The 55,798-nt window shown below is 40.1% G+C and carries 72 protein-coding genes and 2 pseudogenes; 5 read left to right on the forward strand and 69 right to left on the reverse strand.

Going from position 1 to position 55,798, the window contains the following annotated elements; translation table 11 throughout:
* Positions 1–85 precede the first annotated feature (85 nt).
* From I2H74_RS17400 to I2H74_RS17425, 6 genes are all read right to left on the reverse strand, one after another.
* Positions 86–379, reverse strand: a complete 294-nt coding sequence (locus tag I2H74_RS17400; RefSeq protein WP_195575518.1) for a hypothetical protein — start codon at positions 377–379, stop codon at positions 86–88.
* 160 nt (positions 380–539) lie between these two features.
* On the reverse strand, positions 540–1,055 hold the full coding sequence (locus I2H74_RS17405; protein WP_229106793.1) for a hypothetical protein: 516 nt from the start codon (positions 1,053–1,055) through the stop codon (positions 540–542).
* A 33-nt stretch (positions 1,056–1,088) separates the two neighbouring features.
* Positions 1,089–1,544 (reverse strand): RidA family protein, encoded by a 456-nt coding sequence (locus I2H74_RS17410; RefSeq protein WP_195575520.1) that lies wholly within the window; start codon positions 1,542–1,544, stop codon positions 1,089–1,091.
* 71 nt (positions 1,545–1,615) lie between these two features.
* Positions 1,616–2,287 (reverse strand): PolC-type DNA polymerase III, encoded by a 672-nt coding sequence (locus I2H74_RS17415; RefSeq protein WP_195575521.1) that lies wholly within the window; start codon positions 2,285–2,287, stop codon positions 1,616–1,618.
* Positions 2,288–2,341: 54 nt separating this feature from the next.
* The gene (locus I2H74_RS17420; protein ID WP_229106794.1) at positions 2,342–2,641 is read right to left on the reverse strand and encodes a VOC family protein; all 300 of its coding nucleotides are present in this window, start codon (positions 2,639–2,641) and stop codon (positions 2,342–2,344) included.
* Between the two features lie 392 nt (positions 2,642–3,033).
* Positions 3,034–4,011 carry a phosphotransferase enzyme family protein gene (locus I2H74_RS17425; RefSeq protein ID WP_195575522.1) on the reverse strand — a complete coding sequence of 326 codons (978 nt, stop codon included), beginning with the start codon at positions 4,009–4,011 and terminating at the stop codon, positions 3,034–3,036.
* 348 nt (positions 4,012–4,359) lie between these two features.
* Here I2H74_RS17425 and I2H74_RS17430 point away from each other — a divergent pair, with 348 nt between their 5' ends.
* Complete coding sequence (locus I2H74_RS17430) at positions 4,360–4,692, forward strand: antibiotic biosynthesis monooxygenase family protein (protein ID WP_195575523.1); 333 nt, start codon at positions 4,360–4,362, stop codon at positions 4,690–4,692.
* Positions 4,693–4,792: 100 nt separating this feature from the next.
* On the opposite strand, the gene I2H74_RS17435 is transcribed toward I2H74_RS17430, so the two are convergent.
* The 10 genes and pseudogenes from I2H74_RS17435 to I2H74_RS17480 form a co-directional block, all read right to left on the reverse strand.
* Positions 4,793–5,293 (reverse strand): GNAT family N-acetyltransferase, encoded by a 501-nt coding sequence (locus tag I2H74_RS17435; protein WP_195575524.1) that lies wholly within the window; start codon positions 5,291–5,293, stop codon positions 4,793–4,795.
* Between the two features lie 48 nt (positions 5,294–5,341).
* Positions 5,342–5,833, reverse strand: coding sequence for a GNAT family N-acetyltransferase (locus I2H74_RS17440; protein ID WP_229106795.1), 492 nt, complete (start codon positions 5,831–5,833; stop codon positions 5,342–5,344).
* Positions 5,834–5,983: 150 nt separating this feature from the next.
* Positions 5,984–6,817 (reverse strand): ROK family protein, encoded by an 834-nt coding sequence (locus I2H74_RS17445; protein ID WP_195575525.1) that lies wholly within the window; start codon positions 6,815–6,817, stop codon positions 5,984–5,986.
* Between the two features lie 45 nt (positions 6,818–6,862).
* Entirely contained in the window at positions 6,863–7,387 is a 525-nt protein-coding gene (locus I2H74_RS17450) for a GNAT family N-acetyltransferase (protein WP_195575526.1), read from the reverse strand.
* A 34-nt stretch (positions 7,388–7,421) separates the two neighbouring features.
* Positions 7,422–7,982, reverse strand: coding sequence for an RNA 2'-phosphotransferase (locus I2H74_RS17455; RefSeq protein ID WP_324254095.1), 561 nt, complete (start codon positions 7,980–7,982; stop codon positions 7,422–7,424).
* A gap of 26 nt (positions 7,983–8,008) precedes the next feature.
* Positions 8,009–8,668: a cysteine hydrolase family protein gene (locus I2H74_RS17460; RefSeq protein ID WP_195575527.1), complete on the reverse strand. Its 660-nt coding sequence runs from the start codon at positions 8,666–8,668 to the stop codon at positions 8,009–8,011.
* Between the two features lie 100 nt (positions 8,669–8,768).
* Positions 8,769–9,167, reverse strand: a complete 399-nt coding sequence (locus I2H74_RS17465) for a hypothetical protein (protein WP_229106796.1) — start codon at positions 9,165–9,167, stop codon at positions 8,769–8,771.
* A 133-nt stretch (positions 9,168–9,300) separates the two neighbouring features.
* Complete coding sequence (locus I2H74_RS17470; RefSeq protein ID WP_195575528.1) at positions 9,301–9,807, reverse strand: hypothetical protein; 507 nt, start codon at positions 9,805–9,807, stop codon at positions 9,301–9,303.
* A 29-nt stretch (positions 9,808–9,836) separates the two neighbouring features.
* Positions 9,837–10,361, reverse strand: coding sequence for an SMI1/KNR4 family protein (locus tag I2H74_RS17475; protein WP_195575529.1), 525 nt, complete (start codon positions 10,359–10,361; stop codon positions 9,837–9,839).
* A gap of 124 nt (positions 10,362–10,485) precedes the next feature.
* A pseudogene (locus I2H74_RS17480) lies at positions 10,486–11,070 on the reverse strand (LysE family transporter).
* A gap of 112 nt (positions 11,071–11,182) precedes the next feature.
* Between I2H74_RS17480 and I2H74_RS17485 the strand changes: the two are divergent.
* Positions 11,183–11,740, forward strand: a complete 558-nt coding sequence (locus I2H74_RS17485) for a helix-turn-helix domain-containing protein (RefSeq protein ID WP_195575530.1) — start codon at positions 11,183–11,185, stop codon at positions 11,738–11,740.
* Between the two features lie 58 nt (positions 11,741–11,798).
* Here the strand turns inward: I2H74_RS17485 and I2H74_RS17490 are convergent, their stop codons facing one another.
* The 40 genes and pseudogenes from I2H74_RS17490 to I2H74_RS17685 form a co-directional block, all read right to left on the reverse strand.
* Complete coding sequence (locus I2H74_RS17490; protein ID WP_195575531.1) at positions 11,799–12,434, reverse strand: histidine phosphatase family protein; 636 nt, start codon at positions 12,432–12,434, stop codon at positions 11,799–11,801.
* 122 nt (positions 12,435–12,556) lie between these two features.
* On the reverse strand, positions 12,557–13,723 hold the full coding sequence (locus I2H74_RS17495; protein ID WP_229106797.1) for a purple acid phosphatase family protein: 1,167 nt from the start codon (positions 13,721–13,723) through the stop codon (positions 12,557–12,559).
* Positions 13,724–13,802: 79 nt separating this feature from the next.
* On the reverse strand, positions 13,803–14,357 hold the full coding sequence (locus tag I2H74_RS17500) for a GNAT family N-acetyltransferase (RefSeq protein ID WP_195575532.1): 555 nt from the start codon (positions 14,355–14,357) through the stop codon (positions 13,803–13,805).
* A 118-nt stretch (positions 14,358–14,475) separates the two neighbouring features.
* Positions 14,476–14,829 (reverse strand): VOC family protein, encoded by a 354-nt coding sequence (locus I2H74_RS17505; protein WP_195575533.1) that lies wholly within the window; start codon positions 14,827–14,829, stop codon positions 14,476–14,478.
* 112 nt (positions 14,830–14,941) lie between these two features.
* On the reverse strand, positions 14,942–15,475 hold the full coding sequence (locus I2H74_RS17510) for a cysteine hydrolase family protein (protein WP_195575534.1): 534 nt from the start codon (positions 15,473–15,475) through the stop codon (positions 14,942–14,944).
* Between the two features lie 25 nt (positions 15,476–15,500).
* The gene (locus I2H74_RS17515; protein ID WP_229106798.1) at positions 15,501–16,343 is read right to left on the reverse strand and encodes a GNAT family N-acetyltransferase; all 843 of its coding nucleotides are present in this window, start codon (positions 16,341–16,343) and stop codon (positions 15,501–15,503) included.
* Between the two features lie 162 nt (positions 16,344–16,505).
* Positions 16,506–16,718, reverse strand: a complete 213-nt coding sequence (locus tag I2H74_RS17520) for a hypothetical protein (RefSeq protein ID WP_229106799.1) — start codon at positions 16,716–16,718, stop codon at positions 16,506–16,508.
* A gap of 230 nt (positions 16,719–16,948) precedes the next feature.
* Positions 16,949–17,473, reverse strand: a complete 525-nt coding sequence (locus I2H74_RS17525; protein WP_195575537.1) for a hypothetical protein — start codon at positions 17,471–17,473, stop codon at positions 16,949–16,951.
* 18 nt (positions 17,474–17,491) lie between these two features.
* Positions 17,492–17,887 carry a DUF6508 domain-containing protein gene (locus I2H74_RS17530; RefSeq protein WP_195575538.1) on the reverse strand — a complete coding sequence of 132 codons (396 nt, stop codon included), beginning with the start codon at positions 17,885–17,887 and terminating at the stop codon, positions 17,492–17,494.
* A 78-nt stretch (positions 17,888–17,965) separates the two neighbouring features.
* Positions 17,966–18,508: a phosphotransferase-like protein gene (locus I2H74_RS17535; protein ID WP_195575539.1), complete on the reverse strand. Its 543-nt coding sequence runs from the start codon at positions 18,506–18,508 to the stop codon at positions 17,966–17,968.
* 91 nt (positions 18,509–18,599) lie between these two features.
* Positions 18,600–19,307 carry a class I SAM-dependent methyltransferase gene (locus I2H74_RS17540; protein WP_195575540.1) on the reverse strand — a complete coding sequence of 236 codons (708 nt, stop codon included), beginning with the start codon at positions 19,305–19,307 and terminating at the stop codon, positions 18,600–18,602.
* Between the two features lie 21 nt (positions 19,308–19,328).
* Positions 19,329–19,622: an RNA polymerase alpha subunit C-terminal domain-containing protein gene (locus I2H74_RS17545; protein ID WP_195575541.1), complete on the reverse strand. Its 294-nt coding sequence runs from the start codon at positions 19,620–19,622 to the stop codon at positions 19,329–19,331.
* A gap of 214 nt (positions 19,623–19,836) precedes the next feature.
* On the reverse strand, positions 19,837–20,511 hold the full coding sequence (locus I2H74_RS17550; RefSeq protein WP_195575542.1) for a formylglycine-generating enzyme family protein: 675 nt from the start codon (positions 20,509–20,511) through the stop codon (positions 19,837–19,839).
* Positions 20,512–20,566: 55 nt separating this feature from the next.
* A complete protein-coding gene (locus I2H74_RS17555) occupies positions 20,567–21,031 on the reverse strand; it encodes an NUDIX domain-containing protein (protein WP_195575543.1) in 465 nt (154 codons plus the stop codon).
* Between the two features lie 196 nt (positions 21,032–21,227).
* Positions 21,228–21,524 carry a hypothetical protein gene (locus I2H74_RS17560; RefSeq protein WP_195575544.1) on the reverse strand — a complete coding sequence of 99 codons (297 nt, stop codon included), beginning with the start codon at positions 21,522–21,524 and terminating at the stop codon, positions 21,228–21,230.
* 103 nt (positions 21,525–21,627) lie between these two features.
* A pseudogene (locus I2H74_RS17565) lies at positions 21,628–22,211 on the reverse strand (histidine phosphatase family protein).
* 148 nt (positions 22,212–22,359) lie between these two features.
* The gene (locus tag I2H74_RS17570) at positions 22,360–22,674 is read right to left on the reverse strand and encodes a GNAT family N-acetyltransferase (protein ID WP_229106802.1); all 315 of its coding nucleotides are present in this window, start codon (positions 22,672–22,674) and stop codon (positions 22,360–22,362) included.
* A gap of 211 nt (positions 22,675–22,885) precedes the next feature.
* Positions 22,886–23,320 (reverse strand): hypothetical protein, encoded by a 435-nt coding sequence (locus I2H74_RS17575; RefSeq protein WP_195575545.1) that lies wholly within the window; start codon positions 23,318–23,320, stop codon positions 22,886–22,888.
* Between the two features lie 247 nt (positions 23,321–23,567).
* On the reverse strand, positions 23,568–25,067 hold the full coding sequence (locus I2H74_RS17580) for a malate:quinone oxidoreductase (protein ID WP_195575546.1): 1,500 nt from the start codon (positions 25,065–25,067) through the stop codon (positions 23,568–23,570).
* 680 nt (positions 25,068–25,747) lie between these two features.
* Complete coding sequence (locus tag I2H74_RS17585) at positions 25,748–26,098, reverse strand: glyoxalase superfamily protein (protein ID WP_195575547.1); 351 nt, start codon at positions 26,096–26,098, stop codon at positions 25,748–25,750.
* A 104-nt stretch (positions 26,099–26,202) separates the two neighbouring features.
* The gene (locus I2H74_RS17590) at positions 26,203–26,670 is read right to left on the reverse strand and encodes a hypothetical protein (protein WP_229106816.1); all 468 of its coding nucleotides are present in this window, start codon (positions 26,668–26,670) and stop codon (positions 26,203–26,205) included.
* A 419-nt stretch (positions 26,671–27,089) separates the two neighbouring features.
* Positions 27,090–27,776, reverse strand: a complete 687-nt coding sequence (locus I2H74_RS17595) for a hypothetical protein (RefSeq protein ID WP_195575549.1) — start codon at positions 27,774–27,776, stop codon at positions 27,090–27,092.
* A gap of 107 nt (positions 27,777–27,883) precedes the next feature.
* Positions 27,884–28,591 (reverse strand): SDR family NAD(P)-dependent oxidoreductase, encoded by a 708-nt coding sequence (locus I2H74_RS17600; protein ID WP_195575550.1) that lies wholly within the window; start codon positions 28,589–28,591, stop codon positions 27,884–27,886.
* A gap of 170 nt (positions 28,592–28,761) precedes the next feature.
* Positions 28,762–29,130: a hypothetical protein gene (locus I2H74_RS17605; RefSeq protein ID WP_195575551.1), complete on the reverse strand. Its 369-nt coding sequence runs from the start codon at positions 29,128–29,130 to the stop codon at positions 28,762–28,764.
* 117 nt (positions 29,131–29,247) lie between these two features.
* Positions 29,248–30,336, reverse strand: a complete 1,089-nt coding sequence (locus tag I2H74_RS17610; protein ID WP_195575552.1) for a DUF3626 domain-containing protein — start codon at positions 30,334–30,336, stop codon at positions 29,248–29,250.
* A 103-nt stretch (positions 30,337–30,439) separates the two neighbouring features.
* Positions 30,440–31,201 (reverse strand): enhanced serine sensitivity protein SseB C-terminal domain-containing protein, encoded by a 762-nt coding sequence (locus tag I2H74_RS17615; RefSeq protein WP_195575553.1) that lies wholly within the window; start codon positions 31,199–31,201, stop codon positions 30,440–30,442.
* 151 nt (positions 31,202–31,352) lie between these two features.
* Entirely contained in the window at positions 31,353–31,742 is a 390-nt protein-coding gene (locus I2H74_RS17620; RefSeq protein WP_195575554.1) for a hypothetical protein, read from the reverse strand.
* Positions 31,743–31,774: 32 nt separating this feature from the next.
* Positions 31,775–32,245, reverse strand: a complete 471-nt coding sequence (locus I2H74_RS17625; RefSeq protein ID WP_195575555.1) for a hypothetical protein — start codon at positions 32,243–32,245, stop codon at positions 31,775–31,777.
* A 26-nt stretch (positions 32,246–32,271) separates the two neighbouring features.
* Positions 32,272–32,952 carry a DUF1963 domain-containing protein gene (locus I2H74_RS17630; RefSeq protein WP_229106803.1) on the reverse strand — a complete coding sequence of 227 codons (681 nt, stop codon included), beginning with the start codon at positions 32,950–32,952 and terminating at the stop codon, positions 32,272–32,274.
* 186 nt (positions 32,953–33,138) lie between these two features.
* The gene (locus I2H74_RS17635; protein WP_195575557.1) at positions 33,139–33,702 is read right to left on the reverse strand and encodes an ATP-binding protein; all 564 of its coding nucleotides are present in this window, start codon (positions 33,700–33,702) and stop codon (positions 33,139–33,141) included.
* Between the two features lie 125 nt (positions 33,703–33,827).
* Positions 33,828–34,466, reverse strand: a complete 639-nt coding sequence (locus I2H74_RS17640) for a pyridoxamine 5'-phosphate oxidase family protein (RefSeq protein ID WP_420707458.1) — start codon at positions 34,464–34,466, stop codon at positions 33,828–33,830.
* 39 nt (positions 34,467–34,505) lie between these two features.
* A complete protein-coding gene (locus tag I2H74_RS17645; RefSeq protein ID WP_195575558.1) occupies positions 34,506–34,991 on the reverse strand; it encodes a hypothetical protein in 486 nt (161 codons plus the stop codon).
* Positions 34,992–35,363: 372 nt separating this feature from the next.
* Positions 35,364–35,882 carry a DinB family protein gene (locus I2H74_RS17650; RefSeq protein WP_195575559.1) on the reverse strand — a complete coding sequence of 173 codons (519 nt, stop codon included), beginning with the start codon at positions 35,880–35,882 and terminating at the stop codon, positions 35,364–35,366.
* A gap of 69 nt (positions 35,883–35,951) precedes the next feature.
* Entirely contained in the window at positions 35,952–36,539 is a 588-nt protein-coding gene (locus I2H74_RS17655) for a hypothetical protein (RefSeq protein ID WP_195575560.1), read from the reverse strand.
* Positions 36,540–36,734: 195 nt separating this feature from the next.
* A complete protein-coding gene (locus I2H74_RS17660; RefSeq protein WP_195575561.1) occupies positions 36,735–37,271 on the reverse strand; it encodes a hypothetical protein in 537 nt (178 codons plus the stop codon).
* A 13-nt stretch (positions 37,272–37,284) separates the two neighbouring features.
* The gene (locus I2H74_RS17665; RefSeq protein WP_195575562.1) at positions 37,285–37,911 is read right to left on the reverse strand and encodes a class I SAM-dependent methyltransferase; all 627 of its coding nucleotides are present in this window, start codon (positions 37,909–37,911) and stop codon (positions 37,285–37,287) included.
* A 365-nt stretch (positions 37,912–38,276) separates the two neighbouring features.
* Complete coding sequence (locus I2H74_RS17670) at positions 38,277–38,756, reverse strand: NUDIX hydrolase (protein WP_195575563.1); 480 nt, start codon at positions 38,754–38,756, stop codon at positions 38,277–38,279.
* A 171-nt stretch (positions 38,757–38,927) separates the two neighbouring features.
* Positions 38,928–39,767: a hypothetical protein gene (locus tag I2H74_RS17675; RefSeq protein WP_195575564.1), complete on the reverse strand. Its 840-nt coding sequence runs from the start codon at positions 39,765–39,767 to the stop codon at positions 38,928–38,930.
* 273 nt (positions 39,768–40,040) lie between these two features.
* Complete coding sequence (locus tag I2H74_RS17680; protein ID WP_195575565.1) at positions 40,041–40,817, reverse strand: DUF3891 family protein; 777 nt, start codon at positions 40,815–40,817, stop codon at positions 40,041–40,043.
* 110 nt (positions 40,818–40,927) lie between these two features.
* Positions 40,928–41,860 (reverse strand): aminoglycoside phosphotransferase family protein, encoded by a 933-nt coding sequence (locus I2H74_RS17685; RefSeq protein WP_229106804.1) that lies wholly within the window; start codon positions 41,858–41,860, stop codon positions 40,928–40,930.
* Positions 41,861–41,979: 119 nt separating this feature from the next.
* Between I2H74_RS17685 and I2H74_RS17690 the strand changes: the two genes are divergently transcribed.
* Entirely contained in the window at positions 41,980–42,498 is a 519-nt protein-coding gene (locus tag I2H74_RS17690) for a GNAT family N-acetyltransferase (RefSeq protein ID WP_195575567.1), read from the forward strand.
* A gap of 212 nt (positions 42,499–42,710) precedes the next feature.
* Here the strand turns inward: I2H74_RS17690 and I2H74_RS17695 are convergent, their stop codons facing one another.
* The 7 genes from I2H74_RS17695 to I2H74_RS17720 all read right to left on the reverse strand — a co-directional run bounded on the left by I2H74_RS17695 (position 42,711) and on the right by I2H74_RS17720 (position 49,432).
* Entirely contained in the window at positions 42,711–43,031 is a 321-nt protein-coding gene (locus I2H74_RS17695; RefSeq protein WP_195575568.1) for a hypothetical protein, read from the reverse strand.
* Positions 43,028–43,324 (reverse strand): hypothetical protein, encoded by a 297-nt coding sequence (locus I2H74_RS17700; protein ID WP_229106805.1) that lies wholly within the window; start codon positions 43,322–43,324, stop codon positions 43,028–43,030. The genes I2H74_RS17695 and I2H74_RS17700 overlap by 4 nt, the downstream gene beginning before the upstream one ends.
* Positions 43,325–43,388: 64 nt before the next feature.
* Positions 43,389–44,309 (reverse strand): phosphotransferase, encoded by a 921-nt coding sequence (locus tag I2H74_RS17705; RefSeq protein WP_195575570.1) that lies wholly within the window; start codon positions 44,307–44,309, stop codon positions 43,389–43,391.
* A 52-nt stretch (positions 44,310–44,361) separates the two neighbouring features.
* The gene (locus I2H74_RS25180; RefSeq protein WP_324254096.1) at positions 44,362–44,535 is read right to left on the reverse strand and encodes a hypothetical protein; all 174 of its coding nucleotides are present in this window, start codon (positions 44,533–44,535) and stop codon (positions 44,362–44,364) included.
* Positions 44,532–44,744 (reverse strand): hypothetical protein, encoded by a 213-nt coding sequence (locus I2H74_RS25185; RefSeq protein ID WP_324254097.1) that lies wholly within the window; start codon positions 44,742–44,744, stop codon positions 44,532–44,534. Before I2H74_RS25185 ends, I2H74_RS25180 begins: the two co-directional genes overlap by 4 nt.
* Positions 44,745–44,904: 160 nt before the next feature.
* Entirely contained in the window at positions 44,905–45,501 is a 597-nt protein-coding gene (locus I2H74_RS17715; protein ID WP_195575571.1) for a hypothetical protein, read from the reverse strand.
* A 418-nt stretch (positions 45,502–45,919) separates the two neighbouring features.
* The gene (locus I2H74_RS17720) at positions 45,920–49,432 is read right to left on the reverse strand and encodes a discoidin domain-containing protein (RefSeq protein WP_195575572.1); all 3,513 of its coding nucleotides are present in this window, start codon (positions 49,430–49,432) and stop codon (positions 45,920–45,922) included.
* Between the two features lie 316 nt (positions 49,433–49,748).
* On the opposite strand from I2H74_RS17720, the gene I2H74_RS17725 reads away from it, so the two are divergent.
* The gene (locus I2H74_RS17725; protein ID WP_195575573.1) at positions 49,749–50,654 is read left to right on the forward strand and encodes a MerR family DNA-binding transcriptional regulator; all 906 of its coding nucleotides are present in this window, start codon (positions 49,749–49,751) and stop codon (positions 50,652–50,654) included.
* Positions 50,641–51,384: an ABC transporter permease gene (locus tag I2H74_RS17730; RefSeq protein ID WP_195575574.1), complete on the forward strand. Its 744-nt coding sequence runs from the start codon at positions 50,641–50,643 to the stop codon at positions 51,382–51,384. The genes I2H74_RS17725 and I2H74_RS17730 overlap by 14 nt, the downstream gene beginning before the upstream one ends.
* A 161-nt stretch (positions 51,385–51,545) precedes the next feature.
* Here the strand turns inward: I2H74_RS17730 and I2H74_RS17735 are convergent, their stop codons facing one another.
* The 6 genes from I2H74_RS17735 to I2H74_RS17755 form a co-directional block, all read right to left on the reverse strand.
* A complete protein-coding gene (locus tag I2H74_RS17735; RefSeq protein WP_195575575.1) occupies positions 51,546–51,872 on the reverse strand; it encodes an AzlD domain-containing protein in 327 nt (108 codons plus the stop codon).
* A complete protein-coding gene (locus tag I2H74_RS17740; protein WP_195575576.1) occupies positions 51,863–52,591 on the reverse strand; it encodes an AzlC family ABC transporter permease in 729 nt (242 codons plus the stop codon). Before I2H74_RS17740 ends, I2H74_RS17735 begins: the two co-directional genes overlap by 10 nt.
* Before the next feature lie 469 nt (positions 52,592–53,060).
* Positions 53,061–53,276, reverse strand: a complete 216-nt coding sequence (locus I2H74_RS17745) for a bacteriocin immunity protein (RefSeq protein ID WP_195575577.1) — start codon at positions 53,274–53,276, stop codon at positions 53,061–53,063.
* 188 nt (positions 53,277–53,464) lie between these two features.
* The gene (locus I2H74_RS17750) at positions 53,465–53,863 is read right to left on the reverse strand and encodes a hypothetical protein (protein ID WP_229106806.1); all 399 of its coding nucleotides are present in this window, start codon (positions 53,861–53,863) and stop codon (positions 53,465–53,467) included.
* A gap of 7 nt (positions 53,864–53,870) precedes the next feature.
* Positions 53,871–54,047 (reverse strand): hypothetical protein, encoded by a 177-nt coding sequence (locus I2H74_RS24770; RefSeq protein ID WP_229106807.1) that lies wholly within the window; start codon positions 54,045–54,047, stop codon positions 53,871–53,873.
* 83 nt (positions 54,048–54,130) lie between these two features.
* Entirely contained in the window at positions 54,131–55,381 is a 1,251-nt protein-coding gene (locus tag I2H74_RS17755; RefSeq protein ID WP_195575578.1) for an MFS transporter, read from the reverse strand.
* Positions 55,382–55,798: the final 417 nt, after the last annotated feature.

Here is a 55,798-nt window from a genome sequence, read left to right on the forward strand (position 1 = left end):
ATTCATCGGAATAACCAGAGGTTTTTCCAATGTCTATTCTATGGGGTGCACTTCATATTGAAAACGAGGGTTAAAATACTCAATACTAGTCGCGATGCCCTTTCTTGCGGAATAGAGAAAGACCACCAAAACCGCTTATAACGGCAATATAGAATCCAAGATCGTACCACCAGCCTGTATTATGGACTTCATATACACGAATGCTGTCATTGAACAAACCGATAATAAGTGAAATTGGTGCAACCCAACCATGCCAGATCCCCCAGAAGAAGCCCGCTGGATCTTCTGTGCTGTATGTCCCATCTCCGGGAACACATCCTGTCAACGTAAGCATCGCTGCAATGAGCAGCGTGATGGCCAGAACGTACTTCTTTCTCATAGACAGTACACCCTTTCGTTCATGAAATAGATATAATCCTTATTAACCATATTACTGGTACATATACCACTTTAATCCTAATATTAATAATGCACCATATCCCTTATCATAAGAGGGTGGTATTCGTTCTATATATTCAAAGAAAAAAACTCAGGCTACATTATCCTGAGTATTCATAGTTGATATGTAGATCTACGGTCTCCTGGTGAAGTTTGCCCTTGCTGTCAGTCCAGCTAATTTTTATTTGGGTGTTCTCAACATTGCTGCGTTCGGGGCGCTGATTATATTCTGAAATGCTGCTTTCAATACTCCCGCTGTCGCTTGTCACTGTTAAGATTGAGACCGGTCCATTTGTACTTGTTTTAACGGATTGAAAAACTTCCTCTTGATCCTCAATGATGACTACATTTATATAGTTCGACTGATCGATCTTTCGAGGCTCATCCTTGTAGCGTAATCGGGCGGATCCCCTTTGTACTTTTGTATCTGTGATCATTACTTTATAGCCTTCTACATCCCACTTCTGTCCTGTACCTGATAATTCATATAGAGCGAACTTGTGGGACTGATTCACAGGCTTACTATGAATATTGTCGCTATTGATAAGGAGCAGCAGCAAAACTATACTCAAACAAAGCAGTATTCCTGAACCAATTACATCATATCGCTTACTCATATCCATCATCCACATTAAACGATCTGCAAATGGTCATTCCGACACCTCGAATATGGAATCAATAATCAGCGGAAGATTGTCACGAACAGAAACTGCTCCAAATACAGACCTTGCATGCAGGCCTTTCTCCCCAAATACATCAATCATGAGATCAGAAAAGCCATTCAACACCTTATGATGCTCCTCAAAGGATGACTCTGCATTCACAAAGCCCTGTGCCTTCACGACTCTCTTCACTCGATCAAGTGAACCAAGCGTTTCTTTTAGTACGGCAAGGATTTCTATCCCCGTCTCTCTAGCGAATGCATATCCTTCTTCTGTCGAAAAGGAACTGCCTAGCTTTCCCTTAGGGTTTCCTGACGGACCTTTTCCTGATACGAAGAGGAGACCATTTACTATGACGGTGTTTGCGTATTTAGCAGCAGGGCCACTTGCCGAAGGAAGCTGTATGCCCAATTGTTCCACACGTTGCTCAACCGATAAGGACATCTCAACACCTGCTTTCTTTATTTGGTTTATGGGCTGAACTCACTTGCAATGTTGTGAACATCAATCATGCGTTAGGTCAACGGATTAATCTGAAATCTTTTTACCGTGACAGGGTCAAGCAGGGCAATATCCTGTTGATTTCGATTCTCAAACTCTTCCATAATCCTTAACGCAATTCGACCAATCAGGATACTATCTGCTGACGCGTCGTGCCTTTTTAGATTCTGATCATTAATGGCATAGTGCTTAATCAGGTAATCCGTGTTGATGATATGGGTATCTTCTGGATGCAGATAAGAAAATAGAGCTTTCGTATCTAAACAATCATTCCCAAGCATGCTTAAGTGGTTGCTGGCACACTCCTTTGCTAACAAAGGAAGGTCAAATTCATAACCTGCATGTGTAATCAAAATACAATCCTTCGTAAACGCAGCAAAATCTTCATATGCCTCTTTAAATCGAGGGGCGTGTTCTAATGCCGCGTTATATATTCCTGTAAAACGCTCCACTGCTTTAGGAATAGGCTTCGGGGGTTTCACAAGACAATTAAAGGTATGCTCAGTTTGAATCTCCCCATTCTCAATCCTTACAGCTCCAATCTGCGTAATATGCTCCGTTGCTGCATCTATTCCCGTAGCTTCCAAGTCAAATACACAGTATCTTCGATGTTTAAAGTCAGGGACTGAAATGCCTGAGACGGTATATTCAAGATCAGAGATAACCTTTATTTGCATTCTGTTCATGCTCCTTCAACCTTATGTTCATTTATACGCGCACAGGATTATGCTCTTGTTCTCTCAGAAGTGTTCCTTTATCTCATCCTGCGGATCCCACCTTGACCATGCTGCCTCTAACAGATTCCCATCAAGGTCTCTGAAGTAGAAGTATTTCGCTTCGCCATCTCCTAGCGTATGCAGCTCATCAACTTGAATGCCTTTGTCTTTAAGCTGCTTATAAGTATATTCAATATCCGGGCAGTTCATGGCCATAATTGGAAATGGTGTGCCATTTCTCAAAATACTTAACGATTGTTGATCCGTAGTTTCAATGAGCAAATAAAGCGATCGAATGCTGATGCGGGTGGTGCAGCACGGCAAGATAAGATCCCCTGTCCTCAAATTTATTCATGAGCTTGAAAGATAAGTTCTCGGTGTACCAAGAGATGGAGGCCTCAATATTGGTTGTGGGGACATATACATACCCAATTTGCGAAAATGTAAATGGACGCTTCATTTGGAAACACTCCTACCTATGATATAAATGAATGTTATAGAAGATACTCGATCATAAGGATAAGCTATAGGTCATTCTCATCATTCATAGCAATCCAAGCTTAACCTCTACGATCACGTTAATTCATTTACGACGCCACCTCGTTCTCCTATCAGCTCAAAAAGTCGTCGCATGGTTTAACCGTTTTTTCTTATATCAACTATTTTACAAGGCGTACATATTCCTGTAAATTCCATTTTTTTAATGACGTGATGTGTTAAACCTGAATATCACAGCCATCAAAGCATTTACCCGTTTCTATTAGTTGAACGGCATAGTCAATAACATCCCTTTGATGCTCAGAGAGCATGTCTTCATCTCCATTCCAATTATTGAGCCACCAGAAGTAAGAAGAAATGTTCCTGTAATCCATAAACATGGGGATCTGCTTTATCCAAAAAGGTTCAAGACTATGAGCTGTAGAATAACCGGTCATGAACGAATCTAGAAAAACTCTTGAAAACTCATTTTTAGATTGCCGATTGTGCTTCGGGCACCCTACCCATGAAGCATGAACCGCTGCAATGGCAATATCCAAGGCAAACCAAGCATATAAGCAATCATCGAAATCAAAGATCGACAGCTCGCCGTTGTGTATAAAGAAATTATAGGGATGAAGATCATAATGAACGAAGCCATAGGATCCGCGGTCCTTGGGCAATGTTGAGATCACCTTCTCTAAGGACCTCATTCTCTCAACAAGCAGAACATACTTCCCTTGATGCAAGAAAGGATTGTTAATCTGAAGCCTATGCCATTCATCCCGCTTACCTTTTTTCGGTACGAACGTGGTTGATGCATGATGCATCTTCCCCATCGTCTCGCCCCATTTATTGAATAGGTTGGGACCCCATAGTGATGGATCATGAGGATCAGGGCATTTGCCCCTTACCATTTCAAAAGCGGTGATCGTAGTAAAAGAATTCGAATCTTTATTTTGAATAAATAGCGAGTAACGGTCATCATGACCTTTGATTGGTAAGGATACATCTAATCCATGAGTATATAAGTAGAAAATCCACTCAAGTTCCGCATCTACAGCCGCTAAATGACGTTCTGAGACTCTTAGAATAATGGGCTTCCCATCCTGCAAACACCGATATACATCATTTGTCGAGCGGCTAATCAGCTTCAATGAAAGCGGGTCAAAACGAAAAAATGCTGCTGCCTTGTTAGACCATATTGCTTTGGACATGTAGACCTCCAGGTTAACGATTTGACGCGGCCGGTACATGTATACTCTAGATGATATATATTAAAAAGAATAGACTTATGTTTTCCACTCTGCTAAGCTAATCATTGAAGGATGAAACATTTTTATTTCTCGTGTTATCCCTATAATTAAATCCATTGTGAATATATAAAAAAGCCCTATTTGGGCTTTTTTTATTGGGTGTGCGAGGATGATTTGGCCTTTTCCTTCGATTCGTGATGGCGATAGGATCACATCCTTAATGCATATTTCAGAAGGTGCGCTAATAAAGAGCTAGACTAGCCATACTTCAAGAACAACTCGTTGTAATACATAACTGGAGGCTAAGACATGACTAAGATTGCCAAAACACCACAACCCCCTTATTATGCCGTCATTTTTACGTCTGAACGAACGGATGGAGACAACGGTTATGCGAAAATGGCTGACGAAATGCTGAAGCTAGCATCTGTCCAGTCTGGATTCCTAGGTGCAGAGAGTGCAAGAGAAGCGGTAGGTATTACGGTATCCTATTGGGAGTCTCTTGAGGCTATTCGGCAGTGGAAACAAAATGAACGACATTTGGTCGCTCAAAGACAAGGGATGTCTGATTGGTATCTGAGCTATAAAACAAGAATTTGTAAAGTCGAACGGGATTATGAATTCGAGAAGAACGAAATATGACCAGTATAGCTTAATATGATCAAGAAGACTGTAGCCCATCCGCTATGGAAGCAGAGATGATCATCCCTTTCAATGCAACGGTGATGGGCTCATTTTGATATTAATCAAACAGCTCAATAGAAGAAAACTTCTGAATCGGTCCATCCCAATCCTCTTCTCTAATTTCATCATAATGACCGTTCGTGTATCGTGAAATGGTTTTTCTCCAAAATGTCTGTGCAGGTATATTCGTTTCAATCTGCCCTACCTTCCAAATACCCGGAAAGTGCTGAAATAACTGATGAGCTGCGCCTTGGCCAACCTTTGTCTTTCTATATTTCCTCATGACAAAAAACTCAGCCATCGAATAGATCGGGTTATCGTTATCCAATCTTCCGATTTCGCGTATCAGCGCAAACCCTGCAAGCTGCTCGCCAACCTTGATGAAGAATGGATGTCGGGAATCCTCCGTCCAGTAATGATCCAAATACTTATATTCGTATAATCCAGCTGCATTAATATCCAGCTCAGGTTCAAATTCACTAAAATCATAGTGATAGAACTGGAGAAGATTGCGTAGAATAGACTTCTCTTTGTACACCACTCTTTGAATTGTGATCATGTTATTCACCTTTCTGCATGTAGCCATATTTTCGCATGTGATTGTGATCTACACTTCAGCTACCATTGTTACAGAAGTGCCCACTGTCTCTACTTCTTTGAATCCATACCTTATGTACAGCTTGACTGCTGCTGTATTAAGGGGATCTACACTGAGCGATACTCTATTAATCTTTCTGACTCTAAGCTCATTGAATAATTGCTGTAACAAAGCGCTCCCGATGCCCATTCCGCGATAAGATGGCAAGATAGCCATCCCTATTTCTGGGACTTCATCTGAAACATACCCAAAGCCCTTGTTGGTACCCGTAAATGTACGTATCGTTATGGAACCAATTGGTTGTCCCTCTGCATTCACAGCAATAAAGCCGAGATCTCCTTTTCTCCCCCAATCCGCCGCGTATTTCGCGATATCCGGCTCCTGAAGGATGATGCGATCAAAAGGCTTCTCCCCTTCTTTTACATATAACGACTGATAAAGCATTTCCCACAGAAACGGAATATCACCATCGGTAATGGGTCTAATCTTATATGGAGACAAATCTCCTCACCTCACATCGTATTGCTTTCGTGCTCCTTCTTCTACTAAAACACATGCGCAATATATCTGTCTTTGGACCATTCACTTCTTTTCGTTTTTTCCAAATTAGAATAAGGGTTTCCCTTGGTGAAAGACCATATGTTCAGCTTGTTATGCAAACTGTAAGCGTGCAAATACTCGAGCACCGAGCGCAACGGTTCTTCTTTGACCTTTAGCGTTCACGATGCTGCAAGCTGCGTAAAGATCTGGCAGCGTATACTGCTTTACAACAGCCAACGCTTTGTCCAAATAGCCTTTATATGTAGCCGTACTTCCTCCAATGACAAGCACATCTGGATTATATAAATGAATAAGATTCGTTATCGCAAGTCCACAGTAGTAGCCTGCTTGCTCTACAATGGATCGTGCAGATTCATCATCCTTTTCAAGCTGCTCCAGAAACTCCTCTACGTGGACACCCGCTTGCTGAAGAATAGCCATGCCGCTCGCTAATTGATCGATCTTTTTTGCTTCTCCGTTTACAGATACTAATGTATATCCGAGCTCACCCGACCACCCTGAGACACCTTGCAGCAGTTTACCTTCAGATACGACACCAACGGCTAAGCCTGTTCCTGCCATCAGTACTGCAACCGTATGATGATCAGGATAGTGAATGGATTCTGCCAGTGTAGCAGCCTTCACATCATTAAGGAATACAACAGGATAACGGCCCTCAGAAAAGTACTCTGTCGTAACGCCATTCAGTACAGACATATCGCTAAACTGGACGCGATCATTGCCTTTGACTAACCCGACAAGACCGATACCAACACCTGCCGGAACTGCATCCAAATGCTCAATGAATCTATCTATTTCCTGCTTTAAGTACGCAAGCGAGCAATCTTTTCCTGTTGGAACCATGTGCTCTTTCATGCTGCCATCAATCTCAGCAAACATGTACATCTTTGTTCCACCGATATCAATACCTACATAATGACTCATTCACTGAATCCTCCTATTTGAAATATTAGGGTTTGTGTATGTAGCTTATTCAATATCCATCCAATACCGCTGAATTTCCACCCCATCTACGATTGCTTCTGAACTCAAGACTCCACCATTATTCATAATTGTTCTTGCCGAACCAACGTTGTCCTTATCACAGGTGACAAGTGCCTTTGTTATTCCAAGCGCCTTCGCCTCGATTAATGCTAATCGAAGCAGCTCTGTTGAATAGCCTTTCTTCCGCTCAGTCGGTCTAATCCCATAACCGATGTGCCCGCCAATGCTCAAGAGCGCTTCGTTTAAACGATGTCTGATATTGACCGCACCTAACAGCTTCTGATTGGAACTTCGAAGCCAATAGGTTGAGCTGTTCACCTTGCCTTCTTCAAGATTCTGATCATGCTTCAAACGATGTAGTTCATCAAGCATCATTTGAAAATTAGAACTGTCGAATCTCAGAACCCATGGGATAAGCTTCTCGCCTGAACTTCTCCATTCTGACGTCATTTCTAGATAGTCCGCTTTATACAAATTTGACGGTTCAACAAGTGACAACGTTTCAGTCATGATTTATTCCTTTCCGCAACGATATTACATATCATTATTCGTTCCTTTTAATGAAATCAGGACCAACATGATTTGTTAACCAGACTCCATTTTGTGATAAATAGAATGGATAGCCGCGCTTATGCATCTCACCGCTTGAAATGGTGAGAATAACCGGTACTCCGTATCGCGATCCTACTGAACGTGCTATAGCTATATCCTCCGTTAAATGAACATGATGCCTCTGCATAGGCTTTAGTCCCTCCTGCTCAATGCTTTGTAAAAATCGAACAGCTGTCCCATGATATAAAAATGGCGGAGGAGTGGTTTCCGTTAAGTCTAGATCTACTTGGATACTATGCCCTTGGTTCGCTCTTATCTTCTTGCCATCTTGAGACATAGCAAACCGTTGTTTTTCATTCGTTGCTACAACTTCTTTGATCTTTTCGTAAGTGATCTGATAAGAAGCATCACTATTTTGAATGAGAAGATCAATATCAGCCCAACCCTTCGGATCAAGCTGAAGATTGGCTGCACTTGGATTATGTCTTAGAATATAACTCAGATACTTGCTTATCTTTCCCAGCTCTACTTTATTGTTTTTCAAATCATTCACCTCTCTTATTCCCGAACTTCAATTTTCTACATCAAAGGACGCCTAACGCCTTTAAGCTCTTGAATGATCTCATCAGTGGTATATACCGCTGCACCTATATTTCTTATTTCTTCAAGTCCTTTGGGATACACGCCTGACATGGCATCCTGGACCATAGCAATCTTAAAATCTCGTTCGCTCGCTTCATACATGCTGGTTCTTGGACAGTTAGGGAAATTGCAGCCGATGAAAATTAATGTATCCAAGTCATGCTCTTGTAGAAATTCTTCTAATGGCGTCTGATAAAAAGCTCCCCATCTAGGCTTATACATAATCCACTCCTGATGGCCAATGGATTCAATATTCCCTTCGAGCAAGCTATGGTGATTGAAGCGAATGGTCTTTAGCGGCTTAATATCTTCTACAAGATCAGCACCAAAGCTATCGGGCCTTACGATTGCTGTTCCCGCTTCGATAAGTGCTCTACGGCAAATATCTGCATTGGAGCCATCATCTTTATAAAGCCTTATGACATGAATGATTGGTATCCCCATCGTTCTGCATAGGTATAACAATTTCTTCATTTGAGGTAGCACTTCATATGTTCCTTTTATCTCCGCAACCGCACCTGGCAAGCTGAAATCATTTTGAGTATCAATCGTAATTACCGCACAACGTGTAAAATCAGGATGCACATACTGCCCCATTCTCTAACTCCCCCCTGATTTTCGAATTGATCCAGCCACTCTTGTCCTGTGTTCCACGGTGTACGGGATATTGATCTTGCAGAGTTTCTATTATCTTGTGTTATAACTCTAAAGAATAGGTCATAGCCATAAACTCTAGTTCCTGATCATCTACTTTACTTATGAAGCAAGGCCCCTTTTTGAACCCTGTTCGAACAGGGTCTAGCCCGAGGCCGATATCCAAACATTCGTTATCATCATATAAGCCATTTGCATATCCACCAGGAACACGAGCCGCATGCCCAGCACATATGTACCCTGCAAGATTGCTCTCCTGATCTAACGCATAGAAATACATGCCTGACATCATTTCATCGGTACATTCGCTTCCAGCATCCATGTTGTAAAGAGAATAAGGTTCCGGATACTTCCACTTACAGATTGCTGAAGCCACTTCTGTAGTCATCGGATAAAATACATAGGTGCTCATCTCTTTATTCCTTTCATCAATCATGTACATTTCTAAGTTCATCCATTTCATTTTATGTTACATCGCTGCCATCACAAATTCTTGTTACGATTTGATTATGATCGATTTTTTCAAATGAGAAGGTTCAGCATTAACTCATCCTATCTGAACCCTGTCATACAGGCTAAAATTGTGATGCATCGAATGTCTCGCCGGTGACCTTGCAATGATCGAGAATTAGCCAATAATTCTGCTCATCATAACCCGTTATCTTCCCCTCAACCTTATAACCAAGATACATATGAGCAGGATCCGTATGTCGTTTAAGTTCAGAATAGTCCGTTATGGCATATGCATCTCGACCTAATCGAATGATTGCGCCTTGAGGATAAAACATTTCGATTCTTCCGATTACCGTATCCGAAATGTTCATTTGTTGCTTTGTTCTCTTCCAGGAAGGTGCATACGGTTCAACGGCTTTTTCCCATACTTGAAGAAACTCCTCTTTGGGTATCTCTTCATCTCCTTCAAAAAGCTCTACTTCCGTCTCAATCAAATGAAAGTCTGGCGCGATTGATACCTTGCACTCTCCTTCTTCTAACGTAACTTGTCGATAAGCAACCATTCGCTCATCCACTTCAAAATAATAAACTTCGTTTTCTTCAATGCCTTTTGCTTTAATGTATTTCAAGTCTATCCCTCCTGTAAACAAAGCAAATACTAATCATTCTCTTCCTCTAAGCACATTCTGATAAATGCAAATAAGTGTTCCGCCTCTACAGCACGCTTTCCCCAATCATGCCAAAAATAAAGGACTTGTCCATATCGCCCATCCTCTTCCGGATCAGTATCGAGACAAAGATAATCTCCGCCTCCATTGTGAGCGATAGGAATCCAGCTCGGGCTCCATAGGACAGGCTTCACTTTCTGATCAGCCTCAAGCTCTAATTCGTCAGGATCAAACTCTTCCTGCAAAAATGCCCAATTCTCGATAATTTCCGAGATAGGGGAAAGAGTAAGATTCCGTACAAATGCGTTTATTCCAAGATCATCCTTTTGACCATTATGTATCTGGTAGAATGCCTTCATTTCTTTTGGCAGCTTAACATTTAATGTTATTTCCAATTCCAAAAACTCATCTTCAGCTGCCCCTTCTTGCAGCATAAGCCCTTGTTCAAATTGACTATCCTTCGCGGATCCCTTATCTATTAGGCTTTGCCATAACGCTTTAGCTTCAATGATCATGCGGTTCAACCTCTTTTCTATCACTTCGTTCTTCTTAATGCTTATAGACTAGCATAAACCGTTGAACTTGGACAAATATGACAGAAGCCTTCTAGTCTCTCTGGACATTATAGCGAATGAATCTCTAAGGATAAATGATTGATGCTGCACAATAAACAAGCAGCAAGGCCATAATGATATTGAACGGTTTTCTGTGCTTTGATATAAAGGATTGAAAAAGGGAGCCAAATAAACTCCAGCTAAAGGTGCTCAGGAAACCAACAAAGCCTAAAATCAAGGCGAACACGAAAAAGCTAAAATAAGTGGTGTAATAAGGAAGGATATACGTGGCTACTACTGCAATACTGTACAAAATGCCTTTGGGATTAATGAACTGCATCAAGGCTCCGATCCAAAAAAGGTTCTTGTGTGTTGGTTCCTGGTCACGGTTATGACTATTGCTAGTCAATATTTTGTATGCTTAATAGAGCATATAGGCAGCGCTAAATATCATTAGCGGTGTCTCAATAACTGGCAGAAGATTGGTGAGCAGCAGATTAAATATGGTACATAACAACGTTATAACGAAAAATCCTCCGCCTACCCCAGCACAAAAAATTAAAGAACGTTTCAAACCAATTTGATTAGCAAACGCCATTGCGATGATATTGTTCGGACCAGGAGTAAAGCTGCTGACGACGACAAACAATAGGAATGATATAATCGGCATTTTAGAACCTCCTTCTAGAGTATGTTATAATGTTCAAAACGTACACAATAGTGAATTTTCTATATATTGTACATAACGTTCGTTATAACGTAAATACCGTGAGGTGAACGGAATGGAAGACATTCAATATACTCTTGCAAAAAACTTAAAGGCTATTCGCGAGAAAGAAAGGCTAAGCTTGGAAAAGGTCGCAGAGTTGAGTGGTGTAAGCAAAACGATGATCAGTCAAATTGAGAGAGGTGAATCCAGCCCTACCATAACGACCATCTGGAAGATTGCCAATGGGCTAAAGATCTCGTTCACTTCGTTGATTAATGAACCTGAGCAGGAAGCAAAAGTAGTGCTGCGCAATGAAATGAAAGTTCTAACGGAGGATAGCGGAAAATATCGAGTCTACCCCTCATTTCTCTATCAAGAGGATAGACACTTTGAGATATATAGTGTAGAAATTGAAGCACAAGGGGAGCTGAGCTCAGATTCTCATAAAGACGGTACAGAGGAGTATATCACCGTGTTTGAAGGACAATTGATTATTCAAGTAAATGATCATGTGCATCACCTGCATAGCGGAGACTCTATTCGTTTTAAAGCTGATCGGCCCCACCTGTATTCCAACCCTGGCGATACCTTGACCCGCATAAGCATGACCATTTATTATCCTTCAAAATAGGGTAAAAAAAGAAAACAGATGGCATGAAGCCTGATCTGCTTTCTTTTTTTCATCATGTTTAATCCATGGAAGGCTTCTCTTGGTAATGACTCGTATCTCCGTGCAATATGATATTTACACCTGAAGGGTCAATCTCGACTTTGCATAGACAAGCTGGATGAATATAAGGAGGATTCCAAATCTCGTTCATCGGCCGACCTTCAAAGTATGCCATGAGCACTTTGACTACAACTGTGTGTGTAACAAGCAGTATGCTCTTTCCTTGATTAGAAGTCATGATTTGCTTAAGCTTGGAGTGAGCACGGGTTAACACTTCGTTAAACGTTTCACTCCCCTCAACCAAGAAATTATCAGGTCTATTCCAAAATTGATCAAAGGCTTCAGGATAATCTTCCTTTGCTTCTGATTGCGTCTTCCCTTCCCAGACACCTAAGTTGATTTCTCTGAATTCGTCACATTCCTCAATCTCGACTTTCCGATCTCTACGAATGATTTCGGCAGTATTCCTTGCTCTAAGGCTTGTACTCGAGCAGATGACCTCAATCTGCATGTCTTTCAACGCATCACTAAGCCACTGCGCCTGCTTAATGCCTAGCGCCGTTAAAGACGAATCTTGATGCCCCTGCATCTTATGAAGTACATTCCACTCAGTCTGGCCATGTCTAACAAGGTAAAGAGTCGTTTTGCTATTCATCGTTGTACCTCGATCATTTAATATAATGTAGTAGCACCTTCCTAACCTCATTCCGTGCAGAGTCAGAAGAACAAAGACTCATTCTGATCACCTCCGATCTTCATCATCCATCATGACATTTGCTAGAAAAATGCCTTATGCCCATCTTGCCCTTTCTTTACGATGAAAGTATCAAAAAGCTTTCCCTCTTCGTCGATGGCATATAAACTCAGTCGATCAGGAGTGACTACGACTTGAAGAAAGTGAGGCACCGCTAAGGATTGTGCAGTATGCCATTCTCTTTTCGGCAGCAGCCATTCCGGCATCGCTCCGGCACCTCCCGCAACAACATACACAACTCCATTATTCTCATCAATATGATTGTCGCTCAGCGGATGACTACGCTCATATACGATCGTGTGGGAGTTAAAGACGAGATCAACGCCATATCTCTCAAATATTGGGCTTAGTTTTCGTAAATCCTCCACCTGATACCCTCCAGACACATAAGGTGGATAGTGGAAGTATACAATCTTCCATGTCGCATCCGCCGATTCTAAATCTTTTAGTAGGAAATCAACCTGTTCACCTGCATAGATTTCTTCATCGGCATGAGGATAGTTATTCGGTTTAATAAATGACGTACTATCTAAACAAGTAAAGTGCACATCACCATAATCAAAAGAGTAATAGTTCTTTGGGGCAGGAAAAGCAAAAAAATCATAATACCAGGATGCGTTGCTTTCATGATTTCCTAAACAGCTGTAGAATGGCGTGCTCAGCAAGAAGCTCTGACCAGGGCCAAAGAAATACGTCTCCCAGTCCTCATAACGATGGCCATCATTCACGATGTCACCAATAAAGAGGGTCAGGTCTGGACGATATCGCTGCATTTGCTGAAAAATATTCTGATTGATACGGCCATTCGACCTGTCAAAACCGCTAAATCCGCCGGTTTCACTCGTCACTGTAAAGGAGAAGGGCTCCCCTTTTGGCACTGCCGTTTTCAACGGATACCGTCCTGATTCTACACTTCCCTCTGCATTCTCTGACTTCAATTGATAAAAATAAATGGTACTGGGTTCCAAGTTATCTATCGTGATCTGATGTATGGTCGTGTATGTATGACAAGAATGCGTTGAGAGGAGCTGCTGTGGCGTCTTGTAATTGCCTTGATGCCCGCTATGAATTCGTTCCGCTAGGTAGATATCCACCTGTGATGTCGCTGGCTCCGCTGTTTCCCACATGACGGTCATTGAACTTACCGTTGGATGCTGCAGATAAGGTCCTTTAACGATCGTTGGCATCATCTTACTCCCCTTTTTCCATGCATAATCACTATATCTACTCCTATATAAAACCAAAACTTAAAGTCACTTTGCCATGATATTATATAGACTTATCGTTTAATCTTCCCATCACAATTGTGTTATAGTAATTCCCATAAGCCAGCACTCTATCATTCCTTAGTATCCCTTCAACTACAAAGCTATATCTTTTATATAACTCGACTGCTTTATGATTCGTTTCTAACACGGACAGCGTCATTTTCAAAATGTTGCTTCGATCAGCCCATTCGATGGAACGCTGTAGAAGGTTTTTGCCGATGCCAAAGCCCCAGTAGTCTTTCCGAACGCACACGCCAAACTCAACCTTATGTGAGTACCTTTTCAAGTCATTGCCTTCACATCTGGAATAAGCAACAAGCTCATCGTTCACTTCAACGACAAGAAATAGGTTTCTTAATCTTTCAGTATCAGATTGAATCAAAAGTTCAAATCCTAATGGATCGATATATGCTTCGCCTCTTTCTCTATCCAGATGCTCCGTTTCGCCATCGATTTGCAATCGAAGCTTGGATAATTTCCTAGCATCACCGGCAATAGCTGATCGGATCTTATATCTCATGCCGTTCAAGTCATATTCTTGGCTGTCAATCATCATGCTTCTTAGTCTCCCAAGTTCTATTTGTAATTCGTGCATTCATGACATTAATCTTTGTGCTCCTTGTAAAGTTAAAAAAGGACCTGCTTTGCAGATCCTTCCTAACACCAGCGGTGCGTCATTTTTTATACTGAATCAATCCAATCCCAATCCCTACAGGGTCAACTAAGTAAGCAAGATAGAAATCGTCAAACTCCATCGTATCTCTCAAGATTTGAGCCCCTTGCTCTACACATTGTTGAATCGTTTCCTCGATGTTGTCTACTTCAATTTGAATGCGTGTACCATGAGGGAAATCTTGAGGACCCTTCGATATTCCTCCATGTATGCCTAACGCTTGAGCATCACCGGTGGTTACAGGATAGTACCCCCAGTTGGGTTCCGCAATCTTCCAACCAAACACTGATGAATAAAAGGCTGCTGCGCGTTCTGGATCTTGGCTGTTAAGTTCAAATAACACGACCTTTCCCATATTACGCCTCCATTATAGGTATAATTAACCAAATCAATCATACCAAATGTATGTTCGTATGTAAAGATGTCCTTATAGCAATCTCAACTATGTGAAACAAACGAACAGCCTTTTATCCACAATCAAAATAAACTTCTTCAATGCTCTTCACAATAGAAAACCATTTCAACACTTGATTATGATGACGAATAATCTGCTCAGCAGTCAGCTCACCTGAAGGCCAAGTGCTATGTGCGTCTTTAACCAATGTTACTTTATATCCTAGACTTGCTGCCCTTCGGCATGTTGTATCTACACAAAGGTCCGTCTGAATGCCTGCTAACACTAACTCATCTATCTGTTGCCGATCAAGCTCCTGCTTTAAGCTCGTTTCGTGAAAAGCATCAGGAGTGAACTTTTGAACCAATATATCCTGTTCCTGTGGCTCTACTGCAGGATGGATCAACCATCCTTCTGAACCTTGCTCTAACGGATAGCCTTCTTCTTCATTATGCTGGATGTAAAATATAGGAATGCGCTTCAATCTAGCTTTCTTAATTAAAGTCTGCAGCTTATGAAGGAGTGCATCACCTTCAAATACTGGATCTGATTCAACAAACATTCCGTTCTGGACATCTATGATGATTAATGCTTGATTGGATGACATCGATATCCCCTTGTTACAGAAAATGTTAGTTAGTGTAATGATATTTCTCTTGATACCTTGAAATCACTTGTTGATTCTCATGCCACCATAAGATGGGCAGATCACCAACCTTGGTGAAACCTAGTTTTCTAGCTAAATGATGAGATGCAATATTTCCTGCATCACAGTCCCAGTAAGGAACTAAGCCCCGTTCTCTGCTATGTCTGATAAATTCCATACAGAGTTTATATGCAATTCCTTGTTTTCGATAAGCTTCAACGGTTAGAATATCTGGCTCAATATATCCACCGCCAATGTAAAACGTATGACATGCGCCAACATAACCAAGGTCGTTTACGATTCCATAACCGAATGCTTTCTCTATGTAAGCTTCTCCAGACCCCCACAACAGCGAATAAGAGAAATCAACCTCATCTCGATATTTGTCAAATAATTCAGGATTGACCTCGCGCACCTCAAATGACGAGGATAGATTATTGCGATCGTCAGAATTATTCATGTTCTCTTCTAATATGTAGTGGGATCTTTTTAACTCTACGACATTGTTGATCAAGTCGTCTTTTATTTTATGCAACCAAGCATCAGATGAACAATACAGGTCATAAAAATGACTATGGTGCTCAGGATTAGATAAGAATTCAAGGATTTCACCATAAAAAGTTGAATCCTGCTCCTCTCCAAAAAGATAGTACTTTCCACCTTGACTGATAACTAGCCCAGCAGTTGGATGATCCATGTTATTTACTAAAATCTTGCCTGGTTGATTACGATCCAACACGGCATGAACAAATACAAATATAAAGTCTCTCTCTTTATGTGCAAGATATGGACGAATCTTCGAATAACTCTCTGCTGTAAGTTCGATCATCTTTTTCTGCCTCTCTTCATATGGTATGCCATATAACTGTCGTACCATATATTTGAAGGTATCTTCAATGTCGAATATGAATGTATTCATGCTTTCCAATTGAAGTAGCATGAATTGGAATTGATCGGTTACCTCCTTAACCTCATACATGCACCTCAATCGTCAGATTTCGTTATTTTCGTTGTTCATCTTACCAAAGGATACTTGACTGGGGAGAGAAGCCGTGTCTTCTGGATAGATAAAAAATGGTTTCTTTTCTTCAAAGTACTTTATTGTCGTTTCAATCCCTTTTTGAACTTGAGGATCAAGCAGCTCTATGGCATACATATCTTTCATATGTATTTCTTCTTTTTCTTTCTGTAAATCGGGTTCCAACACTTCAAACCCTAATACCTCTCCGATCCATATTACAGGCACAATGCAAAAAATGACCCAACCAATTAAACACGAGGTTGAGTCAGTAGGTGTCGAAGTTCTATTTATGATCAGTTTTACATACAAGGTAAGCAAAAAAATCTAATTCAGAAATAGACAGCCACTGATCTGAGTCTTGTAAAGAAGTTATTGATTTCAAGTATACCTTAATAAAATAATCAAGTTATGAACTATCTTGTCGACACTCGACCTTTCTCAAAGTAGACAATCTCAGGCTCAACATAATTCTGACTTTTAACATGAAACTTGATAAAAACTCCGTATTTGTATCTTAATGATGCAGGTGAATTTAAACTCGTATAAAGTTTGAGTTTCTCATGATCATATTCTTCTGAAACATAACTGCTCGATTTCTTTACTTCTACAACAAGTAGATTATGGGTATTCTTTCCTCGTTTATGTACAATAATATCAGGATATACGGTTCTCTCAACAACATCTTCGATTATAGTCTGACGATCACTTTCTAATCTATATTCGGATAGCATGATCCGCTTCTGATTACTAGGATGATCGATATTTCGATTGTATTCACAATCAACATCATACGCTTTACCAAATGTGTGCTCCAAATACATAGCTAATTTATGCGTAATACTTCGTTCATTCACGTCTTCTTGTAATAGATAATTATCATTCACTCGAATCATATCAAGGGCAATCTTAAGACGTCTCTCTATCTGAGAAAATTCCATTCCAGCCTCCGCATGTTACTAAATTGGACTCAGCAAATCTTTCACTCTTCGTAAAATAGCTCCAACATTCCCCGTTTCACATACCCGAGCAAATAATCCTTCATTGAATCGGTCGCCGCGGATATAACTGGTCATCAGTTTCCTAAGTGTTTCTAGATCAGCACTCATTATCTTATCTTGAATGTCATGCTCTAGATCACGATACTCGTCGTTCTCAGATAGCCATGCGTGCCAATCAAATAGTAATAAGAACCCCGTGTCGTTTAGCGCGTTGCGAAACTCGCCAACTTCTTTGCTTTCATTAACATATCCATTTTCAATCCTATAGAACTCCTGATTCGGATCTTGGAAATATTCAAGAAAGCTACTCAAACGATTCAATTCTGCTGTAGTTAAATCTGAATGGTAGGTCATCGTTATACCTCTCAAATATGATAGAGTCTCGTTGTTAATATCCATCACATATTAAATTAGCTAACCGTCATTTCCTTCTTAGTTAATAAGGCCTTCGGTTCCTACTCTGTTTAAAATATCAGCAGCAGTTTGCTCTGGTGTCTGAGCAGTGGAATCCAACCACATGCCAATATGTGGAGTTTCTTGTCTCAGTACATGATCCAGCGCCCCCACTGTCCAGATTCCATATCCCTTCTTTGCTCTATCCGCTTCTCGCTTACTTACAGCTGCTGGATCAGGGCATAGCACAACTACATACAAAGGGCGAGTAATCATAAATGATAGAAATTCGGTTAACATCGGCCCTACGATAACATCCTGTACAATAACCGTAAATCCCGCTTCATAGTAACGATCTGCTGCATGTGCCGTTAATTGATATCTTAGGCGCAGCTGTTCTAGTTCATCATATTCCGCATCTGGTTGAACCTCTTTACGATTATTAACGATCATTTTTCGAAAAATATCCCCGCGCAAATGCACGGTGTTCTCAAACTGTTCAGCAATCATTTGGGCAATGGTTGATTTGCCACTAGCCATAATGCCCGTAATGATTAGGATACACGGTTGGTGGATGGTCATCTTAAACCCTCACTCCCTTCAACATAACGTTGAGTACAACTGAATCTGTGAAATGTGATTTCATTTTCCGATAGGTTAAGTATCTTGTATTCTAAACAATTCTTCTTGCTACAAAGGTTATGCAGTCCGAGGACAGCTTTACGTCACGTCCATCTCGATCAATCACGAACTCCAGTTTCTTAACGAGTCTCGTCTTGACTTCCCAGCTATCGTATAGGTGATCCAGCAACTCCATTAATTTAGGAGTGGAAATATTCAACTCGAACATAGGATCTAATGCCTCTCCTGTATCCAGTACTTCTTCTCGGATATTGCTGCTCATCACGATACAATGACTGCCAAATTGTTTTGTGCCATTGATCATCTCGGCAAGCTTCTTGAGTAGTATGTCTTCAGATCGTACATGCTCTAACGCAGATACGGAAATGATCAGATCATATTCCTTTTCCATTATCGTGAACTTCTCAATATCTGACAACTTCAGCTCCAGAAGATGTTCAACCTCATACTGCTTGCTATATTCTCTTAAATTTGAGATAGCTGATTCTAATAGATCCACACACACGACTCTGCCATCTCGTTGTTTTAACGATTGAGCAATAGGGATGCTGTTCCTGCCTACACCTGATCCCAAATCTAATACGCTCAAGTATTCGCAATCGTTATATTCATCTAACAGATCCATAACGGTCTTCACAGGCTTATGCAGCCATGATCCTGGTTCGAACAGCAAACTATTCTTATAGCAGTTATCATGATACTTTTTTTCTTCTTCACGTATTTTGGTTATGCGCTCCATACTGCACCTTCTAGCCCATGATTATTTGATTTGCTTAAAAGATAATCCTTGTTCCTGCAGCGCATTCCTGAGTTTAGGCATTGATGCCGGACCCATACCGTGCAAAGCTAAGATTTCTTTTTCACTGTAGCTAGACAACTGCTGTAGTGTCGTAATGCCCTGATGTTCTAAGGCTCTTCTCGCAGGCGCCGAGAGAAGAGATAAAAATCCGTTACTCGGCTTTCTCTCCTGCTCACAGATCGGACAGGTTGGACAATCGCTCTTTTTAACATATTGATGACCCTTGCTGCAGATTTTTAAATTGGAGGCCGACACGTTATTCACTCTCCTATATTATTAGGATGATTTGAGGGCGAGGGAGAATTTTATTTAACGTTTCAGTTAAACTTGAACATTCTCCATCCATACTACACTTTTTAAAATGATAATCAATTGCAATGATCTATCCTAGTTTGTCAATCAAATTGTATTGATTCGTTTCTCTTCTGTGGCTTCAAGCATTGAGAATATTAATTAACACTCTCTAGCATCATATGGATCTTGCCAAGCGAAACCCGAGGTCATCAATACGGAAAGTCGGATGGCTCCGCCGGCGGCAGCTAGCACCGCATCCTCTAGCTTCTTCTGCCCAGCTTCCACCTCTGAAAATGCGATAGGAACCGTAAACCTGTTCATCATATAGATCCCAGCACCACTCCCAGACGTTTCCTAACATATCATGCAGCCCCCAAGCGTTTGGCTCCTTTTCACCGACAACGTGAACCTTGCCTTCGGAATTGGCATCATACCAAGCAATCCGATCTAGTTCACCGTATCTGTAGCCATTCGATCCAGCTTTGCATGCATATTGCCACTCAGCTTCTGTAGGCAACCGGTATCCGTTCGCCTCCCAAACACAGGTTACTTGTTCGTCGTTGATGGTATAGCAGGCAGTTAGCCCCATTTTCAACGATAGTTTATTGCAAAATAGTATGGCGTCATGCCATGACACATTTACAATAGGCTTTTGATTACCAGAAAAAGATGCAGCAGAATCCTGGTCTACAAATTCGTATAATTCCATCGTTACAGGGTACGTTCCAAGGAGAAATGGCTTTATCTCGACATTCCATCTCGTATTCTTCCGGTCATCTCTTAATTCAACATTTCCTTCAGGGATTTTTACCATTTGAATATCAAAGAAAGGGTACAGCTCATCTGGCATTACTCGTCCTCCTCGGTTCGTGTTTATCGGATCAGCATTACCGTCAGTTTAAGGTCTAAGTCCTTAAGATCGTTCCCTTACTCAGCTTTAAATCCATAAACACCGGCTTCTGTACCTGATTAATATCTTCTATCTGTATCTCCTCCAACGACTTAAAGACAAGCTGAAGCGATTCATTATGTTCATCCTTATAAAGAAGAGTACTGCCATCTCCAGATCTTTTCCCTTTCAGCTCCGCTTCCACGTTAAATAAGAACATCACAAATACAACCTGATTTCCATCTGGATACGTATACTCCATTCTTGGACCTGAATAGATGGTATCCAACGCGTACTGTATAACTTCAAGCCCTGTTTCTTCCCTTACTTCACGTATCATTGTTTCTTCAATGGTTTCACCTGCAACCATTCCTCCGCCCGGCAGCCCCCAGTCACCATAATCAGAGCGTTTCTGCAGCAGAATTCTCCCCAACTCATCACGGATAATGGCTCCACCTGTTACAATAATTCGTCTGGACATGACTTTAATCCCTCCTACTTTACAGGCCTTACTTTTTATTCAAAGTCCACTTGCTTATCCAGCACCAGCTCTTCTATTTCGTGTTCCTTAGATTGGGCTTTAAATGAATTTCCGAAGCTCTCTCTTCTTGTAGCAGTTTTATTTCAATAATCACGATACTGGCATATTCATGCTGCATTGCATGAGTAAGAACATATTAACAAGAATCAACCGTTGATTTTTTCATGATGGGTACTACATTTAGAAGCTGACCCCGCTTATTTGGAAATGAGGGACGACTAGAACTTTGTAGTTGATGTAATAACGAGCCGAGCTCAGTTTCATCAACCCCATATACCTGAGCCCATGCTTTGATTTGTTCATAAGACGGAGTAGAACGTTTCCCTTTCGTAAGGGATTGCCTAGCTGCTATCAGGCTAATCAATTGCTCATCAATTTCTTTAACGGATTCACTGTAGTCATTCGGAATCCTTCTCACTTCACTCCAGCTCATACGTTTTCCCTCCATGGTGTTTGATGTATAGTCCTCAAGCTTGCTTGTAGTGCAACCATATTATCTTATGCAGCTTACAAATTGTCACCATGTATCGATTTCACTACAGATGGTAGGTATGATTGCTCTCAGTCATTTCCCATCTATTCCATCTCTTCTCAACGGTATGCACGCTTGTATGATCAATTGGATAGAATGATGATTGATTCGTCCACTCTTTGCCAGATAGAGCATAATACAGCACATTGATAACCCCGCCATGCGTAATTAATAATACATTCGACTGCACCTTTTGATTTTCAAGTTGATGACACAAATGATCAAATGCTTGTTTGATTCTTGTATAAAATGTGTTGGCGTTTCACCACCTGGAAACGGAGTGTCCATCTGCAGCGTGTTAAAGTAAACACCAGGAAACCGTTCTTCTGCTACTTTATTTGGCATGCCTGCTAATATTCCGTTATTCATTTCTCTCCACTCATCCGAATATATCGCCTTTACCTGAAGGGATTGTTCAATCTCCTTGGCTGTTTCTGCTGCACGGGTCAAATTACTGCTTAATAACGTTTGGATGTGATAGTCCTCAGCATGTTGTACCAGATATGCTGCTAGCTTCTTAGATTGAACCACCCCTTGCTTAACTAGTCCTCGATTGCTCCAGCCTCCTCGATAACCCTCTTCATCCATCCCATGCCGTACTAAAAATTTTCATTCGTTTGTTCCCACCCTAGTATGTATTTGATACAAACATATAACATGTATTCATGTTACGAAGTCACTATTTAACATGCTATGATGTATTCGCTCGAGGAAACCAGCCATATCTTATTGCGTGCTACCGATTCTTGCTTCTCAAAATAAAATACAACAGGTTATCCTTAAGCTCATTCTCTTGATGAAATCCCATCTTCTGAAGCAATCGCTGAGATTGCAGATTATCAACTTCCGTCGTAGCTTCAATATAATCCAGTTTCATGTCATCAAATCCAAGCCGTATCATTTCTGTCAAAGCTTCTTGCATCAATCCTCTTCCCCAGAAGGTTGGAGCTAAATCAAAACCAATCAATCCATATCTGCAACCAGCATCATTCATATGAAATGCAATGATTTCTATTGTTTCGCTTACATCCTTACACACCTCAATATCCATAAACCTTATCACTTCTGGTTGTGAAAATGCGTAAAAATCGCATCTGCATCATCTAATGAGAGCTCTCTCATAAACATTCTCTCGGTTTCAATTTCCGGATAATACACTTGAAGTTACCACCTATCTTCATTATTTAACGATCATCTGCGTTCAGGCTACTATTTTGACTAGCAGCTTCTACAGCACTTGTCATTTTTCATCGTATTCACAATCAATCCCATCCTGATTGCACATCTCCATTTTGATAGATCCGTCTGACAGCAGGATCAGCATGAATGGGAGGATCAGAAAAACAAAACCATATTCGTCCTTTTGATGTAGGAACGATCGCAGCTGCTCTTGCTTTTTGATCCTTATATTCAATCTGAAGGGTCTCAATATCATTATCGTTTAGTACTCCGAACGTTAACGATACAAGCTCGCTATCATTTCGAACACGTCCTGTAAGGAGGTTCGCAAATGATCTTGTTAGAATACACGGTGACTCATTAAATTGCTTGCTACCCGTACCATAGATCCACTCATATGAAGAGCCTGTTTCCCTAACTAACCCAACTGAAAGCAGATCATCCTTTCCAAAAAAGACAATATTAAATCCTTTTTCTTTCGTGATATAGAAAACCTCATCAAAGGTTATATTTTTCATCTGCATGGCTTCCTCTATCGTTTTAGAAGCATGGGAATTGTTTTGCTGAAAAATGATGATACTTCCTATCATAGCAACAATGAAGATACAAATAACGTATATGCCTGTCATGCTCTTCAGCTCACTTCCCTCCAATCATTATAAATTTCTGCTTACAATTTTATCAGCAACAGAAGACCTATTCCTTAAAAAGGAAACGGCCTAAGTCCTTCGAAAATCAAGGACATAGGCCGCTATTCTTGAAGTGTTACATGACAGGTTGCAGCTCGCTGTGTAGACCAAGCGTCCGCGCTGTTGAATGATGAATGTCATCAATAAGTTCTGGATGATCTAGAAGCGATACACCATATGAAGGAATCATGATCTTTATTTTTGGCTCCCATGCTTCTAAATGCTGAGGGAAGCATTTCTTTATGACTTCAAGCATAACGTGAACAGCGGTTGAGGCTCCTGGCGAAGCACCAAGCAACGCCGCTATTGAGCCATCAGCTGCGCTGATCACTTCCGTACCAAATTGAAGGGTTCCCCTCCCATCCGCGGTATCTTTTATGACTTGTACGCGTTGGCCAGCTACAACCAAATCCCAATCCTCGCTTTTCGCGTCTGGAACGAAATCCCGCAAATCTTCCATCCGTTTTTCTTTCGAAAGCATCACTTGCTGAATCAGGTATTTGGTTAGTGGAATGTTCTTGGCGCCTGCTGCCAACATCGTCACAAGGTTATGCGGTTTTACTGAGGTGATCAAGTCAAACATTGAACCTGTTTTCAAAAATTTCGGTGAGAATCCAGCAAATGGTCCAAAGAGAAGCGATTTTTTATTATCAATATATCTGGTATCGAGATGCGGTACTGACATCGGCGGTGCACCGACAGGAGCTTTGCCATATACCTTTGCATGATGTTGTTCGACAATATCTGGATTCGTACATACCATAAAGAGTCCGCTAACTGGAAAGCCCCCAATCCTTTTACCCTCAGGGATGCCTGATTTTTGAAGCAAATGCAGACTTCCGCCGCCGCCGCCAATAAACACAAACTTAGCGTTATGTCGTTCGACCGCACCGTTTGTTGTATTGCGCACTTTTAGCTCCCATGAACCATCACCAGTACGTTTGATGTCATCAACACTATGCTTGTAATGAATATCGACACCTTTGTTCTCTAAGTGGCTTAGCAGCAATCGCGTTAAAGCACCAAAGTTAACATCTGTTCCAGAGTCAATTTTGGTTGCGGCAATCGGCTCATTCGAAGTTCTGCCGTTCATAATTAAAGGAATCCATTCCTTTAATTTTGCAGGATCATCCGAGAATTCCATGCCCTTGAACAAAAGATTAGTTGATAGCGCTTTAAAACGTTTATTTAAGAACTCCACGTTCTTTTCCCCTTGCACGAGACTCATATGCGGCAATGGCATAATAAATTCATGCGGATTGCGAATCAAGTTGCTGCTTACAAGATAAGACCAGAACTGCTTTGACACTTGAAACTGCTCATTAATTTTTATCGCCTTGCTAATATCTATGGAACCGTCCGATTTCTCAACGGTGTAGTTAAGCTCACACAGTGCAGCATGCCCTGTTCCTGCATTATTCCATTCGTTAGAGCTTTCCTCTCCTGCGCTTGGGAGCTTCTCAAATACTGTAATTTCCCAGTCTGGTGCTAATTCTTTTAACAAGGTTCCTAAAGTCGCACTCATGATCCCGGCACCAATTAAAATTACGTCTGTTTTGGTTTGTCTGTCACTCATGTTAACCGTCCTTACATGCTAATTTTTAGGTGTGACTGCCTTCACGGGCTCTCACGATACTTATAGATTATGATCAAGTGATATATGATGTTAATCCAAAAATATTCTGCAACTGACCGCATTGTCAAAATGCGAGAAATTGTCCAAAGAGCCCTAGGAACACACAAAAACCAAGCCTTTAACCAGCACCTGCAAGAGTCGATGGCCTTGGCTTTTACGTTTCCATTAAATAGCCGTCCCTCAAGTTCAGTTCTTAAGTAGCGCTGATACTGCTTGTTACTGAATATAAAAGATGTCCCACATAAATAGTGGTGTCACCCGTTCTGATTAGCAACCATCCCCAAGAAGCTTACTTACCAATGACTGAAGCAAACTTTACAGCAAGAATCATCCTGAGAGCAAATAGGAAAAGGCCTCAGGGGGGAAAGGAATGTCTAATTCGATAATATAGACCCCCCTTATGTAAACGTTAGATTGATAGATTCAAACACAATTGAATCCTCAATTCGCTGTTGGATCATAGGATGTCTCGTTCTATTTGAGGATTACTATTATCATAACACAAAAATATCCAATTGTTAGTATTATTTTTGAACATCCTTGATAAGAACCATTATTAATAAACCGATTAGGCAGTGCCCTCATCTTTTAATCAACTCAAATCATAAAATCAAGTTCTTTTACAAATGGGAAAGAATATTAATCAGCTTTCCAAATGGATCTCTGACATAAAAGCGTCGAACCCCCCACGGCTCTTCGGTGAGTTCATATTCAATCTGATAACCCGCACGCTTCATCTCTTCATATGCAGCATCTACATCGTCCACTTCGATGGATACATCCGGTGTTGGGGTGTTAGAACCTCCATGTGAAGCAAAGCTAAGCTGATAATTGGATTCCTCCAGTGAACCGTAAGTCTTAATCCAGCCGTGATCCATAAGCACATCAAGACCAAGTATATCTCCATAAAAATAACTTGCTTTACTCGGATCATCTGCATATATATTTGTCACAATCCTCTTAATCTTCATTATATCTCTCCTCTCTTCTCCACTTAATGAAAAAGGCCTTGAAACCTAGTAATCTTACTTAGTCTCAAAGCACTTCCTTCAGCTACGAGTAATTCATGATACATTCAATACTCTTCATTTCTTCTAAGCGATTGATATAATCTTTCGAACAGGTTTATCTGATCAATCATCCAATATCTTTCCTCAAGCGGTACAAGCTCATAAAAATCTAGGTATTTCCCGATCCAGCCTTCTGGCACATAATCTTCGAAGGACATCGGTTCAGGATATAAGGAATAGAACTCCTTTTTATCAAAATCAACATAAATAGTCGGTAAAAATTCAAGTACCTCGTCGTACGTCTGGAATGCTTCCTTAAGCTCAACCAACATCCTGGTAAGCTCTTGAGTCGATACTTTATATTCATCGATCTTATGTATAAAGTCTTCAGCAGTATTCTGATCTAGAACTTTAATGCCAAAGCGATCTTCCATTTCCACGTTTAAAAACCAATACTCTCTTTCCGTTATAAACCAAGTCCAGATGTTCTGAAATACTACACCTACAATCAGGTTTTGAGCATATTCAGGCATTAGCCTCACTCTAATCCCTCCTTCTGTAGTCACGATTCCAATGTACTTGTTCAAACGAACATGATTTGCAGCTTAAATGATTATAAAATGCGCTGCCCGTTCTTTCTCCGCTGCAGGTCACGCACTTCTTTCCAAGATATTAGTACATATTAAATCCAATATTCTCTTTTGCCGAAATCCCCCTGAAATGGGGGGCATTTAATATATCATACTCCATTTTTCTCTTCAAGTAGTCATCTGTTATAGATTTCATCTGCATCGTTGCACTCGATATACCTAGATCATCAGCTTTAATTAAGTATCGCTCATCTACCCTATTTGTAGGGTATGTAAGTTCCTCCTCTTTGTTATGAACCATCGATATATAATAATAAAAGGCGCAAACACAACAATGTGTTCACGCCTCGCAAAGGATTTATTCACCTTACCGATGCTTTAATATGATTAAATGCCTCAATATGTTCGTTCAGCTTCTTAGAGCTGCATTGAGGACAAATCAGACCACCGCGACTGACTCCTGACAACCTAACTTTTTGAGAGTCGCATGTATTGCATTTCGAATTCACTTTATGAAATGGATGAAAGTACTTGCAGCTAGTATGGGGAAGATAAGCTGACAGCCTTGCAAAGTCCTGGATGGAAAAGGTGTTATCTGTTACAAACTCCTCTAATCCATGCAATTGCTCTAAAGGCTGCAAACCCATTTCGTGTACTTTGGCTTTCATAAGCGTTAACATTTTAAGCTTGGATAAAGCACTTATTGGTTCAAGGTTATTAAAAACTAAGGTTTTTCCGGATGAGTCCCAGCTTGGCAGTGACTCTAATGATAGCTCCTCGAGGTTCGCCAAATGACTCAGTTCTGACAGATCCTGAATTTGTGGGATATGGATCAATCTCAGCTTCTTTAGTTGTTTGAGCTCCGAAAGATCACTCAGCTTTCCTTTATCAAAAATAAAAATTTCTAACTCTAATAAATGTTGCAGGCTTGAAAGCTTGCTGTAATCATGGATCTTGCAATTCCATATCTTTAAAGATTCAATACCCGGGTTTTCCAGTATGCTGTCAAATTCACGCTGTGTCTTCTTTATTAGTTCAACTTTTCTCATCCCTAGTCCTCTCATGTGCTTACTTTGGCGCGGCAAATTGCATATAGGAGCCTCCATGTAAAGCAATCAATCCGATTCCCAATGTCGGTATGAAGCTCTCTTTTATGTCACCAAGCAATTTCCATAACACCTGGTTCCACATATTTTCCAGATGAGTGTATATCCATTTCATTAATCCACTTGTATATATTATGAGCAGCAACAGAAGGGTGAGTATCCGCATCAGGTGATCCCCCTCTGGTTGTTAACTTTCCTGGATGAATAGCACATACCAATATCTTTTCATCTTTTAGCTCTTGACTAAGGCAGATCGTCAGCATGTTTTGTGCTGCCTTCGCCATTCGATAGGAATATGAAAAACCCATCCCATTGAATTCGCCTGAAGCCATTCTGCTTAGTGAACCGAGTCTTGAGGATATATTGATAATTTTGGGGCTATCGGATTTTCTTAAAAAGTTAATACTCCCTTTGATCGATCGAATAGGACCTAAACAGTGAACATTAAACAATCGATTTATCTCCTCTGTGTCGACATCTTCAATCAAGCTGCCTCTACCCGAAATGCCTGCATTATTTATTATTATATCCAAAGAAGTCGTATGTCTGCTTAAAGTATGCTCAATATCCTTAATCGAATCATCGGTTGTTAAATCTGTAACGATGGGAATGCAATGATCAGAAAATTGTTGAGATAACAGCTCCGCCGATTCTCTCGATCGAACTAAAGGGTACACCGTGTATCCCGATTGAATATATACTTTAAGCAATTCGAAACCAAGACCACGATTGGCACCCGTGACGAGTATGTTCTTCATCGATTGACCTCCAAGATTTAATTACAGCATTTCATAGGCAGAGCGTGATCGTTAGTGCTTCTAATGTGTATGAAAGAGAGGTGACGCGTTTGTCGAGTGTATAGTTACTTGCTGCAATGAGGTGGGTTATACGATTTATTACATCTCAATGACTTTACATTATCGAGATCTTACTTCATTTCGTTTAAGACTTGAACGATCTGCGCAGTTCCCGTTTGATTTTTCTCTAAGTTTACTCCCTGCTTAAAGGTTATCTTTAATCGTCTATTCTTAGGAAGCTCTTCGAGACTCATGTTCTCCCCATTCTCATCCATGATGTCAGTATTCTCATCAGTCTTAACTTCGCAAAGGGTTCCTACTGAATTTGCGTTACTCTTCCCTTTATTGATTACAGCGGAACAATCCAGCATTAGACTTTCATCTTTGACGCTTTCAAGTGAGCCTTCAAACGTTTTTATCGACCCACATCCCACAAAGAGCAAGATGGGTATAACTAAGATCAGAAGAGATCGACAAATAACAGAGGTACCATGACTCATTTTTCCACCTCATACCATGTCTTGTAGGCTTCAATATTTTCTTTTTTCTTATTGCTTGCATCATATGTCTTAAAATATCGCGACCAGCTTGTCTCCCTCCTTTTCGATCGATGCTTCCTACAGAACTGGGCTACCATACTGAACGAGAATATGCCACATATACTTTAACTCCTGTAGTACCTCATCCTCACGCCCTCGATCATTCCATAATGCCGGATTGCGTTTTAGATCAAAGACAGTCTCCCCGATCATACTGGCGTCAACATTATTATTTCTAGCAATGCGCCTTGCTAATGAGGGCATGTAAGGTCCCCTAAAATCTGAGGGCACATCCTTAACGTCCATGGTAAATCCCTTATGCCAAAACAGTTGAATGGAATATTTGAAACACAATCTCTCAAATACGTCTCCTATTGCTTTACCTCTGAATGAAGAATCGGCAACTAATAGATCAACATCTTCCATTAATGAAATATCGCCGTGAACCTGCGCTTCGATATAATGGTTGAGATTCCGGCTAGCGTCACGAGTTGAAGGATCTTGAAAAGGCTGCTCGAGATTATTCAGCAGATGGTTGATCAAGCCCTTTGGAGTTAGATCTTTCGTACCAATCGCATCATTACGCAAAAATGCATCTTTAAAAAGCGCAGCTAAAATATCATCAAACTCACGATAAGTACCTTTCTCCTTCGGTTCTTCATGTGAATCCAAATATGTAAACGTACATCGATGAGAAGCCTTAGGAGATAGTAGAAAGTAACACGAGCCAAAGCGTGGAGCCGGGCCATCCGGATGCTGCATGAGATCCAAAGCGCCATATTTAGGACGATGACTATCCACTGTCTCTTCTAAATGATATGCGCCCCCAAACAAATTTTTCTCCCAAAGGTCTCGAACCCCACCTGGATAAGCCGATACACTTCCATTAGAAATATGTGTTTCGAATTGACTCTTATATATTCCTTGTTCTAGTAAAGCCTGTGCTACGCTTTTCATATCCATTACTGGCCGATCTGGATGAAAATGAAGCGCAACCCTAGCATGTTGAAATATTCTTTCTGTAACTTCACCGTATGTATGCCAAGGGATATTGGACATTTGGAAGATTTGTTTGAGTGCTGCTTGAGCCTCATTTTTCCTAGACCGGGCATATTCCGTGATGTGCTCAATTGCTAAACGTTGTGATCTGGATAACTCTCCTGACATGATAGGCTCCTTTCTGATGCTATGCAATCAAAAGGATCATTTCTCTCATTTTTCCTTGTTCAGCTTATAGAATGATCGGCGCTCTATACCCTTTATATGGTAACTAAAACAATCCAAGCTTTTTCTTTGTATAGAACGGCCTAACGTTGGACTTGAAATATTCTTCCAATCCTGATGATCCGTCCATTTGAACAAATGATACTGGCGGGTCAGGAACGTGTACCGAATCTGCAATCATTCCTGCTTTAGATACGATCTCTTCCCAGTTATCACTCGCTTCAACCGCAATTAACGTATGTGGCTTCTCATCCATTTGGGGATTGAAAAAATGTGCGTTATAAGCACACTTAATCTCCTTACGAGTAGCAAACAGTTTGCTGAGTGCTTGGATCAGCTCCTCTGGCACAATCGCCGGCTGGCCCACCATCACTTGTGTCTCTTCCTCAACTTCATAGCTATTGATATTGTTAAAAATAGATCCGTTTAAAATAGACTCGATCTCATCTACATTGAATTCTTTCCCATAGCTTGAACTTGGGTTCAAGAATACATCAGCACCACGTGTTAATTGGAAGAAATCCATGGCGTTCATCGAGCAGTAATTCACTTCTTGATCGATGGATTCTTGCAAGCGACGTAATGAAGAAAAGATCGGCACGTACATTTTATGGTTGATTTCAACATTCAGCAATTGAATGGTTGTACCTTCTTTTAACACTTCCTCTTTCGTCTCATTCCCGTCTTTGATTTGAATCGTATAAATATTGGAGTTCACCAATTCCTTATAAAAATCAAGTCTGGCAGAAGGATCATTAGCTGCTAACATTAAAATGTTTTCAAGATTGTTCTCAGGTTGAAATATCATGACTGTTATCACTCCACACATTGTTTTTGCAGTACGCGTTTTCCATATCATAGTTGAAATTATCTTAATATCCCGAACGACTTTGTCATAATTCTCTTTCCATTCCTCATACGAATCACTACCGCCCTGTGTTTAAACAAGAGTCATTCCATTATTGCTCATAGTATGAATCAAGCAGTTTAAATTCGGCTATAAACGCCTCATGCGTTTCAAAAGGACAATCATAGCCCATATACCATTCGACTAAAAAGTAGATGATCTCATAAGCATGCTGATAATACTGTTCGGAGTATCCGTTAGCTGCTCTAAAACTCTCATGACTGGTCCAGCTCTTAACAAAGCTATCAAAAAACCAAAAGCCGTAGGCCAATTCTCTTTCCAAGTAATCATTCTTTTCTGACGAGCGAATGAATGCATAGAATGCCTGCAGCGTTTCCATGCATTTATGATGGTCCCAAGTAAGATTGCACCTTAAATCAAGAATAAAAGAGCCTTCTTCTCCCTTCAATTCGCGTCTTACTTTATCTTCTATATGATCCATATGCCCTCCTATTTCGGGTTACGTCCAATCCACTATACAAACTTGATGCAGAAATTACTGCCCTTTAACCGTTCAAGATCCAATAATGTGACATTATGTAACGATAATACTGTTTCATTTATCTCTTGAATACCGTCACCAAACCATATCGACCATATTTCGAGTTCACTCACATGGTCTTTATGTTCATTCAAATATTCAAAAAGCTGCGAATTCCAGGATTCCCGATAACGATCCCCTTCCAACCAATAAATGTACTCCTTGTTGATATACTGTTCTAAATCATAAGGCGGGTTTGTGCATCGGGATATTCGAAGATCGTTGATTTTCGCTTCATCCTTGGCATACATGACATCAACGTCATCATCTAATTCATGAATATCGATTGGTCCTTTTGCTTGAATATTCAACTTTTTCAACTCTCTTGCCTTCATTCGAACAAATCCAGTCTGATCGATTTCAGGAAGTGGGCGATTAGATACAATGAATGAAAATAAGCTCATTTCTTCCTCCGCTAGTATAAGTCTGATTAATAGCTATCCCATGCCAAGTACCATTGACCATCGTCTTTTGATTTGGCAATATACAGTTTTCCGTTATCCGCGATCATGAATCCTGGTTTCTCTTCTGAAGAAATTTGGAAGATATAATCCAAATCACCTAAACAGGGAGATTGGATATACGAAGGGAAACCTCCTATTTTGGTGAAAAAGTAACGATCAAATTCATTAAAAAAACGATCTGAAAGCTCATCCGATTCGTTGATTTCACTCATATCGAGATAATCCCATGATTGTTCCCAGCAAGGGAAGTCTGGTGTGCCCGCTTCTGACCACTTGATTTGAAAGGATTTAACTTGTTTGCATTCACTTGGTGTCTTCATCTTCCTCATCCCTTCAATAGAATCATATTCTCTTAGAAGCCAACCTTCGCCATTCTTCGCATAGTCTACTGGCAGTTTTTCCGAGTTGAGATAGACTTGAATGAGCCTCTTATCTCCAAAGCGCTTACGTCCTTCTGGAACCTCTGGGACATAGATTTGAATAATGGGTATCATGAATCCATCTTGATCTGAAGGCCAGTTGTCTGATTCGTGTAGATAAAAGTCACCGCCGAAGCTGCTGATTATAGATGCTTCAGGTCTAAATCCGCCTATTTGCGCAATGACCGGCTTTTTTCCGAGTGTCGTTAGTCGTTCAAAAATGTCCATTTTTCCCCTCCAATAATTTCTGGCTCTTCTCATCCATCAAGGGCTGTTTTGTAAATTGCAATGCATTCCTTCGTTTAGTCAATGAACTAAGCAATCTAATCGATCTATGCTTCTGGGAAATGCGACGTAGAGAGATACCACGGGGTTATCAGATACGAACCCAGAACCATACCTTTAATATGGTGATCATTTCATGTCACTCGTTAGAATCACGATGCTTTGCATGACTGACGGAATATCTTGGGGATCGCTAATAATGAATAAATGATTTGCTTCGCCTTCCTTGGGACCCATAATGTTTCCGTTACGGAGTTCTGCAATCTGTCTATCAAGCACTTCTTTGAAACTCGATGCAGTGCGAAAGATGGATTGACTTCGCTGGCTCTTGCGTACTCGCTCCTCCAAAATATAATCAGGGATATCAAAATGAACCAGCACGCTTTCAAAATTATTTTCATGAAAATCATGAAGCAGTTCTGCACGGCCCCTCCTATCTAAATTTGAATTGCTAAGGATAATATGATAATTCGTATTTTGGATCGTATAATCTACAATCGTTTTTGTGATCGCATATTTGATCGTATTCGGTCCCTGTAATGGCCGCAGGGATCTATAGTATGAATTGACGAATTCGGCATGATTATCTTGATCAATGACAATAGCGTTCTTTAGCTGTTGTTCTAATGCTTTAGAAAATGTTGTTTTGCCGCTGTGTGTCTTGCCTACTGTCATAATAATGAATCGCTTCAATTATAGTCCCTCCGACGCATGCAGCACGTTATTTATATAAAATGTATTTTCTTACCATTAACTTCTTCTCGCAATTTCTTAGGGATCAAAAACATTGTTCACTTCGGTCAACTTATCTATTTTGATTAATAAAGTCTCTTTTCGTAACTTTCCTGCAGCCCTTTCATGATGACTTCTTCCGTAAATTCAGACGAATTGACATGAGCCGTTAACATCGCAGGGATCGACGGCAGAGCATCTGCTTCCAGCCAAGTCTCATGATCCCAGACCTTCGATCTTTTGAAGGCTTTCGCGCAATGAATATAGCATTCCTCAACCTCTACCCCAATACCTAATAGCGGCTGCTTATCTTTCGCTCTCATCTGGCTAAGAAGCTTTTCATCTTTAATGATGCAAGCTTTTCCATTAACTCTAAGCGTTTCTTCCAACCCTGGAATCATGAAGATTACGCCTACCCTCGGATTGGATAACAGATTTCTTAATGAATCCATCCTACGATTGCCTGGACGTTCTGGAATAACAAAGTGCTTATCATCGACAACCAATACAGATCCTGGGGCATCCCCCCGAGGAGAAACATCGCAGTATCCTTGGTCATCTGACGTAGATAAAAATAACAAGGGTGACAGGGAAATAAAGTGTCGACAATGGCTATCCAAATGATGAATCGTTTTCTTCTTTACAACCTCGCTTGGATACCCCAAGAGATCTCTCAGCTCGTCTTCTGTTGATATGGTTTCTTTAAACGGATTGTTCATCATCATCCTCGATTCTTCTTTGATCTTTTTGGTCACGCCTCAGCATCATGGAACAGTATCCGCTTTGTTCCCGACTAACTCATCTGGCAAGATCCAAAATTGCTTTGTTTCCTCAACAAAAGCTAAATGGACTGCTCGTTGTTCGCCTTTTTTCAGTCTAAAATATCTTGTGCCCATACCATAAATACTCCTTCCTGGTATATATTCCAATCCGCCAACACGACTATTTTGATGGGCTTCTAAATACTCAAACGCTTCGAATTCACTTCCTACAACAAGGTTCTCGGAAGTTTTATTCCACCGGACCTCTAAGATTTTCACGTTGGTTGATACATACTCTCCCACGATGTTAGTTTTGCCCGTCCCTTCTATTACAACTCTCGCATCAGACGGAGACCGACCGAATTCGTTGATTCCTAATGTTAAATACGTTCGATCAAGCACTAACGTTTGATCTAAAACAAAATAGGTGCCGACTAATATAAAGAGGATGAATGAAAAGCAAACGAGTATTTTTCGCCAGAGCGGCATTTTGATCACCTCCAAATTTTCAGACTACAGCCTAAAGTCCGTTCCAAAAGTTTGCTTTTAGTTAAGATCAATGGGCTTCCTAGTTTCTCCTCAACTGAATCTAGTAATGTTGCAACTTCTTCTCGTTCGATCCAAGAGTTCCGATCTATCAATTGATGAGAACATCATCTACTAGTTTCTACGAGGGATATGAATGGTATTATAAACCAAATTTTCTATTCACATCAAATGATGAACCTGAATATAAGAGATGACTTCCTAATATGCAAAAATGCCGCCACAGCGGCAGCATGAATACTTGATCAATAGTTAGGATTAAACATCATTACTCTTGTAACAATCCATTCCATTACTAGCATGCTATTGTAAAAATTATGCTTCACGATACCACTTTCTAAGCTGATTGATATGAGCCTGATGATAGCGGCAATGGTCAGCGATATGCCATAAGCCCCAGCGCAGGGTCGCTTGCTTTTCATTATTATGGCCAAAGGTTACAACTTTGACTAGATCATCATCTGTTAACGACAGGCATGCATCTTTTAGCATCGCGAGCACATCATCATAATTAGACATAAGAGACTTCAAACACACTTCTTTGACCATTGGCAGCTCATTATTTTGATCTATCATAGGGCCATATCGCTCTTTCAATGACACCGAAAGCGGTTCTCCTTTTATTCTGCAAGCCCAATTCAGATCAACAACCATGAGATGTTTGATTAGCTGTGCCGTACTATTAAATCGATGATTATTCCCTTTGTAATCCAGTTCTTCTTGTGACATACCATCCGTTATGAGCCACAGCCTTTGGTTATTTTCGATAACAGCAGAATGTAACATCCCCACGATAGGCGACATAGAGTTTTCACCTTTTAAATCGTACAGCATCCTGAATCACCCTCCTATATTTTCGACTTTCTAATGCTCGCCAAAACATTTCCATTTCACACATCTTAGTCATTTTTGTATTTCCTGTGATAAGATCGCTTTTAGCTCTGTAAACATTTTTTGTTTATTAAATGATTTTTCACCTGAAATGTCCTCTGAATCTGCTCCATCTAGATTGAACTTACCGGATTGCATGTTGATTACACTGTACTGACCATAGCTGTTTTTCTTCATAAAGATTAAATACTTGCTGCCTTTTTTCATTTCTGTATACCCTTCATATGCAATTCTTTTTTTACCTTTAAACGTTTGGTATACACCGATGGGTTCAATGACAGTAAGATTAATTGCATCCTCTTCTGAACCTTTTAGTACCTTTTCGACATTCATCTCTGTAAACGTAGCAATATCCGCAACAAAACCCTTAGGTAATTCTTCAATATGCAGTTCCCGATCTTCTAAATCTTTGATCGGACTACCAATGACAACTAATTCTGCATGATTAAATAGTTCTTTACCTGTAGAGTATCCAACATAATCAGAGGATACATGTACGGTGCGTACAGAGTTATAGATGGCAAAAAAATAATAGCATGCTGCTGCAAGGATTAAAGTGAGGACAAGAGAAATAATCGTGATATTCTTTCTTAGTAGCATCTAACACCTCCCAATGCTTGCACAAGCTCCTAGCTTGATTTTCATTTAATGAATCATCTGAAGCGCATCTATACTTACTTGGACCGCTTTGTCATCCTAGCAAATCGAGGTCCTGCCTGGAATCCGGCTTTCTTTTACAGGATTTCTGCAACATTTCCTACTGTAACACACAATTTCACGACCTCTGTGTAGGCACTAGCAGACTGTTTGATGTGATGCAGCATAAATGCCGCGATGCCCTTTCCTATACTTAGGTAGAATGCAGATCTCACCAATCTCTGCAAATCCTAGCGACATGTTCTCACTGATACCTGCGATGCATACTCCCGCAATTTCTTCTTCCTGTTCATTCACAACAACAATTGAAAGGTTTCTATAGCTGTATACCTGCATAAGATAGGATAGATCTTCTATGATCTTCTCGTCATGGGGGACACCATAGATCTCATAGTCAATCCCTCCGCGGTATCCTTCCTTCATGATGTCTTTTATTCTTGACATGTCGTAAGAATCATCTGTCAAATAGACAGACCATCCATTTGGATTTAAAGCCTTTTTACTTTCTTCTGTTGGGCAGCACATGACCTGTCGTACTATATTCACTTTAAAGCCTAACGATAACAGAAGGTTTACATCATCTTGCAGGACACCATTGATATTTCTTATATCCCTGCAGCAATCTATTACGATCCTCCACATTTGATCTGCCTGTTCTAATCTATACTTCGTCATCGCACCTCGCAGACTAACAATCAACTGATTTTCTAAGGACAATTTTCCGATACATTCCATTCAGCATAACTGGCTTGTCTTCTTCTATTACGATGTGATCACGATGTCTCTGATACAATTCTTCAAAATTCAGTCCAATATCGGTGCCCAGCACTTTAATGAGTGGTCGAAGCAGCCTTTTGAACAGCGGAAGTTTGTTATGGTCTGGAGCAAATTTATCGAAAATAACGATCCTTCCTTCTTGCTTTAATACCCGACTCATCTCTTGAAAGCATTGATCTGCATGAGGTACTACAGAAAGGATGAGGCTGCCGACCACATAATCAAATGATCGATCGTCAAATTTCATATTTTGAGCATCCATCTCTATAAACGCAATGGAGGAATTCATAAATTTCGCTCTTGCTCTGCCTAACATGTCAGGCGAAAAATCTATTGCCGTTATATCTAAATCTGTATGGTTCACTAATTCCAGATCAGCACCTGTGCCCACACCTACAAAAAGAATTCGATGTGCACGGTCGAAATGGATTTCCTGAAAAACTTGTTTTCGTGCACGAAGAAAAAGGTTTGAATTGAAAATTCGATCATAGATCGGTGACCAGATCTTATAGATTATTTTATTCCACTTATTATTCATGATGGATCTCCTGATTTATTTATAGTGATAATCTATTGTTCTTGTTTATCATCGTTTTATGTTCAGTCTAATTACACTTAGTATTGCTAAGATCGCAAAAGCATAACTCGAATGAAGTTTCATTTTGGCTAGTTGGAGTAAATCATCCGGTAAATCAAAAATAATGATATAACCATAGTACAACGATAACAAACATGTAAGAATGATTAGTAGGTTAAGTATTTTTCTAAACATAAATTCCCCCTCCTAGTTAACAAAACCCACTATCCATTGCGAATACTTCAGTTATGTAAATGTTGTTGCTATCTCAACCCATGTAACATTGACCTTTACCCTCAACTAAAATAAGTTTCTTCTTCATGCAATCATCCTAAGTCATGGTTAATGATATGCTTGATCCCAGCCTTTGTTCCAATGTCTTGTACCAGCCCCTTTAACGCATTTGGATAGATCGTCATATCATCAAGTTCATGAACGTCAAACCATTTAAAGACCAGCTTTACCTCTTCTTCGTTACCTACAAATTCCTCGTCACTGGCTGCTAGTTCATCAGCACATTCCACTAAATAATACATGCCATACTCATGTAAATATTCAACTTCATAGGCATTAAAGTTCTCAATAATCCATAATAATCTCTGCGTGTTTACCTCTAAATTAAGTTCTTCTCTGAACTCCCTAACTACGGTATGAGAAGTCTCTTCATTAATCTCCGCTCTACCACCTGGCAATACCCAGCCTGATCCGTTCTTTGTCTTATGTAAAAGAATTCTACCTTGGTTCATTAAGACTCCGCATACTCTTAACAAAAATTCTCCCTGACCTTCCTTTATGGATACTGACAAAGAATTACCTCCTTCATGCTTTTTTTAACGTTTTGATATTTACGAAATTCATTTAGTTAAAAGAAAAGCGGTAGACATTAGACGTATTTCCATTTTCATCATCCTTCTTTAGTCTTCATCAAACATCCGATGGACTCTCCTCATTTCGAAATTGCTTTCAATATATATTTACTAAAGAACATCAAGCATCTCTCTTAGCTCTACTTTACATTTTTCAATATCATAATGTGAATTATCGATCTTTCGTTTGCTAATGTTTAATAGATCAAAAATCTCAAGTTCAATGTTTTTTCTTTCTTGAAGAACGTGAATAGTCCCATCTACACCATAATATCCGTTCGCTTTTCCCAATCCTTGATTTGTATAATAATCTATAAATCCGTCTGACCATTCCTTAGGTCTTTCATGTACGGCTTTTTCAAAAGTAGATCTGATATCCTGTTGATCAATATAGATTAATAGGGGGTTCATGGCCCTTACTATTTCCTCTAACTGCAATACATAGTTGATCACTTTTTCTTTTGGTATGTTATATTTTACTGTACCGATCGTCAGTGGGTTTTGTATGAAACAACAGTCAAATACATACACGGAATGACGATGAAGATTGCTTTCTTTAAAGCTTCTCCACTTTTCTGTCATCAGACTGACGTGTTCGTCGAACGGCAGCTCATAGATATCCCTTGTCAATATCTCTTGCAGGAGCTCCTCTGGAAAATCATGACCCCATTCATTCTTTAGTTTTCGATAGGGGATTAAGTTGTTGTTTCCGTGTCTGACTACTCTACTTTCTAACCATTCTTTGATTTGTTCATGCTTTGATAGCAATTCCATAAATTCATCTTCTCTATAAAAAGAAACACCTTCATAATCAGCTGGATGATCTAAATGCCCTTCTTGATATAATTTTGCCTCTACACCCTTGTCAGCAAGTATTTCAGCTACAAATTGTGCAACAGTAGACTTTCCAGACCCGGGTAATCCCTCTATCATAATCAGTTGTGTTTGCATCGATATTCCCTCTCCATACTCTATTTCACTACAGATATTTCAAATACTCCTGAAGCTTAGTATCCACTCGATCGTAAACGGCCACATCTTTTTAAGACAAACGGATATTAGCATCTATTGAAATCACAAAAAAACAAGTCACAAAGAAGCATTTTGCCGCCCAAAGGGCTTAAATAAAATATACAGCGTATGATCAATAGTTGGGTAATAAAGTTCAGTTATAACGGAACTATTTACTCTGTTAGAAAGAGTAAATGCCACTATGCATTATTCCTAATCTGAACGACCCACAAAAACTACTTCTTGGTTGAACCATTCTGATTGTTTGTATGCGTCGCCAATACCTACTTCATTTATTAATGCTTTGGACACCCTTTTTTGCTTTAAGAGCGTATGAAAGCTGTGATCAAATGGGTTAGGTGTTATTTTAATTTCATTGCTGCTTATCCACTCAGCCACAAGTCGACGATCATCCACATCGTTAAAGGGTTCCGAATCTTTGAAACCGTTTTTGTACCAAGGATTTTCTTGTTCCTTATCCACTCCAGGAGAATATAAACATACATATAAAGAAATCGCATCGCATAATTGCAGCAATCTAAACGGCTTATTAATGTCTTCATGATTGTTAAGGTTTAATTCCGCTTTTATTCGTTGCTGCCTTTTATCTTCTTGATGAATAAACATGTTGCTTTCTTCTACGGAACTGCCCTTGAAGAGGCCGAATGACGAATAATGTAAGCTGCATAGTAAGGCGGCATACTTATTCATTTGTTCAGTTTGATCCAATCCATACTGATAATGGGTTAGCTTAGGTAATAGCGGATAATCCATAAATGAAAATGGCGCAGCTTGGTGATCATTCCATATCGGGGTATCATCAAGTCTCTTCCAGCCTAAATCATGATGATAAACAGCAAATACCAAGTCGTTAAAGAAAGGATCATCTACGAAAAAGTTCTTAAACTGTCTTGCTACATCCCCAGACAATTGAGCATGTTCATGTTGTTCCACCATGATAAATGCCAGTTCAGTTTCACGAACGATCATATCTTCACTTCCCTGCTTTTTATCTCGTAAGTCTTAGACCTCTAGATCAGTACTAAATAGCTTAAGCATATGATGATTATATGTCTCATCAAGTACAAATGCCTCAATGTTTATCCTTCTAAATACCATTTAGGCTTAATCTGATTAAAATAATCATGGTCTTCTAAAGATGTATAGATGTTATCCAGCATATGATCCATCGTCTCAGGAGCTGCCTTTAATGTCCAAACTACTGATGAGAATACGCACATAGCGAGATAAAGTGAATAGAGTCTCCAAAATAATTCTCCTGGCTGCTGTTTCTTATGCTGAAAATAGCCTCTAATCTGACCGATGGAGAAGGGAATGCTAATTTCTCTGCTGAAGATGCCTACTTTGAGAAACTCATGAATGGGATCACCCCAGTCATAGCGATTAAAATCTATAATTCCTGAAAGCTGCTTGTTCATCACGATCATATTGCCTACATGAAAATCATCATGCTGAAACACATTTGGTCTTTGCTTCATATAGGTAATATTTTGTTCAATAAACGCCATGATTTTATCGTCATTTCTTACTCTCACTCCACAGTTCATGTACTGATCCATGTATCTTCGATGTTTGATTACTTTTCTCTCATACCAAGAAGAGACATGCTTAGGAGCAGTATATTGATGCATTTTTCTTAGCTCTATACCAGCGTCAAATCCAATCTTGAATTGATCACTTTCAGCGTATCTTGGAAGTTCATCTGCAGCATCATTTCCTTCAATATACGATATTAACATGTAACCAGCTGTTGAAAGTCTCCCAATGTCTATCGGTCTTGAACATTTCACACCATAGCGTTCCATTTGATGCAAGATGCTAAACTCTCTTTGCTTTTGATCATACTCCTTTAAATTAAATGCACGAAGCAAGAATCTTTCATCATCACCGGATTGAACAAGATATTTCTTATCTGAAGAGTATCCTTTATGTAGTTGAGTCATTTTGCACCCTTGCAATAATTCGATCTCTTGCTTTATGCTTTCCATATATAATTCGTTGGATGAACTCAAGAATATCGCCTACTTTTAAAAGTTGTTGGTATACATTTTACTACTACTTAAAACAAATAATAGATAAGAATAGATAAGTGAAATCGCAACTTACTATATATTAGGAGAAAAAACATACGATGAAAACACTTGAAGCTGACCGATTAATACTTCGTGAATGGCAGGAAAGCGATGCTGACGAGCATTTTCAATTATATAACAATCCTGATGTTGAACATGCTGGAGCAAAAATTTGTGGGAATAAAGAGGAAAGTCTTGAAAAGATCCGTCTATTGATGAAATGCCAGGAGTCCTGGGCTATCGTGCTAAAAGAACATGGAAAAGTAGTTGGTTCCATATTTCTTAGCGATATAAACAGGCATGACCGCTATAAAGAAATCGAATATGTGATATCATCAAGCTATCAAAATATAGGGATCGCTACAGAAGCCGTTACATGTGTGTTAAAACACGCTTTTTCTGAAATGGATTTATTAGTTGTAGCCGTTTGCCATTATCCAGACAATATCAAATCCAAACGAGTTATTGAAAAATGTGGTTTTACATATGAAGGGACCTTACGCAAGTACAGCAGAAATCTGACCGACAGCGTACGGTATTCAATGACAAAAGAGGAATGGGAAAGCTTATACATTTAACTCTCTTTTATCAGCGTAAGTTGTGGTTAAGTACAATGAAATAAAGGAACATCGTGAAATATACGATGTTCCTTTTGAGTCTTCAAAACGAACTCGTGACCCCCAATAAGGGATATCGTCTTCCAAGCATATTGTGAGAAACAACAGCTCCTCATCACACTTTGGCGCTTCACCATTGTTTCGTATATTCTCGAATTCATCATTTATCAACATCACCTAAATGGATATGCTAACTCGCTTTTAGAATAGTAGTTAACGATCTTCCCGTTATTAATTGCATATTCAATCTCTTTTTCTGTGCTACTGCCAATATAACCGCTTACATCAATAACGAATATTTCATCCGACATATCGATTTTACGAAAATGTAAGTTGCCCAGCAATTCTGCCTGTTCCTCCGTAATCTCAATGCCCTCACTCTGCTCAAAGAAGGCTAAACTTATTACGATATTCCCTTGAAGCGTTAAATACCTATTGGCTTGTTCGAATTGCTTCTTGAACTTTGTAGAGCCACATAGCGTTATAACTTTCATCTAATCCCCTCTATTCCTGTTGTATCATACCTCGATTCCCAATTCATAAATTTAAGATAAGATTCATACCTTCTGCCACCAATCGCAATATCTTCACCATACCTATCCGCTTCTCGCTCTTCGAGCCTTCTCATTCGTATATCTTTCGGTATCCATAGATAGATCACCAAATCAAAATAAGGAATAAAGACATCTCTATCAAAATGCTGATATCCGTATTTCTCAGACATTGCTGTAGCTAAAGTGCTCGTTCCCGAACCGGATGCCCCTAGAATATGAATTCGATTTATCATTTTATTTCACCACTCCATAGATTATAAAAGGTGCCTGACGGGCAAATGTCCTAACTATTGTCCCTCATCTGCTATTCATATCTCTGTTGTTTCCAACAACTTGACCTATTTCACTGATGACATGTTCCGCAAGCTCGAGCTGTTGATCAGCAAACTTCATATCACCATAACCTTTAACAGCATAATCTAAATTACCGAGTGTAGACATCAATATACGGGCGGTTAAGGCGAAGCCAAATGCTTTTCGATCAACGATGATGTCAGTGTTGCTCAACATGTATCTAAAGGTTGGCTCATCCAATCCATTAAACAAGAGGAGATTTCCAACATACGATGCCTGATCCCAGTATAGGGGCATCAATGATACATCCTCAAAGTCCGTCCATAACCAGCCTGCAGAACTTGGCACTAAGTTTCGAGCATGAGCATCTCCATGACAAGGTATTAGGAAACGGGTTTCTAAGCGCATCTGTTTATCTACTTTATGAAACAACGTTAATAATGAATGTATACGCTTATCAGAACTCCTCATCAATCTCTCAGCCGATTGAGCAGTCCGTTCCCATACTCCCAGCGCTGGGAGTTCGCCGACAAAGTCCTTCATTGCTTTGGAAAGATCATCTACAAGCTTAACAGCTTCTCCTGGCGTTGGCCGCTGTAATTGTACCGGAGGTACATAGGTCCAAAGCGTCATCCATGTTCCATCAACGATGTATGGCCCTGCATCAGTAAGTTCAGTAGGTAATAATACAGGAACATTCTTGAAATGAAGGTGCCGAGCTACATGCAATTCTCGATGAAGCCTCTTGTAAGCTTGTCCCGCTTCATCTTTTGACACGATATTGGCTAATCGGGCTACGATTGGATAAGGGGCCAAATGAATAATCAGGTTGCCTCCATTACCAAGAACTTGAGGTGTAATTTCAGATAAGCCAATCGTTTCGACAACAGATAACACTCGCGAAATTAACTTGTCAATATTCATCAATACAACATCACCTTTAGCACCCGTCTACTAAAATTCACAAAATTATTCATCAACTATAATCCTCTATCAATATTAGCTTTTTATCTTTCATTTGGAAAAACGATTTTCCTTCAAGCGTAATAATTTCCCCGGCTTTCATTCCGTTAGGGAAATCAGTTGCGAGCGTTCCTTCATAGTCAATCTCAATTTCAGCCCTGTCGTCATGGAATGTAATTTGCTTCATGGTTTGAAGTCTTTGGGAAAAGATCTTCGCCGATTGCTCGCTAATTCTCGAAATGGATCAATTCCCTTTGCTTCAGTATCCATTACACCGTTGGAAATGTTTCGAAAAACAACGTCTTCATGTAAAACGCTGGTCATCCCATCAATATCAAAAGCATTGTACGCATTTAAGTAAATTACAATCAGGGATTCCATTTCTTTATTTTTCATTAAATATCCTCCTCTACATTAATTGAATGGTATTTTGATGGATTAGTTTACCTCATCTAAATAAGACATTGTCCCTCAAATTTCATCTTTTGACAAGTTATATATGCAGTTACGTTAATGACAATCCAGTAATTTTTTTGTATGGTCTTTTTGCGTACATTTATTTAGCATTATTGAAATTCGTGATGTCTCTCGAATATCTCTCTTTAATTTCCGTGAAGAGGCCCTTTTTAATTGAACTTCCTGTCAAATCTTCCGGATCAGTTCCATCGAAATTGAATTTACCGTCCTGCATATTAATTACGCTGTATTGCCCAAATGTGTTTTTTCCTAAAAATATTAAATAGGTACTGCCTTTTTTCATTTCGGAATATCCATCACTTGTAATCTTTTCTCTGCCCTTAAATGTTTGATACACTCCAACAGGTTCAATGACGGTAAGATCAACAGCATCCTCTTCTGGCCCTTTCAACACTTTTTCTATCTTAATCTCTGTAAACGTAACAATTTCCCCGATAAGACCAGTAGACAGCTTTGTCGTGTGTATCTCTCGATCTTCAAAGTCTTTTACTGGGCTCCCAATGACAACCATTTCTGCATTGGCGTATAGGGATTGTGCAGATGAAAAGCCTTGATACATAGAGGATGTATTGATTACACGAACCGAATTGTAAATAGCAAAATAATAACATGCCGCAGCTGCTAGGATGAAAGCTATAGCGATTGAAATAATAGTGCTTTTCTTTTTTAGTAACATTAAATTATACTCCTATGTTCTAATTTTCCCACTTATACTTCAATTCGCCTTTATCGTAGTCAGAAGGTGTTGTGTTATTCCAATTGTAAGATGCGTCTCCTGCTGACGTCATGAGTGATTGTGATCTTAACGTTAAATTTATTTCGTTGGTGTGTGCCAAACCGATAGAATGTCTGGCTTCATGGAGGGATACGTTTTTTTCATGTTAGTGTCATTCTTCTTATTATACTTAACCATATTGTTCTCAAAGATGAGAAAGGTACTATAATCCCAATTCGTTACATTGGATTTGTCGGTGGTGGACGAATAAGCCTAGTTACTTAATGATAAAGACAGCAAGAATAAAAAACGTAAGCATATGAAGAGCCCTCGTATCAGTATATACGAGGGCTGATGCGTCAAGTCCTTCATGAGCGTCCTATTTTCCTTGGATCTCTTTTATTAATGTCTTCATTGGATCTAAAGATTGTTTGGCATCATAAGGATAACGGTTCAATACCTGAAGCAGCAGCTTATACGGCTTGAAATTCTCATTTACCTTAGGAAGGTAGCTTTCAATCAAAGAGATGAGCTGCTTGTACTCCGGAACTTGCCCCGGTGAATAGACCTCAAATTCGAAGAATGAGTTGCCGAATACAGTCGCCCGCTTAACGCCTTGGAATTTCACATATCGGGCTTGCTTGACATCGAACTCAAGAATGTCCAGCTTGCCTTTGGAGTGGATGACCTTCCCTTTGCCCGATATGTTTGTCCACTTTTTCTTGTCTGTCGATACAAGAATCTGGTACTGCTCAGCATATGCAGTTTGCCATTTAATGACAACTTTATTGATGTCCTTGACCTCTCCCAAGTCCACGGTATACCAGGCAGCATCTACATATTTGCTTAACCAGCGGGTGGATTCATTGCCATCTACAGCTTTGTCTGATGATAAATTAGGGAACTCCGTTTGAGAAGACTCGGTAGCCTTCTGGAGTGCTAGATTTTCGGTATTAAGCAGCTCGATAGCTTTGTTGTAAATGAAGACGTTATCGAGCTCGCCTTTAAATGAATGAGTCTCACTGCCAATTCGAAGCGTAGGCAGAACGAATGTGTGCATCTTAGGAAATTGCGTCTCCAAGCGCTCCACATATTCATCAAGATTAACGAATAGCGATACGCCCTTATCGTCACCCTTCAATAAAATATGTGTCCATTTCCCCTCAGGAACAACATAATTGAAGGTGCTGTTATAATGCTCCTTTGTAAATCCAAGCTTGCCTGAGCTTCCCTGCTTCAGCTTCAGCGTGCCGACTGGAGATTCCATCAATACAGCATTATTCGGATTATTGCGGTCTGGCTTGATCCACATAGAGGCTGTCCAGCCGAATCCAATCGCTTCTATTGGTGTCTCGATGTAGCTTTGACCGCCGTTAAAGCGAGCTCCCTGCCCATACTTGCCCTCGGCAATATCCACATTGACAGCATTGCCGTCAAAGCCGTTGCCGGATTCATCCTTGAAGTCTTGCTCAAACATGTATTGCATCACTAGATGATCCGGATGATCTACCTGAATGCTGTGTGAACGGTCGGCATTGGGCGCTTCCCCAATAAGCTTCGTTCTTTGTTCGAATCGAGCGAAGGACTTGTCCTTTCTTGTACCCGTCCACATCTTCTCAGCAACGACTTGTATGCCAGGAAGAAGTCTGATATGCGCATCGTCCATGGACAGTCCATTAACATCAGAAGCATCATTCCACATGGAAAACATCCCGCCTTTTACACGCGGATGGCCGAGCGGCAGCGTAGTCGTCTCCCATTTGACCGGCTCCCATTCGTCATAGAGGAATTGTGCATTTAGATAATTCCTATAAACGGTTGGTACGATATACATGTATACATTTTGCGAATTGATGACATCAAAGCCAAGATCAACCGCTTGCTGCGGGGCTCCATAAGGCTCACGCCAGATATCCATGGTCGCTTGATTGCTGATCGGGGTGGTGCCGTTATATTGAGTTAATCCTCCCCACATATGCGGATGCTTGCCCTTGCTGTTGATATGCTTCACAAGCGTATCCATATACCAGCGGAACCGTTCTGTATCCGTGCCCCAATACTCATCCGTGCCGATATGCACATCGGGTCCTACAAAGGTCAGATCATCGCCATCCAAATATTCATTGAAGAGGTTTTTCACGAAATCAATCGTTTCCGGCTTCGAAATGTCCAAGTGATGATCGGTGCCGAGCGCAGGGTTATAGGTTGTGAATGAGCGGGAATGTCCGGGTGTATCGATCTCAGGAATGATGTTTACCCCGTAATCCATGCCCATCAACTGCAGCTCCTTGAATTCCTTCTTTGTATAGTGGCCGTTGCTGCTGGCAAGTCCCGGATACGTAGTGCTCTCAAGGCGATAGGCTGCATGGGTTCCATCTGCGAATGGCGTTCCGACACCATCATTCAAGTGAATCTGGAACATATTCATTTTGTACCAGGACAGCAGCTTGACATAATCCTGAAGGAAATCAATTGTAAAGTATTTGCGTGCAACGTCAATCATCAGTCCTCGCTGCTCATACTTAGGGTAATCCCTAGCCTCCCCACGCGGGATCGTATGGTCATCATGCTGCTTGATGATCTGAAGCGCTGTTCTTGTGCCAAAGAATGCGCCGGTTGCTGAGGACGAGGTGATGGATACGTATTGATCCACCTTAAATACATTGCCCTCATCACCCAGCCAAGCTAAGGACGGATCAATGGCTAGGTAGATATCGCCGGCATGAGGCTTCCCAGCGACGACCTCAAGCGAATAGCCCGTTAGATCCAGCAGATCCTCTCGCGTGAGCTCCCCTGCCTTGCGAAGCACTGCTTCATCGTTTGGTGCGATGACAATGCGTGATGATTGGGTCAGCTTGTAATGGCCTGTATCACCATACCACTCCCGCAAAGAAGGAATAACTTCTGGCTCGGCATTGCGTCCTGGTGTTTGCTTATGAAGGCCAGAAACGTTAATAGAAATGTTGTTGGACAACAGCTTGCGGTCCGGGTTGTTGAGATCCTCAACGAGTAGGATGAGGTTCACTTTGGCATCCACTAACGGTGTTCGGATATGGCCTTCGAGGTCAATCACGGGGAGCCTGTCACTTCCAAATACGGAGACACGATAGCCATTCGGTATGTTGGCGGCTGACCAATCCAACTTGGTTTGCCCAGGTTGTACCGTTAACGAAGCGGTTACCTTGTCGATGACAGATTGCAAGTCGCTTTGTTGATAGACTTCAAATTCGTAAAAGGAGTAGCCATACAGTGTACCTTCAACCGGTGCACGGGCAACGCCTTGGAACTTCACGTAACGAGCTTCTCGAGCAGGGAAATCGATTGTTTCCACTCCACCTTTGGATTGAATGATGCCATCGTTAGGCTTAACGTTTGTCCAAGATTTTGCATCATTGGATACAAGAATCTTGAATTTGTCAGCTGGAGTCTGCCAGCGAAGGACAACACGGTCGAATGCTTTTTTCTTGCCCAAATCAACATAGAACCATTGATTGTCGTTTTTCTTGGAGGACCATCTTGTATTGCCCTTGCCATCAACCGCCAGAGCAGGCGACAAATAGTCCACTTCATTGCCGGAGGAAAAAGCAGGCTTGTTCAAGGCAAGATTCAATCCATTGAAGGTTGCCTTAGCGAGAAGCTTGGCTGCTTGCTCTTCTCCATTAGGGACTCCATTCTCAGCTTGATCATAGACATCGTCGCTCACAGCCTCACGGTCCTCATTGTTCAACGCAATTCGTTCCAGATCAGCTGCTTGCTGCTCAACATTCTGTCTTTCCAATCCAATAGGTTTGCTTAGCGCCCTAGCTGGCTGAGCTGCAGTTAACAACGAGGATAGGACCACCAGCATACTCAGCATGAGCAACATTGAGTTTGCATACACTGTTTTCCTCATACCATTCCTCCACATCATCATGTTATCGATATACAATTGTTGAATGGCTTTGAGCATCCCTCCATTCCATGGCGCTGCTTTTAGAAGAAAACGCCTGCTTCGTTAATCGTTCATATCATAAATGAAATATGCATAGCGAAACAGGACTTTAAGAATTATTTAAAGAAATGATAAGGTTTTGTATGGAGGCTTGATAGAGGACATGAATTCTCTTCTTAGGGTGCATGATGTGAGTTTATCGCTCTCTTCAACGAAAGAGAGATTGGAAATAGACTTTTAAGTGATGATAAAGTCTGGAGATGAGGTGATTAGATTCATGAATACGTACAGAACAGCAGAAATAGTGCATAGCATTGGAATCCATCCCAATACTGTGCGGCTTTATGAGGAACTTGGACTTATTCCAAAAGCAGAACGGAAAGCGAATGGGTATCGCATTTTTACAGATTTCCATGTGGAGCAGCTTACATTTGCGAGAACAGCTCTACAAGTTGAGGTATTGCAAAATGGTCTGCGAAAACAAGCTATTGGTATTATAAAGACCTCGGCTGCCAAAAATTTTGACAAAGCTATTCATCTAACGAACCATTATCACCAACAATTAAAAAGAGAGCAAAGAAACGCTGAAGAAGCTATCGCGATTACTGAAAAGCTATTGTCAGGTGAAAACCAACAGCTGAGCAACGCTATTTTAACCAGAAAAGAGACGGCTAACCTTCTGCATATCTCAATGGACGCCTTAAGAAATTGGTACCAAGAGAAAATAAAAGTGTCGGAACTTTGTGAGGTCACTGCATCTCTTTACCAAAGCTCTAAGGATTACACGACCTTGTTACATCAATTTGGGCTTTCCAACAAGCTGAAAAGTCATGTAAGCGAGCTTTCCGGAGGACAGAAGCAACGACTGTTCATTGTTCTTGCGTTAATTCCAAATCCCGAGGTCGTGTTTTTAGACGAGTTGACTACCGGGCTTGATGCGAGAGCAAGACGGGATGTATGGAAAAGCCTTGCTGATTTAAAAGCTAAAGGGTTAACCATTCTATTGACCTCTCACTTCATGGACGAGGTGGAGGCCCTTTGTGACAGAATCATGATTCTGAAAAAAGGTAGAAGCATTTTTTACGGGACTGTAGAGGAAGCGATTGCTGCCAGTCCATATGAAAAATTTGAGGATGCCTATCTTTGGTATACAGATGAGGAGGAAAATAATGAGAGCATTTAGAACGCTGCTTAAAACAGAGAGTAAGCTGTCGCTTCGTGGGATGGACATGTTCATCTTTGCGATCTGTATGCCTGTCGTCGTTGTGATCATTTTAGGTGCAGTTTTCGGAAATAAACCAGCTTTCCCTGGCTCTGCTTATACCTTTCTGGAACAATCCTTTGGAGCGGTGGCCACGATTGCAATATGCGCTGGAGGAGTGATGGGACTTCCTTTAGTGGTATCCGATTACCGAAGCAGGAGGATACTAAAACGTTTTAAGGTAACGCCGACCAGTCCAGCTCTTATCCTAGCCGTACAAGTTGTAATTTATGCGATATATTCCATTGCTTCCCTCATCCTTGTTTATATGACTGCGGCCATTTTTTTTGGGTATCAATTTCGTGGCTCATGGCTTCCATTTTTAGGCGCGTACTTACTGGTCATGCTGTCTATGTTTAGCATTGGACTGCTGGTGGGTGGACTGGCGCCAAATATGAAAACAGCAAGTGCTTTAGCCAGCTTGCTATATTTCCCAATGCTTATTTTCTCTGGTGCCACCTTACCTTATGAAGTTATGCCTGCGGCGCTTCAAAGAGTGGCAGATATATTACCGCTGACACAGGGCATTAAGATGTTGAAGTCCGCTTCACTTGGCATGCCAATGGATAGTGTCATCATACCCGTTGTTGTGATGATTGCACTAACAGTGATATGCATGAGTATGTCTCTTCGCTTTTTCAAATGGGATTAATTGTGAGCAAACCAATATCGGCAGGCCCTTCTAGGAGTTTCCAATTGGGTTCAGTTATTTTGAGAAGGGTCTAGCAGCTTGTCGCTAGACCCTCTTTACATCGCACCTATAAATTCCATACTCATTGCCATGTATCCTTTATAACACTTGAGTATCTAGTATCAAAACAAAAAACGCAAAATGATAATGGTAATCATACCTCCCAGTACGGTTCCTAGTAAACTACGTGTTTTTATCGCTATCAAAAAAGTTGGTATGGCTGCAAAAAATTCGATGTTGTTTGTAAGAGAGGCTATCTCTCCGTCATGTATAAATATCTCTTGACCTATCAAAGCGGCTATAACAGAAATGGGGACATAATTTAACCATCGCATTGCCCATTCTGGTAATTCAAAACGACTAAGCACCATCAGAGGAATGACTCTTGGAATAAACGTAACAAAAGCCGAGCCTAAAATAATCAAAAAAATGTCCCATCTTACTTCCATTTTTCTACCACCATTCCTATGGTTGAAGCAATAATAGTTGCAATAATAACCCCCATACTGCTGGACAACACGAAAGAACTTCCCACCGCGATGACCACTGCAATAATAGCGACAACGATATCAAGTTTGATGTTATTTCGCGCCAACATGGAGAGTATAAGAATTCCAATAAACATAGCTGGCAGGGCAAATTCCAGTCCAAATTTCTCCGGATTTGAAATCCATTGTGCCAAAAATGCTCCTGCTAGATTAGCTGCAAGCCAATTTACATAAGCTGTTATGTTGAGGCCATGCATCCATTTTTCACTAATTCGGTTTTTCTTCGAAGCCTCGCTAATCGCGACACCAAATGTCTCATCGGTAAGTAGAGACCCTACCAGCATGTTTCGAAGTGGAGTAAGATGCCGGAAATAAGGGGCTAGTGCTGCACTAAGTAAAATATGACGGAGATTCACAAAGAATATCGTAACAACAATGGCAGTTATCGAACTACTTGTTGCTATCATACCCGCAGCAATAAACTGAGCAGAGCCCGCATAGAGAATTAAAGACATCAGCGCGATCTCAGCTATGCTAAGTCCCGCAGTCTTTTGGATCACACCTGCAGCTAATCCGATGCTTAAATAACCCAGTAACGTGGGGACGCAATCTTTTACTCCTTGGAAGAAGCTATCCTTATCTCTCTGAGACGGATTCATTTGGACGTTCGATAGACTCATTTCATTCCCTCTTTATTTTTAAGGATTGGAAGCTAACTTACTAACTACTACGAAAAAGAAAAAGAAAATACGGTTCAATTTACTTGAACCGTTTTCCAGTAACAACATGAATAGGTTAGGGGCGTTTTTCCAAAGAGCTTCTGTTTCCTCATGCGGATCATTCGTGAAATTTGGAGTTAAATGGAGTCATTCCTTCTCTCAACAATCTTCATGATTCCACCGATTGAATTGGGGTTATTTATATCTGTCATCCAGAGCTGTTCTTTACTAATACTCTCCAATGCGATCTTAAACTTTGCAAAATACAAATGGTAAATACGATGAAGGGATATCTTCAAGAAAGTTTTAATAAATTGATCCTGTTCCAACATAATCATCTCTCCTATCAAGTTCATCACTGATTTAAACTGACGTTACTGTATTTAAGATGCATTATGTGTAGCTGATCTCAATTATTGAAAACTTAATATTAGATAATAATAGGTTTGTAGCTCATTGCTTTATCAACTATCTCTTCTGGGCTATATTCTATATCACTCCAAAATATTAAATCTGAGACATGTGGATCTGGTACATTTCTTTCAAGCAAATTGATCATCTCATCTATTTCATGCTCTGATCCTTCACAATTCATGATTTTTCTTACAAGAATAATCAATTCATCTCTACTTAATGGTTTATTCATTTTATACCTCTCAAATGTATAGTTCTTTTTTATGTATTAGTCACTTATTTGTTAGTTTTCACAGAAGTTACGTATAACGTTCTTGTATCTACAAACCCGAGTGGTTAAAAGAGTGATAGGATATCCATGTCTTCATCGAATACCAATTACATCTATGTTGGACGAATATGAATTTGTCTCTTCCATCATTATAATTTTAATACATTGTTACTTCGATAATCGATGCCCAAATCTTCAAGCAACTCATTTAGACCTGTCCATAAATTTTCACAAAGCCTATACAGTTCTTCATTATCAGATAGCTCTCCGTTTATAACTTTTTTGCCCATCGTTTCGTAGGGTTCCCAGACCATGAATTCTTCTACTACTTTTTTAATAGCTTCATCAGATACTGAGAGTGCCATTTCTTTTCCCTGATCAAATATATGATGTGGATCAAACAAGGAAGTAATGTGTAGGATACTCCCCACTTTAATGGCCCAAGAATCATCAACCAAGCTTGCTTTCTTAAGCCATTCTGATTTCTGCATAGTAGAAATTTCTAATTTAAAGGGGTGATAAATCAGTTCAGAACTAGGAACACTCACACCATCCTTACTTATGACATGAAATTCTATATTCTGAATAAGGACCTTCCTTTTCCTGGGCTATAGAACCATAAATACCGATTGCCTCGATATTATCACGATATTTGTTTAACAGCATTTTTACTATTCTATCAATGAAATCTAGTTTTTCTGTTCGGCTTGTTGAAGCTGGATAAGGTAACATGCAGGCCCTCCTATAAGAGATTGATTTCTACGAATTCTATAGCGTTGCTTTAATGTAACTTCCCGTTATAAATCTATGATGTCTTAACTTTTGGATGTAGCAAAAATTGGACTGATTTTATCCATTGCTACTCCTTGCTTTTTAAATTTAAAAATAAACAAGCCATTGACTAATAAAACCAATGATCCAAATGCCAATGCTGCCATAGAGTTCCATTCAGAAATCAAACCAGATAGTATAGTCGCTATCATTGCTGCAATTCCACCAAAAACGTATATGGAACTTCGAACCCTGGCGATCAAATAGTCTGGAGTAATCCCCTGTTGAACAGTTATCTGAACAACAAATGCCATAGAAAGTGCCCCATCAAAGATTATCATTCCGAAACACATGGTGATAAATGAATTTGATATCAACAATAAAATACCAAATGAAGATATAATCATTAAAGTACTTAGAAAGTATAACCAATTTGCATTTTTAAATTTGTTCATTATAAGTACGCCAACGACATTACCTATACCAGCACAAGATAATAGTATTCCAATATACTCTTCTGAAAAATGGAGTGTATATTTAGAATGAATGATAACACTAAGCACAATAAAACTGGTTGAAAATCCGAGAACCAAAGCTGAAATCGTCGATACAATTTGAGCTCCATTAGCATAGAGGTACTTTACACCTTCTTGGGAATCCCGAATGAAACTCTTCAGTTTCTGTTTTCCCTTCATGTGCTTATCATCCGTTTCCTTACGTACATTGTGGTATTTTATAAGTGAAATAAACAACATTGAAACAAGTAATAAACTACCACAAATAGTTAAGGTGATGTTCGGGCCATATTTCGCAAGTATAATTCCACCTAAGGCTGGACCAATTAAGGTTACAATCGCATCAGCGGCTTCTAATAAATTATTTGCACTTAATAAACGTTGCCTCCCAACAATTTTAGGTACCATAGCTGAAAGGGCAATATTTAACATCAATTCCACTAAACCCATGAAAAATAATATTGGCCCAATAACAAAAAGGCTCGTTATGTCGATTGTTATTAAATATGCCAATAGAAACAATAATATAGCATATATTAAATTACAGATCGAAGAAATTAAAACAAGGTTCTTTTTCTCAATCCAAGTACCTATTGGAATAGAAAAAAACACGGAACTAATTCTCTGAAATAAAAGCACTAATGAAGTCATTAATGGTGATCCAGACAGACCCAATATGATAATAGGTATGATTAGTTCGCGAAAACGTTCACTTAGGATTTTAGATATATTATGAAACCATAACTTCCCAAAATCAGCATTAATCATTAAATTATTCACTTTTGAACACCTCTTAAAATTGATTTACCACTCTCCTCTTATTTAAAATCTGATTAATCAATCTACTAGACTCATAGTATATCCTCCTTGCAAAACTTCATAGATATATTAGTACATAGAATATTCCTTAGAAACGATAATCCTATAAATTTGGAGTTGTATTTTGCTCTCTTATACAAAAAAAAAGCCATTGTGAACATAAGTTAAGCACTTCTCTTGCACTAAACTGCCCCGTTAATGAAACAAAAGAGCTCCCTAATTGACAGATGGATCTTCAATTAAATACCCTATAGTGAAGATGAAACCTTTACATTCTGTTCAAGTATTCAAGTAATTCATCAATGTTATTCTCTTTTGCATTTTTTGATAAACGTTGTTAAAAAGGTTAAATGCAACCTCAATATTTTCTCGAAGCCA

It is taken from the genome of Paenibacillus sp. 1001270B_150601_E10 (assembly GCF_015558675.1).
GTDB lineage: Bacteria > Bacillota > Bacilli > Paenibacillales > Paenibacillaceae > Paenibacillus_B.

What these genes read in the sequence shown, in the direction of transcription:
- I2H74_RS17515 (WP_229106798.1), bottom strand. Translation starts at nt 16,343, where the DNA reads ATGATCGAACTTACAGCAGAGAGTTATTCGAAGATTCGTCCATATCTT.
- I2H74_RS17460 (WP_195575527.1), bottom strand. Translation starts at nt 8,668, where the DNA reads ATGGGGCAGTATGTGCATCCTGATTTTACACGTTGTGCGGTAATTACG.
- I2H74_RS17610 (WP_195575552.1), bottom strand. Translation starts at nt 30,336, where the DNA reads ATGTCAGGAGAGTTATCCAGATCACAACGTTTAGCAATTGAGCACATC.
- I2H74_RS17445 (WP_195575525.1), bottom strand. Translation starts at nt 6,817, where the DNA reads ATGAGTCATTATGTAGGTATTGATATCGGTGGAACAAAGATGTACATG.
- I2H74_RS17585 (WP_195575547.1), bottom strand. Translation starts at nt 26,098, where the DNA reads ATGAAGATTAAGAGGATTGTGACAAATATATATGCAGATGATCCGAGT.
- I2H74_RS17640 (WP_420707458.1), bottom strand. Translation starts at nt 34,466, where the DNA reads ATGATGATGAACAATCCGTTTAAAGAAACCATATCAACAGAAGACGAG.
- I2H74_RS17435 (WP_195575524.1), bottom strand. Translation starts at nt 5,293, where the DNA reads ATGATCACAATTCAAAGAGTGGTGTACAAAGAGAAGTCTATTCTACGC.
- I2H74_RS17500 (WP_195575532.1), bottom strand. Translation starts at nt 14,357, where the DNA reads ATGATGATTGACAGCCAAGAATATGACTTGAACGGCATGAGATATAAG.
- I2H74_RS17595 (WP_195575549.1), bottom strand. Translation starts at nt 27,776, where the DNA reads ATGAGAAAAGTTGAACTAATAAAGAAGACACAGCGTGAATTTGACAGC.
- I2H74_RS17675 (WP_195575564.1), bottom strand. Translation starts at nt 39,767, where the DNA reads ATGCAAACACAACTGATTATGATAGAGGGATTACCCGGGTCTGGAAAG.
- I2H74_RS17600 (WP_195575550.1), bottom strand. Translation starts at nt 28,591, where the DNA reads ATGAAGAACATACTCGTCACGGGTGCCAATCGTGGTCTTGGTTTCGAA.
- I2H74_RS17465 (WP_229106796.1), bottom strand. Translation starts at nt 9,167, where the DNA reads ATGTACATGATTGATGAAAGGAATAAAGAGATGAGCACCTATGTATTT.
- I2H74_RS17555 (WP_195575543.1), bottom strand. Translation starts at nt 21,031, where the DNA reads ATGTCCAGACGAATTATTGTAACAGGTGGAGCCATTATCCGTGATGAG.
- I2H74_RS17505 (WP_195575533.1), bottom strand. Translation starts at nt 14,829, where the DNA reads ATGGGAAAGGTCGTGTTATTTGAACTTAACAGCCAAGATCCAGAACGC.
- I2H74_RS17510 (WP_195575534.1), bottom strand. Translation starts at nt 15,475, where the DNA reads ATGTCATCCAATCAAGCATTAATCATCATAGATGTCCAGAACGGAATG.
- I2H74_RS17745 (WP_195575577.1), bottom strand. Translation starts at nt 53,276, where the DNA reads ATGAATAAACCATTAAGTAGAGATGAATTGATTATTCTTGTAAGAAAA.
- I2H74_RS17495 (WP_229106797.1), bottom strand. Translation starts at nt 13,723, where the DNA reads ATGATGCCAACGATCGTTAAAGGACCTTATCTGCAGCATCCAACGGTA.
- I2H74_RS17580 (WP_195575546.1), bottom strand. Translation starts at nt 25,067, where the DNA reads ATGAGTGACAGACAAACCAAAACAGACGTAATTTTAATTGGTGCCGGG.
- I2H74_RS17715 (WP_195575571.1), bottom strand. Translation starts at nt 45,501, where the DNA reads ATGTTACTAAAAAAGAAAAGCACTATTATTTCAATCGCTATAGCTTTC.
- I2H74_RS17570 (WP_229106802.1), bottom strand. Translation starts at nt 22,674, where the DNA reads ATGGATATTGAGGTGTGTAAGGATGTAAGCGAAACAATAGAAATCATT.
- I2H74_RS17485 (WP_195575530.1), top strand. Translation starts at nt 11,183, where the DNA reads ATGGAAGACATTCAATATACTCTTGCAAAAAACTTAAAGGCTATTCGC.
- I2H74_RS17560 (WP_195575544.1), bottom strand. Translation starts at nt 21,524, where the DNA reads ATGAGCTGGAGTGAAGTGAGAAGGATTCCGAATGACTACAGTGAATCC.
- I2H74_RS17725 (WP_195575573.1), top strand. Translation starts at nt 49,749, where the DNA reads ATGAATACGTACAGAACAGCAGAAATAGTGCATAGCATTGGAATCCAT.
- I2H74_RS17655 (WP_195575560.1), bottom strand. Translation starts at nt 36,539, where the DNA reads ATGCTACTAAGAAAGAATATCACGATTATTTCTCTTGTCCTCACTTTA.
- I2H74_RS17405 (WP_229106793.1), bottom strand. Translation starts at nt 1,055, where the DNA reads ATGAGTAAGCGATATGATGTAATTGGTTCAGGAATACTGCTTTGTTTG.
- I2H74_RS17680 (WP_195575565.1), bottom strand. Translation starts at nt 40,817, where the DNA reads ATGATCGTTCGTGAAACTGAACTGGCATTTATCATGGTGGAACAACAT.
- I2H74_RS17410 (WP_195575520.1), bottom strand. Translation starts at nt 1,544, where the DNA reads ATGTCCTTATCGGTTGAGCAACGTGTGGAACAATTGGGCATACAGCTT.
- I2H74_RS17735 (WP_195575575.1), bottom strand. Translation starts at nt 51,872, where the DNA reads ATGGAAGTAAGATGGGACATTTTTTTGATTATTTTAGGCTCGGCTTTT.
- I2H74_RS17630 (WP_229106803.1), bottom strand. Translation starts at nt 32,952, where the DNA reads ATGGACATTTTTGAACGACTAACGACACTCGGAAAAAAGCCGGTCATT.
- I2H74_RS17475 (WP_195575529.1), bottom strand. Translation starts at nt 10,361, where the DNA reads ATGATCATTGAAGCTAAAGCGTTATGGCAAAGCCTAATAGATAAGGGA.
- I2H74_RS17450 (WP_195575526.1), bottom strand. Translation starts at nt 7,387, where the DNA reads ATGACTGAAACGTTGTCACTTGTTGAACCGTCAAATTTGTATAAAGCG.
- I2H74_RS24770 (WP_229106807.1), bottom strand. Translation starts at nt 54,047, where the DNA reads ATGTTACCTTATCCAGCTTCAACAAGCCGAACAGAAAAACTAGATTTC.
- I2H74_RS17575 (WP_195575545.1), bottom strand. Translation starts at nt 23,320, where the DNA reads ATGAAAAATATAACCTTTGATGAGGTTTTCTATATCACGAAAGAAAAA.
- I2H74_RS17700 (WP_229106805.1), bottom strand. Translation starts at nt 43,324, where the DNA reads ATGATAAATCGAATTCATATTCTAGGGGCATCCGGTTCGGGAACGAGC.
- I2H74_RS17605 (WP_195575551.1), bottom strand. Translation starts at nt 29,130, where the DNA reads ATGAGTCATGGTACCTCTGTTATTTGTCGATCTCTTCTGATCTTAGTT.
- I2H74_RS17645 (WP_195575558.1), bottom strand. Translation starts at nt 34,991, where the DNA reads ATGCCGCTCTGGCGAAAAATACTCGTTTGCTTTTCATTCATCCTCTTT.
- I2H74_RS17400 (WP_195575518.1), bottom strand. Translation starts at nt 379, where the DNA reads ATGAGAAAGAAGTACGTTCTGGCCATCACGCTGCTCATTGCAGCGATG.
- I2H74_RS25180 (WP_324254096.1), bottom strand. Translation starts at nt 44,535, where the DNA reads ATGAAGCAAATTACATTCCATGACGACAGGGCTGAAATTGAGATTGAC.
- I2H74_RS17690 (WP_195575567.1), top strand. Translation starts at nt 41,980, where the DNA reads ATGAAAACACTTGAAGCTGACCGATTAATACTTCGTGAATGGCAGGAA.
- I2H74_RS17425 (WP_195575522.1), bottom strand. Translation starts at nt 4,011, where the DNA reads ATGTCCAAAGCAATATGGTCTAACAAGGCAGCAGCATTTTTTCGTTTT.
- I2H74_RS17540 (WP_195575540.1), bottom strand. Translation starts at nt 19,307, where the DNA reads ATGGAGCGCATAACCAAAATACGTGAAGAAGAAAAAAAGTATCATGAT.
- I2H74_RS17530 (WP_195575538.1), bottom strand. Translation starts at nt 17,887, where the DNA reads ATGACCTACCATTCAGATTTAACTACAGCAGAATTGAATCGTTTGAGT.
- I2H74_RS17415 (WP_195575521.1), bottom strand. Translation starts at nt 2,287, where the DNA reads ATGAACAGAATGCAAATAAAGGTTATCTCTGATCTTGAATATACCGTC.
- I2H74_RS17665 (WP_195575562.1), bottom strand. Translation starts at nt 37,911, where the DNA reads ATGAATAATAAGTGGAATAAAATAATCTATAAGATCTGGTCACCGATC.
- I2H74_RS17740 (WP_195575576.1), bottom strand. Translation starts at nt 52,591, where the DNA reads ATGAGTCTATCGAACGTCCAAATGAATCCGTCTCAGAGAGATAAGGAT.
- I2H74_RS17730 (WP_195575574.1), top strand. Translation starts at nt 50,641, where the DNA reads ATGAGAGCATTTAGAACGCTGCTTAAAACAGAGAGTAAGCTGTCGCTT.
- I2H74_RS17535 (WP_195575539.1), bottom strand. Translation starts at nt 18,508, where the DNA reads ATGACCATCCACCAACCGTGTATCCTAATCATTACGGGCATTATGGCT.
- I2H74_RS17625 (WP_195575555.1), bottom strand. Translation starts at nt 32,245, where the DNA reads ATGAGCTTATTTTCATTCATTGTATCTAATCGCCCACTTCCTGAAATC.
- I2H74_RS17615 (WP_195575553.1), bottom strand. Translation starts at nt 31,201, where the DNA reads ATGATATTTCAACCTGAGAACAATCTTGAAAACATTTTAATGTTAGCA.
- I2H74_RS17430 (WP_195575523.1), top strand. Translation starts at nt 4,360, where the DNA reads ATGACTAAGATTGCCAAAACACCACAACCCCCTTATTATGCCGTCATT.
- I2H74_RS25185 (WP_324254097.1), bottom strand. Translation starts at nt 44,744, where the DNA reads ATGAAAAATAAAGAAATGGAATCCCTGATTGTAATTTACTTAAATGCG.
- I2H74_RS17720 (WP_195575572.1), bottom strand. Translation starts at nt 49,432, where the DNA reads ATGAGGAAAACAGTGTATGCAAACTCAATGTTGCTCATGCTGAGTATG.
- I2H74_RS17705 (WP_195575570.1), bottom strand. Translation starts at nt 44,309, where the DNA reads ATGAATATTGACAAGTTAATTTCGCGAGTGTTATCTGTTGTCGAAACG.
- I2H74_RS17590 (WP_229106816.1), bottom strand. Translation starts at nt 26,670, where the DNA reads ATGCCTGAATATGCTCAAAACCTGATTGTAGGTGTAGTATTTCAGAAC.
- I2H74_RS17620 (WP_195575554.1), bottom strand. Translation starts at nt 31,742, where the DNA reads ATGGATCATATAGAAGATAAAGTAAGACGCGAATTGAAGGGAGAAGAA.
- I2H74_RS17525 (WP_195575537.1), bottom strand. Translation starts at nt 17,473, where the DNA reads ATGGAATTTTCTCAGATAGAGAGACGTCTTAAGATTGCCCTTGATATG.
- I2H74_RS17550 (WP_195575542.1), bottom strand. Translation starts at nt 20,511, where the DNA reads ATGCCAGATGAGCTGTACCCTTTCTTTGATATTCAAATGGTAAAAATC.
- I2H74_RS17695 (WP_195575568.1), bottom strand. Translation starts at nt 43,031, where the DNA reads ATGAAAGTTATAACGCTATGTGGCTCTACAAAGTTCAAGAAGCAATTC.
- I2H74_RS17490 (WP_195575531.1), bottom strand. Translation starts at nt 12,434, where the DNA reads ATGAATAGCAAAACGACTCTTTACCTTGTTAGACATGGCCAGACTGAG.
- I2H74_RS17650 (WP_195575559.1), bottom strand. Translation starts at nt 35,882, where the DNA reads ATGCTGTACGATTTAAAAGGTGAAAACTCTATGTCGCCTATCGTGGGG.
- I2H74_RS17660 (WP_195575561.1), bottom strand. Translation starts at nt 37,271, where the DNA reads ATGACGAAGTATAGATTAGAACAGGCAGATCAAATGTGGAGGATCGTA.